This window comes from Actinomadura chibensis NBRC 106107 (assembly GCF_001552135.1).
In the GTDB taxonomy this organism is placed as follows: domain Bacteria; phylum Actinomycetota; class Actinomycetes; order Streptosporangiales; family Streptosporangiaceae; genus Spirillospora; species Spirillospora chibensis.
In genome coordinates this window covers 112,038-168,797 of sequence record NZ_BCQP01000004.1, presented here as the reverse complement: position 1 = coordinate 168,797, position 56,760 = coordinate 112,038, and the positions used below count along the sequence as shown (strand labels likewise).

47 protein-coding genes and 1 tRNA gene (2 of these 48 running past the window's edge) are annotated in these 56,760 nt (G+C 73.2%); 21 read left to right on the top strand and 27 right to left on the bottom strand.

The features are described from left to right. Positions 1–100: the final stretch of a quinolinate synthase NadA gene (gene nadA, locus ACH01S_RS02635; RefSeq protein ID WP_067884894.1), read on the top strand. Its footprint begins 1,055 nt before the window's first position; 100 of the gene's 1,155 nt are visible here — the last part of the coding sequence; the start codon falls outside the window, past its left edge; its stop codon occupies positions 98–100. Here the strand turns inward: nadA and pspAB (ACH01S_RS02630) are convergent. From pspAB (ACH01S_RS02630) to ACH01S_RS02605, 6 genes are all read right to left on the bottom strand, one after another. After that, positions 97–708 carry a PspA-associated protein PspAB gene (gene pspAB / locus ACH01S_RS02630; protein ID WP_067884892.1) on the bottom strand — a complete coding sequence of 204 codons (612 nt, stop codon included), beginning with the start codon at positions 706–708 and terminating at the stop codon, positions 97–99. The genes nadA and pspAB (ACH01S_RS02630) overlap by 4 nt on opposite strands. 1 nt (position 709) lies before the next feature. Beyond that, the gene (locus ACH01S_RS02625; protein WP_067884890.1) at positions 710–1,624 is read right to left on the bottom strand and encodes a M48 family metalloprotease; all 915 of its coding nucleotides are present in this window, start codon (positions 1,622–1,624) and stop codon (positions 710–712) included. Between the two features lie 68 nt (positions 1,625–1,692). Further along, a complete protein-coding gene (gene pspAB, locus ACH01S_RS02620) occupies positions 1,693–2,262 on the bottom strand; it encodes a PspA-associated protein PspAB (protein ID WP_067884888.1) in 570 nt (189 codons plus the stop codon). A 3-nt stretch (positions 2,263–2,265) separates the two neighbouring features. Beyond that, entirely contained in the window at positions 2,266–3,183 is a 918-nt protein-coding gene (htpX, locus tag ACH01S_RS02615; RefSeq protein WP_067884886.1) for a zinc metalloprotease HtpX, read from the bottom strand. 124 nt (positions 3,184–3,307) lie between these two features. Next, positions 3,308–3,586, bottom strand: coding sequence for a PspA-associated protein PspAA (gene pspAA, locus ACH01S_RS02610; protein ID WP_067884885.1), 279 nt, complete (start codon positions 3,584–3,586; stop codon positions 3,308–3,310). Then, complete coding sequence (locus ACH01S_RS02605; RefSeq protein ID WP_246236740.1) at positions 3,583–4,389, bottom strand: PspA/IM30 family protein; 807 nt, start codon at positions 4,387–4,389, stop codon at positions 3,583–3,585. The genes pspAA and ACH01S_RS02605 overlap by 4 nt, the downstream gene beginning before the upstream one ends. Positions 4,390–4,521: 132 nt before the next feature. Here ACH01S_RS02605 and ACH01S_RS02600 point away from each other — a divergent pair, with 132 nt between their 5' ends. Together ACH01S_RS02600 and ACH01S_RS02595 are read left to right on the top strand one after the other, a co-directional pair. After that, positions 4,522–5,100 carry a DUF3043 domain-containing protein gene (locus ACH01S_RS02600; protein WP_067884882.1) on the top strand — a complete coding sequence of 193 codons (579 nt, stop codon included), beginning with the start codon at positions 4,522–4,524 and terminating at the stop codon, positions 5,098–5,100. 90 nt (positions 5,101–5,190) lie between these two features. Beyond that, positions 5,191–6,192 (top strand): aldo/keto reductase family protein, encoded by a 1,002-nt coding sequence (locus ACH01S_RS02595; RefSeq protein ID WP_067884880.1) that lies wholly within the window; start codon positions 5,191–5,193, stop codon positions 6,190–6,192. Between the two features lie 60 nt (positions 6,193–6,252). Here ACH01S_RS02595 and ACH01S_RS02590 read toward each other — a convergent pair whose 3' ends face one another. After that, a complete protein-coding gene (locus tag ACH01S_RS02590; RefSeq protein ID WP_067884878.1) occupies positions 6,253–6,450 on the bottom strand; it encodes a hypothetical protein in 198 nt (65 codons plus the stop codon). 55 nt (positions 6,451–6,505) lie between these two features. Then, positions 6,506–7,369 (bottom strand): DsbA family protein, encoded by an 864-nt coding sequence (locus ACH01S_RS02585; RefSeq protein WP_067884876.1) that lies wholly within the window; start codon positions 7,367–7,369, stop codon positions 6,506–6,508. Positions 7,370–7,433: 64 nt separating this feature from the next. On the opposite strand from ACH01S_RS02585, the gene ACH01S_RS02580 reads away from it, so the two are divergent. Both ACH01S_RS02580 and ACH01S_RS02575 read left to right on the top strand, forming a co-directional pair. Further along, positions 7,434–8,378, top strand: a complete 945-nt coding sequence (locus ACH01S_RS02580; RefSeq protein ID WP_067884874.1) for a bifunctional adenosylcobinamide kinase/adenosylcobinamide-phosphate guanylyltransferase — start codon at positions 7,434–7,436, stop codon at positions 8,376–8,378. Further along, on the top strand, positions 8,375–9,133 hold the full coding sequence (locus ACH01S_RS02575; protein WP_067884872.1) for an adenosylcobinamide-GDP ribazoletransferase: 759 nt from the start codon (positions 8,375–8,377) through the stop codon (positions 9,131–9,133). The genes ACH01S_RS02580 and ACH01S_RS02575 overlap by 4 nt, the downstream gene beginning before the upstream one ends. Here the strand turns inward: ACH01S_RS02575 and ACH01S_RS02570 are convergent. From ACH01S_RS02570 to ACH01S_RS02545, 6 genes are read right to left on the bottom strand one after another with little or no spacing between them, the layout of a single operon-like run. After that, positions 9,111–11,819, bottom strand: coding sequence for a fumarate reductase/succinate dehydrogenase flavoprotein subunit (locus ACH01S_RS02570; RefSeq protein ID WP_067884871.1), 2,709 nt, complete (start codon positions 11,817–11,819; stop codon positions 9,111–9,113). The two genes, ACH01S_RS02575 and ACH01S_RS02570, sit on opposite strands and share 23 nt — an antisense overlap. Beyond that, the gene (locus tag ACH01S_RS02565; protein ID WP_083980219.1) at positions 11,819–12,538 is read right to left on the bottom strand and encodes an ABC transporter ATP-binding protein; all 720 of its coding nucleotides are present in this window, start codon (positions 12,536–12,538) and stop codon (positions 11,819–11,821) included. Before ACH01S_RS02565 ends, ACH01S_RS02570 begins: the two co-directional genes overlap by 1 nt. After that, positions 12,538–13,344: an ABC transporter permease gene (locus ACH01S_RS02560; protein WP_067884867.1), complete on the bottom strand. Its 807-nt coding sequence runs from the start codon at positions 13,342–13,344 to the stop codon at positions 12,538–12,540. The genes ACH01S_RS02565 and ACH01S_RS02560 overlap by 1 nt, the downstream gene beginning before the upstream one ends. Beyond that, positions 13,341–14,759 carry an ABC transporter substrate-binding protein gene (locus ACH01S_RS02555; protein ID WP_067884865.1) on the bottom strand — a complete coding sequence of 473 codons (1,419 nt, stop codon included), beginning with the start codon at positions 14,757–14,759 and terminating at the stop codon, positions 13,341–13,343. The genes ACH01S_RS02560 and ACH01S_RS02555 overlap by 4 nt, the downstream gene beginning before the upstream one ends. Before the next feature lie 11 nt (positions 14,760–14,770). Further along, complete coding sequence (locus ACH01S_RS02550; protein ID WP_067884863.1) at positions 14,771–14,998, bottom strand: 4Fe-4S dicluster domain-containing protein; 228 nt, start codon at positions 14,996–14,998, stop codon at positions 14,771–14,773. Positions 14,999–15,010: 12 nt separating this feature from the next. Beyond that, positions 15,011–15,793 (bottom strand): GntR family transcriptional regulator, encoded by a 783-nt coding sequence (locus tag ACH01S_RS02545; protein WP_067884861.1) that lies wholly within the window; start codon positions 15,791–15,793, stop codon positions 15,011–15,013. 202 nt (positions 15,794–15,995) lie between these two features. Between ACH01S_RS02545 and ACH01S_RS02540 the strand changes: the two genes are divergently transcribed. The 6 genes from ACH01S_RS02540 to lipB all read left to right on the top strand — a co-directional run bounded on the left by ACH01S_RS02540 (position 15,996) and on the right by lipB (position 23,302). Continuing rightward, on the top strand, positions 15,996–17,540 hold the full coding sequence (locus tag ACH01S_RS02540; RefSeq protein ID WP_067884859.1) for a leucyl aminopeptidase: 1,545 nt from the start codon (positions 15,996–15,998) through the stop codon (positions 17,538–17,540). A gap of 190 nt (positions 17,541–17,730) precedes the next feature. Next, positions 17,731–19,125 (top strand): dihydrolipoyl dehydrogenase, encoded by a 1,395-nt coding sequence (gene lpdA, locus ACH01S_RS02535; protein ID WP_067884858.1) that lies wholly within the window; start codon positions 17,731–17,733, stop codon positions 19,123–19,125. Between the two features lie 35 nt (positions 19,126–19,160). Further along, positions 19,161–20,699 (top strand): 2-oxoglutarate dehydrogenase, E2 component, dihydrolipoamide succinyltransferase, encoded by a 1,539-nt coding sequence (sucB, locus tag ACH01S_RS02530; protein WP_067884855.1) that lies wholly within the window; start codon positions 19,161–19,163, stop codon positions 20,697–20,699. Between the two features lie 136 nt (positions 20,700–20,835). Continuing rightward, a complete protein-coding gene (locus tag ACH01S_RS02525; protein WP_067884853.1) occupies positions 20,836–21,723 on the top strand; it encodes a TIGR01777 family oxidoreductase in 888 nt (295 codons plus the stop codon). Between the two features lie 109 nt (positions 21,724–21,832). After that, positions 21,833–22,570: a Type 1 glutamine amidotransferase-like domain-containing protein gene (locus ACH01S_RS02520; RefSeq protein ID WP_067884851.1), complete on the top strand. Its 738-nt coding sequence runs from the start codon at positions 21,833–21,835 to the stop codon at positions 22,568–22,570. A 24-nt stretch (positions 22,571–22,594) separates the two neighbouring features. Continuing rightward, on the top strand, positions 22,595–23,302 hold the full coding sequence (lipB, locus tag ACH01S_RS02515) for a lipoyl(octanoyl) transferase LipB (protein ID WP_246236936.1): 708 nt from the start codon (positions 22,595–22,597) through the stop codon (positions 23,300–23,302). Between the two features lie 43 nt (positions 23,303–23,345). On the opposite strand, the gene ACH01S_RS02510 is transcribed toward lipB, so the two are convergent. Then, positions 23,346–23,858, bottom strand: coding sequence for a DUF1877 family protein (locus ACH01S_RS02510; protein ID WP_067884849.1), 513 nt, complete (start codon positions 23,856–23,858; stop codon positions 23,346–23,348). A gap of 235 nt (positions 23,859–24,093) precedes the next feature. Between ACH01S_RS02510 and lipA the strand changes: the two genes are divergently transcribed. Beyond that, complete coding sequence (gene lipA / locus ACH01S_RS02505; protein ID WP_067885264.1) at positions 24,094–25,020, top strand: lipoyl synthase; 927 nt, start codon at positions 24,094–24,096, stop codon at positions 25,018–25,020. Between the two features lie 57 nt (positions 25,021–25,077). After that, positions 25,078–25,773, top strand: a complete 696-nt coding sequence (locus ACH01S_RS02500; RefSeq protein WP_067884847.1) for a DUF4191 domain-containing protein — start codon at positions 25,078–25,080, stop codon at positions 25,771–25,773. 78 nt (positions 25,774–25,851) lie between these two features. Here ACH01S_RS02500 and ACH01S_RS02495 read toward each other — a convergent pair whose 3' ends face one another. Then, positions 25,852–26,325, bottom strand: coding sequence for an RDD family protein (locus ACH01S_RS02495; RefSeq protein ID WP_067884845.1), 474 nt, complete (start codon positions 26,323–26,325; stop codon positions 25,852–25,854). A gap of 164 nt (positions 26,326–26,489) precedes the next feature. On the opposite strand from ACH01S_RS02495, the gene glnA reads away from it, so the two are divergent. Then, positions 26,490–27,914, top strand: a complete 1,425-nt coding sequence (gene glnA / locus ACH01S_RS02490; protein ID WP_067884843.1) for a type I glutamate--ammonia ligase — start codon at positions 26,490–26,492, stop codon at positions 27,912–27,914. 73 nt (positions 27,915–27,987) lie between these two features. Here the strand turns inward: glnA and ACH01S_RS44260 are convergent, their stop codons facing one another. After that, complete coding sequence (locus ACH01S_RS44260; RefSeq protein WP_255220043.1) at positions 27,988–28,341, bottom strand: DUF4360 domain-containing protein; 354 nt, start codon at positions 28,339–28,341, stop codon at positions 27,988–27,990. Between the two features lie 617 nt (positions 28,342–28,958). On the opposite strand from ACH01S_RS44260, the gene ACH01S_RS43175 reads away from it, so the two are divergent. From ACH01S_RS43175 to ACH01S_RS02475, 3 genes are all read left to right on the top strand, one after another. Next, positions 28,959–29,019, top strand: a tRNA-OTHER gene (locus tag ACH01S_RS43175). A 417-nt stretch (positions 29,020–29,436) separates the two neighbouring features. Continuing rightward, positions 29,437–31,029 (top strand): TROVE domain-containing protein, encoded by a 1,593-nt coding sequence (locus tag ACH01S_RS02480; protein WP_067884839.1) that lies wholly within the window; start codon positions 29,437–29,439, stop codon positions 31,027–31,029. Positions 31,030–31,104: 75 nt separating this feature from the next. After that, positions 31,105–32,055 (top strand): DUF6461 domain-containing protein, encoded by a 951-nt coding sequence (locus tag ACH01S_RS02475; protein ID WP_148344574.1) that lies wholly within the window; start codon positions 31,105–31,107, stop codon positions 32,053–32,055. Between the two features lie 182 nt (positions 32,056–32,237). Here ACH01S_RS02475 and ACH01S_RS02470 read toward each other — a convergent pair whose 3' ends face one another. Beyond that, positions 32,238–32,900 (bottom strand): DUF6193 family natural product biosynthesis protein, encoded by a 663-nt coding sequence (locus tag ACH01S_RS02470; protein ID WP_067884835.1) that lies wholly within the window; start codon positions 32,898–32,900, stop codon positions 32,238–32,240. 107 nt (positions 32,901–33,007) lie between these two features. Then, positions 33,008–40,093, bottom strand: a complete 7,086-nt coding sequence (locus ACH01S_RS02465) for a polymorphic toxin-type HINT domain-containing protein (protein WP_148344573.1) — start codon at positions 40,091–40,093, stop codon at positions 33,008–33,010. Positions 40,094–40,511: 418 nt separating this feature from the next. Between ACH01S_RS02465 and ACH01S_RS02460 the strand changes: the two genes are divergently transcribed. After that, a complete protein-coding gene (locus tag ACH01S_RS02460) occupies positions 40,512–42,122 on the top strand; it encodes a hypothetical protein (RefSeq protein ID WP_083980213.1) in 1,611 nt (536 codons plus the stop codon). A gap of 5 nt (positions 42,123–42,127) precedes the next feature. Here the strand turns inward: ACH01S_RS02460 and ACH01S_RS02455 are convergent, their stop codons facing one another. The 3 genes from ACH01S_RS02455 to ACH01S_RS02445 all read right to left on the bottom strand — a co-directional run bounded on the left by ACH01S_RS02455 (position 42,128) and on the right by ACH01S_RS02445 (position 44,083). Further along, complete coding sequence (locus ACH01S_RS02455) at positions 42,128–42,448, bottom strand: hypothetical protein (protein WP_148344572.1); 321 nt, start codon at positions 42,446–42,448, stop codon at positions 42,128–42,130. After that, positions 42,445–42,636, bottom strand: coding sequence for a hypothetical protein (locus ACH01S_RS02450; protein WP_148344571.1), 192 nt, complete (start codon positions 42,634–42,636; stop codon positions 42,445–42,447). The genes ACH01S_RS02455 and ACH01S_RS02450 overlap by 4 nt, the downstream gene beginning before the upstream one ends. 208 nt (positions 42,637–42,844) lie before the next feature. Continuing rightward, entirely contained in the window at positions 42,845–44,083 is a 1,239-nt protein-coding gene (locus ACH01S_RS02445; RefSeq protein ID WP_067884823.1) for a helix-turn-helix domain-containing protein, read from the bottom strand. Positions 44,084–44,154: 71 nt separating this feature from the next. On the opposite strand from ACH01S_RS02445, the gene ACH01S_RS02440 reads away from it, so the two are divergent. Together ACH01S_RS02440 and ACH01S_RS02435 are read left to right on the top strand one after the other, a co-directional pair. Continuing rightward, positions 44,155–46,281 (top strand): DEAD/DEAH box helicase, encoded by a 2,127-nt coding sequence (locus ACH01S_RS02440; protein WP_174564851.1) that lies wholly within the window; start codon positions 44,155–44,157, stop codon positions 46,279–46,281. Between the two features lie 94 nt (positions 46,282–46,375). Beyond that, entirely contained in the window at positions 46,376–46,768 is a 393-nt protein-coding gene (locus ACH01S_RS02435; protein ID WP_067884819.1) for an OsmC family protein, read from the top strand. Positions 46,769–46,829: 61 nt separating this feature from the next. Here ACH01S_RS02435 and ACH01S_RS02430 read toward each other — a convergent pair whose 3' ends face one another. Both ACH01S_RS02430 and ACH01S_RS02425 read right to left on the bottom strand, forming a co-directional pair. Then, a complete protein-coding gene (locus ACH01S_RS02430; RefSeq protein WP_169809193.1) occupies positions 46,830–48,605 on the bottom strand; it encodes a glycoside hydrolase family 3 protein in 1,776 nt (591 codons plus the stop codon). A 105-nt stretch (positions 48,606–48,710) separates the two neighbouring features. Beyond that, entirely contained in the window at positions 48,711–50,141 is a 1,431-nt protein-coding gene (locus tag ACH01S_RS02425; protein ID WP_169809192.1) for an alpha/beta hydrolase, read from the bottom strand. A gap of 473 nt (positions 50,142–50,614) precedes the next feature. Between ACH01S_RS02425 and ACH01S_RS02420 the strand changes: the two genes are divergently transcribed. Beyond that, positions 50,615–51,544 (top strand): phosphatase PAP2 family protein, encoded by a 930-nt coding sequence (locus ACH01S_RS02420; protein ID WP_246236932.1) that lies wholly within the window; start codon positions 50,615–50,617, stop codon positions 51,542–51,544. 32 nt (positions 51,545–51,576) lie between these two features. Here the strand turns inward: ACH01S_RS02420 and ACH01S_RS02415 are convergent, their stop codons facing one another. From ACH01S_RS02415 to ACH01S_RS02405, 3 genes are all read right to left on the bottom strand, one after another. Next, on the bottom strand, positions 51,577–54,618 hold the full coding sequence (locus tag ACH01S_RS02415; protein ID WP_067884817.1) for a bifunctional [glutamine synthetase] adenylyltransferase/[glutamine synthetase]-adenylyl-L-tyrosine phosphorylase: 3,042 nt from the start codon (positions 54,616–54,618) through the stop codon (positions 51,577–51,579). 28 nt (positions 54,619–54,646) lie between these two features. After that, complete coding sequence (glnA2, locus tag ACH01S_RS02410) at positions 54,647–56,008, bottom strand: gamma-glutamylpolyamine synthetase GlnA2 (protein ID WP_067884815.1); 1,362 nt, start codon at positions 56,006–56,008, stop codon at positions 54,647–54,649. A 111-nt stretch (positions 56,009–56,119) separates the two neighbouring features. Then, positions 56,120–56,760: the 3' portion of an amino acid ABC transporter ATP-binding protein gene (locus ACH01S_RS02405; RefSeq protein WP_067884813.1), read on the bottom strand. It continues 145 nt past the right edge of the window; only the last 641 of its 786 coding nucleotides appear in the window; its start codon lies beyond the right edge, outside the window; the stop codon is at positions 56,120–56,122.

The window sequence follows — 56,760 nt, the reverse complement described above, 5'->3', positions numbered from 1 at the left end:
GTCGCTCGCCGCCGGACGGGTCGAGAACGTCATCGAGGTGGACCCGGACACCGCCCGCCACGCCCGCGCCGCCCTCGACCGGATGCTCGCCCTCCCCTAGCCGGCCGGGGGTGAGAGGCCGGGGGCGTCCGGGACGGGGAACCAGCGGGCCCGGTCGGGCTCGATCGGCAGCTCGCCCTCCAGCGCCTCCCGGACGCGCGTCTCGACCGTGTTGTCGCGGCGGACCGTCCCCGGCTCGCCGGACGGGCGCGGCGCGTAGGGGTAGAACGTCCCCCGGCCCGGCGCGTGGACGAGGGCGCAGCGCTGCCGGTCGCCGTCGCGCCGGAACGCGACCGCCGAGCACAGCAGGTAGGCGCCGTACCCGGCGGCGGTGAGCGTGGCGCAGACGACGTGCAGGTCGGCGACCAGGCGGTCGAGGTCGTCCGGGGAGCGGGTGACGCGCACCCAGCCCCAGCCGTGCGGGCTCGCGCTCAGTCCCGTGGCGCGGGCCCCGTCCCCGGCGAGCAGCCGGGCGACGTCGCGCTGCGCGCGGCCGAACGCGCCGAACGGCCCGCCCTCCACGAGGCGGTGGCAGACCCCCGCCTCCCCGGACGGGACGAACCCCGTCGCCGCCGCCAGCGCCGCCGCCGCGGGCGGGACGCCGAACAGCCGGTCGAGGTCGGGCGGGCCGGGCGCGGCACGGCCGCGCGGCCCGGCCGGGAGCCGCACGTCAGCCGCCGCTCTCGAACCGGAAGGACAGGGCCGCGAGCCGCTCGGTCCGCCGCTCCAGCGTCGGATGGCTGGACAGCAGGCCGAGCGCCCCGCCGCCGTCCGCCGCCGCCACGCAGCGGGCGCTCACCGGGCGCAGCGCCCGGCGGTCGCCGCGGGAGGCGTCCCGCATCCCCGCGTGGACCTTGCCGAGCGCGGCCGCGAGGTCGGCGGGGCGCCCGGTCAGCAGCGCCCCGGTCGCGTCGGCGCACAGCTCCCGGTGCCGGGACAGCGCGAGCCCGAGCAGCGTCCCCGCGACGCCCAGCACGGTCGCGGCGGCGCCGAGCGGCAGCAGGACGGCGCCGCAGACCAGGGCGGCCGCGCGTCCGGCGCCGCGCCTGCCGCGTCCGGTGAGCAGGCCGGTCCACCAGCGCAGGAACAGGCCCGCGCACAGGCCGGGGAAGGACGCGACGGCCGTGACGAGCACGTCCCGGTTGGCGACGTGCGCGGTCTCGTGGGCGAGGACGGCGGCGACCTCGGCCGGCTCCAGCCGGGCCCGCAGCCCCTCGGTCACGCACACGACGGCCGACGCGGGGCCGGACCCGGCGGCGAACGCGTTCGGCAGGTCCCGGCCGGAGACGGCGAGCCGCGGCTTCGGCAGGCCCGACGACATGCACAGCCGGTCGAGCACGGCGTGCAGCTCCGGCTCGTCCCGGGCCGTGACGAGCCGGGCGTCCATGGCGTACAGGGCGAGCCGGTCGGCGGCGCGCACCGAGCAGACCGCGACGGCCAGCGCCGCCGCCACCGCCAGCGCGCCCCAGACCGGCCCGGCCAGGAACGCGGGCAGGACGGCGCCCGCGTACACGAGCGCGACCAGGGCGGCCGTGGCGAGCATCCGCCAGGCCAGCCCCGAGTCAGGTGGATCGGAGGGCGCCATGGCCGGACGTTAGAACGTTCCCGCGCCGGGGTCAGCGTCTCATGACACAGACCGCGGTGACGGGGCGGTCACAGGCCGGGGGCGCCCCAGACGGGGAACCAGCGGCCGAGGTCGTCCTCGAACGGCAGGTCGGCGCCGACCGCGCCGCGCACCTGCAGCTCCAGCGCGTTGTCGCGCTTCTCCCCCGGCAGCGGGGCGAACGGGTAGAACGTGCCGCGCTTGTACAGGTAGACGAGCGCGAGCCGCTGCCCGTCCGGCCCGCGGAACCCGGCGAGCGAGCACAGCAGGTGCGGGCCGAACCCGCCGGACTCCAGCGTCGAGTTCACCGCGTGCAGGTCGGTGACGAGGTCGGGCAGCTCGTCCGGGCGGTGCGTCGCGAGCAGCCACGTGTAGCCGTACTTGTCGTCGCTGATCTCGACCTTCGGGCCCTGGTCGGCGTCCAGCAGCTCCTGGACGTCGCGCTGCAGCCGCGCGAACGCGCCGCCCTCCGCCGCGCGGAAGCACACCGAGCCCTGCCCGGTGGGGGTGAAGCCCGTCCCCGCCTCCAGCGTGATCGCGGCCGACGACAGCGCGAACAACTGGTCGAGGTCGGGTTTCGCGGGCTTGGACCGCCCGAGGAGGGTGTCGAGGAAACCCACGGATCAGACTCCCCTGCTGAGCTCGGCGGAGATCTTCGAGAGCTGCGCGAGCCGCTTGTCGAGCGTCGGGTGCGTGGAGAACAGCGACGAGACGCTGAAGCCCCTGCCGAGCGCCGGAGTGAAGAAGAACGCGTTGAACGCCTGCGCGGACCGCAGGTCGTTGGTCGGGATCCGCGCGATCTCCCCGGTCACCTTCGTCAGCGCGCTGGCGAGCGCGGACGGGCGTCCGGTGAGCAGCGCGGCGGCCCGGTCGGCGGACAGCTCGCGGTACCGCGACAGCGCGCGGGTGAGCAGGAAGCTGACCGCGTAGGCGAGGGCGCTGGCCGCGACCACGGCGAGCAGGATCAGCCCGGTGTTCTGGTCGTTGCTGCGGCGGCTGAACCCGCCCCACAGCCCCATCTGCAGGCCGAACCGGGTGATCAGGCCCGCGCAGATGCCGAGGAACGACGCGATCGTCATGACCGCGACGTCCTTGTGCGCGACGTGCGCCATCTCGTGCGCGAGGACGCCCTCCAGCTCGACGGGGTCGAGCCTGCGGAGCAGCCCCGTGGTGACGCAGACGACGGCCTTCTTCTGGTTGCGCCCGGTGGCGAACGCGTTCGGCACGTCGGTGTCGGCGATCGCGACCCGCGGCTTCGGCGCGTCCGACATCGCGCAGATGCGGTCGATCACGCCGTGCAGCTCGGGCGCCTCGTCCGGGGTGACGACCCGGCCGTGCATGGCGAAGAGCGTCATCCGGTCCGAGAAGAAGTACTGGGCCAGCAGGAACACGACCGCGATGGCGAGCGCGACGAAGGCCCACTGCGGCACGAAGACGAAGAACGCCCCCACGAAGACGACGTACACCAGCCCCAGCAGGAACATCGTCACGAGCATCCGCGAGGTCAGCCCCCGGTCGGAGGCATAGCGCGTCCTGGCCATGCGGCCACCCCCTGTACTTGCCCGATACCGTATTCACTTGTCATAACGACCTGGACCCGGTTTTTGTGCCTGGCCGTCCGTTTGCAGCCCGGCGACCGGGTCGGCTGCGCGCGCTCCGCGCCGCTCAGTCGGGGATCAGTCCTTCGTCGCCCAGCATGGCGCGGACCTCGTCGATGTGCGCGTCGGCGGGCGGCAGGATCAGCTCGGACGGCGCCAGGCTGTCGGGCGGCAGCGGCCTGCCCACCTTGCGGACGTTCTCCAGCAGCGCGTGCAGGGCCGCGCGGAAGGCGGTCTCGTCGCCCGACTCGATCGCCGACTCCAGCTCGGCGTCGAGCGTGTTGAGGGAGGACAGGTCGTCGTCGGCGACGTCCAGCTGGCCCTCGCCCATCAGGCGGACGATCACTGCGCACCCCCGGGGTTCTGCGGCCACTGGGCCTGCTGGGGGGTGTCCTGCTGCTGCGGGTGGGCGGTCGGCGCGCCGCCCTGGTTCAGCTCCTTCGGCGCGGGGCCCTGCCCGAGCTCGGCCTTCAAACGCTCCAGTTCGAGGTCGACGCCGGGGCCGGAGCCCATCCGGTCGAGCTCGGCCTGGATGTCGTCCTTCGGGCCGGAGAAGTCCTCAAGGGCGCCGGACGCCAGCAGCTCGTCGATCGCCCCGGCGCGGGCCTTCATCGTGTCGGTCTTCTCCTCGGCGCGCTGGATCGCGAGGCCGACGTCGCCCATCTCCTCGGAGATGCCGGAGAACGCCTCGTTGATCTTCGTCTGCGCCTCGGCGGCCGTGTAGGTCGCCTTGATCGTCTCCTTGCGGGTGCGGAAGGAGTCGACCTTGGCCTGCAGCCGCTGGGAGGCGAGCGTGAGCTTCTCCTCCTCGCCCTGCAACTGCTGGTACTGGCCGCGCAGGTCGTTCAGCTGGCCCTCCAGCCCGGCCCGGCGGGTCAGCGCCTCGCGGGCGAGGTCCTCGCGGCCCACCTGCAGCGCCTTCTTGCCCTGGTCGGTCAGCTTGGTCTGCTGCTGCTCAAGCTGGTTGATCTGGAGTTCGAGACGCTTGCGCGAGGTGGCGACGTCGGCGACCCCCCGACGGACCTTCTGCAGCATCTCCAGCTGGCGCTGGTAGGAGTAATCCAACGTCTCGCGAGGATCCTCCATGCGGTCCAGGGCCTTGTTCGCCTTGGACTTGAAGATCATCGACATTCGCTTCATCACGCTCATCGCGCGGCGCCGGTCCCTTCGTGCTGTCGCCTCAGTCGTGAACTGGGCTCAATGACCACTGCTGGGGTTCTTATCACCCTACGCGTTAACGCGCGAGGCAGCCACGATGTTCGCAGCCGGTAGTCTGATCCCGTGTTCAAGCGTCGTACCCCGGAAGCCCCGGCGAATCCTCCTGAGGTAGTAAAGGCGGGAGGCAAGGGACGTCCCACGCCGAAGCGGAGGGACGCCGAGAAGCTGCGCCGGCAGCCCATCACCGCGCCCCCGGCCAACCGCAAGGAGGCCTACCGGAAGGTCCGGGAGCGGCAGGCCGCCGACCGCGCCAAGACCCGCGCCGGGATGGCGAAGGGCGACGAGAGACACCTGCTCAAGCGGGACAAGGGCCCGGTCCGCCGGCTCGCCCGCGACTACGTGGACGCGCGCCGCACGATCGGCTCGTACCTGATGTACGCGATGTTCGCGATCGTCCTGCTGAGCATGCTCCCGATCCCGCTGGCCCGGCTGCTGGTCCTGTTCGTGCCGCCGTTCCTGCTGGTCGCGGTGTTCGTGGAGGGCATCCTGATCAGCCGGGGGATCAAGAAGCTGGCGGCCGAGCGCCACCCGGACGAGGACGCGCGGGGCGTCGGGATGTACGCCGCGATGCGCGCCATGCAGATCAGGCGGCTGCGCGTGCCGAACCCGCAGGTCCGGGTCGGCGAGAAGGACAAGGTCTGACCCGACCGGCGCGCTCCCGGACGGTCGTCCGGGAGCGGCGGGTCCGGGCGATGCGAAACGCCCGGTGCGCGGCGGGCTAGGGTCGTGGCCATGGAGTTCCGAAACCTGGGCCGGAGCGGTCTGAAGGTCAGCGAGATCGCGTACGGCAACTGGCTCACCCACGGCTCCCAGGTCGAGGAGGACGCGGCACGCGCGTGCGTGCGGGCGGCCCTCGACGAGGGGATCACCACCTTCGACACGGCGGACGTGTACGCCGGCACCCGCGCCGAGGCGGTGCTCGGGCGCGCGCTGAAGGGGCAGCGCCGCGAGGGCCTGGAGATCTGCACGAAGGTCTACTGGCCCACCGGTCCCGGCATGAACGACCGGGGCCTGTCGCGCAAGCACATCATGGAGTCGATCCACGGGTCGCTGCGCCGCCTGGAGACCGACTACGTGGACCTCTACCAGGCGCACCGGTTCGACTACGAGACCCCGCTCGAAGAGACGCTGCGGGCGTTCGACGACGTCGTCCGGCAGGGGAAGGCGCTGTACATCGGCGTGTCGGAGTGGCGGGCCGAGGAGATCGAGCGCGCCCTGAAGATCGCGGACGAGATGGGCTTCGACCGGATCGTGTCCAGCCAGCCGCAGTACTCGATGCTGTGGCGGGTGATCGAGGAGGAGGTCGTCCCGCTGTGCGAACGGGAGGGCGTGGGCCAGATCGTCTGGTCCCCGATCGGGCAGGGCGTGCTGACCGGCAAGTACAAGCCGGGGCAGCCGCTGCCGGAGGGGTCGCGCGCCACCGACGACAAGGGCGGCGCCGACATGATCAAGCGCTACCTGAACGACGACCTGCTGACCCGCGTCCAGGGTCTCCGGCCGATCGCGGACGAGCTCGGGCTGTCGATGGCCCAGCTCGCGATCGCGTGGACGCTGCAGAACCCGAACGTGTCGGCGGCGATCGTGGGGGCGTCCCGTCCGGAGCAGGTCGCCGACAACGTCAAGGCGGCCGGGGTCAAGCTGGACGAGGACGTGCTGAAGCGCATCGACGACGTCCTCGGCCCGGTCGTCATCCGCGACCCGGCCAAGACCGGCAGCCCGCCGCGCCGCCCCTGAGCGGCCGCGCGAACGAGGCGGGGACGGGCCGGGCGGCCCGTCCCCGCTTCCGCGTACGGGTCATTCGGGGTCTTGCAGGCTCATCCCGTACACGACCGACTCGCCGTCCAGCAGGGTCACCGAGTCGACGTCGTCGGCGCGCAGGCCCCGCCAGTTCTCTCCCAGCCAGCTCTCCGCGTCCGCCTGGGTGGAGAACGTCTCCTCCGACATGCCGACCGTCCGCCCGTCGGCCTTCTCCAGCCGCCAGCTCCACGCCATCGTGTTCGTCCTCCCTCGTCGCGGTGAGATTAGCCCGTCCCGCCCGGCGCGGGGATCAGGACGCGGCCTCGATCGCGCGGCGGAGGGCGTCCGCGCTCTCGGTGTCGGACGTGCTGAGCGTCCGTCCGTTCACCCGCACGCTGGGCGTCCCCTGGACGCCGGACGATATGTAGCCCTGGCTGACCGTCTTGACACTTTCCGCGTAGCGCTGGTTCTCGACGCACGCCGTGAACCCGTCGCCGGTGAGCCCGAGCGGCCGCGCGTAGGCGACCAGTTCGGACGTCGCGTACCCCCGGGTCTCCAGGCTCGCCGGCTGGCGGGCGTAGAGGGCGTCCTGGTAGGAGAGCCAGCGGGCGCCGTCGCCGACGCAGCGCAGCGCCGACGCCGCCCGGAGCGAGTTGTCGTGCGCGGGCTGGTTGCTCTCGCCGAAGATCACCATCGGGTGGAAGACGATCTTGGCCCGCCCGGCGACGGCCAGTTCCTTGAGCATCGGGTCGTGCATGCGGTCGAACGCGCCGCAGTGCGGGCAGGCGAAGTCCTCGTAGATGTCGACGACGGGGGACGCGACGCCGGGCCTCGCCATGACGAGGCTCCCGTCGGCGAGCGGCGTGGCCTCCGCGCCCCCGGCGATCTGCCCGACCTGGAGCCGGACGTCGCCGCCGCCTCCGCCGCCTCCTCCGCCGCCCTTGTCGTCGCCGCCCTGCGCGACCAGCACCACGACCCCGACCAGGACCAGCAGCAGGACGAGCCCGCCGCCGATCAGCACGAGCGCCAGCCCGCCGCCCTTCCGCGGGGGCGGAGGCGGGGGCGGTCCGGGCTGCCAGCCGCCGGGCGGCGGCGGGCCGTAGGGCGGCTGCGCGCCGGGACCCGGGCCCGGAGCCGGACCGCCCGGCCACGGCGCGTTCGGGGGGTTGCCCACCGGGGCCTCCTCGGGGGACGTCGTGAGCCTTCCGGTCGAGCGTAACCGTAGAGTTCCGGTCGAGATGGACATCGAGCTTCGCGGCGCGGCCGCGTCCGGGGGGTGGCCCGAGCCGGGGTGCCGGTGCGCGTCCTGCGGGCGGCTGCGCGCCGCCGGGGCCCGGTACGGGCCGTTCGGCGCGGTCATCGACGGCGTCCCGCTGGACGATCTCCCGCAGACGGACGTCCCCGGCGGCTACGAGGTGCGCGCTCCGCGCGGCGGGCGGGCCCTGGTCGCGTCCGGTCCGGGGGCGAGGCCGGAGCCGGTCAGGGGCGCCGTGTACGACGCCGTCCTGCTTGATCTGGTGGGTTCGCCCGAGCATCTGGGTCGTCTGCGCCATGTCGGAGCGGTGACGCCGAAGACGGAGGTCGTGGCGGTCCACGTCGACCACCGGGTCTCCTCGCCGGCGGAGCTGGAACGCAGGACGGCCTTCTGGCTGCGCCCGGAGCATGGCCCGTTCCGGACACTCCTGCTCGGCGGCACCCGGTCGGGCAAGTCGGCGGAGGCGGAACTGCGCCTGGCCGCGTGCCCGGACGTCCTCTACGTCGCCACCGGACCGTCCCGCGACGACGACCCGGAGTGGACCGAACGCGTCACCGCGCACCGGCTCCGCCGTCCGGCGTGGTGGCGCACGGTCGAGACGACCGATCTCGTAGGGGTGCTGGGGTCGGCGACCGGTGCGGTCTTGGTGGACGGCATCGGCACCTGGCTCGCCGCCGCGATGGACGAGGCCGGGGCATGGGAGCGCCCGTCCCTGGTGCGTCCGCTCTTGGACGACCTCGTTTCGGCCTGGCGCGGCACTGAGGCGCGGGTGGTCGCGGTGAGCGAGGAGGTGGGGCTGTCGCTCGTCCCCGCGACGGCGTCCGGGCGGGCGTTCGGCGACCTGCTGGGCGGGCTCAACCAGCGGCTGGCGGCCGAGTCCGAGGAGGCGGCGCTGGTCGTGGCTGGCCGCGTGCTGGAGCTCGGATGATCGCCGGGCTCCGGCTCGCGGTCACGCTCCTCACGATCGTGCCGGTCGGGTCGGGGCGGGTCGACCGGGGGACCGCGCGCGCGGCCATGCTGCTCGCGCCCGCCGTCGGACTGGTCACCGGCGGCGCCGCCGCGCTGGTGCTCCTCGCGGGCGACCTGCTGGAGCTCAACGGCTTGCTGGCGGCCGCGCTGGCGGTCGCGGCGGGCGCCGCCGCCACGCGGGCCCTGCACCTGGACGGCCTGGCCGACCTCGCCGACGGCCTCGGCAGCGGCCGCCCCGCCGCCGACGCGCTGGCGATCATGAAGCGGTCCGACATCGGGCCGTTCGGCGTCGTCACGCTGCTGCTGACGCTGCTCGTCCAGGTGACGGCGCTGGCCGCGGCGCCGCATCCGGCCGCCGCCGCGCTCGTCGCCGCCGTGACCGGGCGGCTCGCGCTGCCGTGGGCGTGCCGCGCCGGGGTCCCGTCCGCGCGCCCGGGCGGGCTCGGCTCGCTGGTGGCCGGGACCGTGCCGACGCGCGCGGCGGTCGCCGCCACCGCCGCCGTGCTGGCGGCGGCGGCCGCCGCCGGAAGCGCCTCCGGCGGGCTCGGCGGCGCCCTGCACAGCGCGGCGGCCGTCGCCTGCGGCACGGCCGCCGCGCTGCTCCTGCTCCGCCGGGCCGTGCGCAGGCTCGGCGGCGTGACGGGCGACGTCCTCGGCGCGCTGGTCGAGGTCGCCGCCACCGCCGCGCTGATCACCCTGGCGTCGCTGCCCTGACCTCCGCGAGGGCGCGGCGGGCGTGGGCGCGGACGTCGGCGTCCGGGTCGCTGCGGGCCCGGTCCAGCGCGGACGCCGCCTCGGGGACGTCCCGGAACCCGGCGAGCGCCAGCACGGCCGCCTTGCGGACGTCCAGGTGCGGGTCGTCCAGGGCCTTGGCGAGCGGGCCGGCCGCGACGCCCGGGGGCGCGGCGGCGAGCCCCCGCGCGGCGCCCGCGCGGACCTGCCAGGCCGGGTCGTGCAGGGCGGCGAGGGCGGCCTCGTCCAGCGGCGGCGGGCAGCCGATCCCGGCGGCCGCCTCCAGCGCCGCCGCCCGCACCAGCGCGTCGCCGTCGGCGAGGAGGCGGCCGAGCGTCCCGGCCGCCGCCGGGTCGCCGACCGTGCCGAGGCCGTGCGCGACCGCGACCCGCACCTCCCTGGACGGGTCGTCGGCGGCCCGTCCGAGCGCGTCCGCCGCGTCGTGCGCGACGAGCCCCCGGACGGCCTGGATCCGCACCCGGTGGTCGGCGTCGTGCAGCGCGCCGCCGAACACGTCCGGGGAGCCGAGCCGCAGGGCGCGCAGGACGTCCAGGACGGCGGCCCTGACCAGCGCGTCCCGGCCGCCGAGCGCGGGCGCGAGGTCGGCGCGCAGCGCGTCGGTCGCGGGCAGCACCTCGACCAGCTCGCGCAGCGCGGTCGCGGCGGCCCGGCGGACCGAGCCGTGCGCGTCGCCGAGCGCGCCCGCGAGGGCCCCGGCGACGCCGTCCGGCGCGACCTCGGTGAGCGTCGCGACGGCCGCGCGCCGCACCTTGGGGTCGGGGTCGTCGAGGTAGGGGGCGATCACGGCGACGCCGGGCCCGGTCTCGGCGAGCCGCTGCAGTTCGAGGAGGCGCGGCGACCGCCCGATCGGCCGCGCCTCCCCGACCGGACGCGCCGGGCCGTCCGCGCGAGCGGCGGCGGGGACCGCGGACGGCTCCGGCGCGAGCACCACCGGCTCCCCCGGCTCGGGGACGGCGAACCCGTCGACCGGCACCAGGTACGGGGCGACCGGACGCTTGACGAACTCCATCGCCCCGTCGTCCCGGCGCCGCAGGTTCAGGTGGTACATCCAGGACGCGTCGTCCCGCTCGGGCAGGTCGGCGCGGTCGTGGTAGAGCCCCCAGCGGCTCTCGGTGCGGGTCAGCGACGAGCGGGCGGCCATCTCGGCGCAGTCGCGGATGAACGTGACCTCCGCGCAGCGCATCAGCTCGTGCGGGGTCCGCGCGCCCATCGCCGCGATCTCCGCCTCCATGCGCGTGAACGTCTCGACGGCGATGTCGAGCTTGGCCCGCGTCTTCGGCGGCGCGACGTAGTCGTTGACGAAGCGGCGGAGCTTGTACTCGACCTGCGGCTGCGGCGGCCCGCCCGGGTTGCGCAGCGGACGGTAGATCAGCTCGTGCGCCGCCCGGATCTGGTCCTCCGGCAGCGCCGCCCGCTCCCCCAGGTTCGCGGACGCGTCGGCGCCCGCGAGGTCGCCGAACACGAACGCGCCGATCATGTAGTTGTGCGGGACGCACGCCAGGTCGCCCGCCGCGTACAGGCCGGGGACGGTCGTGCGCGCGTTCTCGTCCACCCACACCCCGGACGCCGAGTGCCCGCCGCACAGCCCGATCTCGGAGATGTGCATCTCCACGTCGTGGGTGCGGTAGTCGTGGCCGCGCCCCGCGTGGAACGTGCCCCGGGTCGGGCGCTCGGTCGTGTGCAGGATGCCTTCGAGGGACGTCAGCGTCTCGTCCGGCAGGTGCGTGAGCTTCAGGTAGATGGGGCCGCGCGCGGAGTCGATCTCCCGCTTGACCTCCGCCATCATCTGGCCGGACCAGTAGTCGCAATCGACGAACCGCGTCCCCTCCGCGTTGACCTGGTAGCCGCCGAACGGGTTGGCGACGTAGGCGCAGGCGGGCCCGTTGTAGTCCTTGATGAGCGGGTTGATCTGGAAGCACTCGATGCCGCTCAGCTCGGCGCCCGCGTGGTAGGCCATGGCGTGGCCGTCGCCCGCGTTGGTGGGGTTCTCGTACGTCCCGTACAGGTAGCCGGACGCGGGCAGCCCGAGACGCCCGGACGCGCCCGTCGCGAGGATCACGGCCTTGGCCGAGACGGTCACGAACTCGCCGCTGCGGGTGTCGAACCCCACCGCCCCTACGGCGCGTCCACCGGACGTCAGGACGCGCACCGGCATGACCCTGTTCTCTATCCGCACCTTCTCCCGGATGGACCGCTGCCGCAGCACCCGGTAGAGCACCTTCTTGACGTCCTTGCCCTCCGGCATGGGCAGGACGTACGAGCCCGACCGGTGCACCCTGCGGACGGCGTACTCGCCGTGCTCGTCCTTCTCGAACTTCACGCCGTACCGTTCGAGCCGCTTCACCATCGCGAACCCGCGCGTGGCGGTCTGGTGGACGGTCCGCTGGTTCACGACGCCGTCGTTGGCGCGGGTGATCTCGGCGACGTAGTCCTCGGGCGTGGCCTTGCCGGGGATGACCGCGTTGTTCACGCCGTCCATGCCCATCGCGAGGGCCCCCGAGTGCCGGACGTGCGCCTTCTCCAGCAGCAGCACGCAGGCGCCGTGCTCGGCGGCGGTGATGGCGGCCATCGTCCCGGCCGTGCCGCCGCCGACCACGAGGACGTCGCAGCTCAGCTCGCGCCGCTCCGCCACGGGCGGGATCTCCATCAGACGGCCTCCTTCAGGCGGGACGACCCGGCGCCGAGCGCGGCGAGGACCGCGTCGCGGGACGCCGGGACGGGGAACTCGGCCGCGACCCCGTCGGGGCCGAGGACGACGACGCGGTGGCCGAGCAGCAGCGCCTCGTCCACGTCGTGGGTGACGAACACGACGGTCGCGGGCGCGCCGTCGAGCACGTCCAGCAGGAGCCGCTGCATGGACGCGCGGGTCTGCGCGTCGAGGGCACCGAACGGCTCGTCCATGAGGACGGCCCTGGGCCCGGCGGCGAGCGTCCGGGCGAGCTGGACGCGCTGGCGCATCCCGCCGGACAGCTCGCGCGGCAGCCGCCCGGCCGCGTCGGCGAGCCCGACCCGGCCGAGCCAGCCGAGCGCGGCCCGGCGGCGCTCGCCGCGCGGGACGCCGCGCAGCGCGAGGGCCAGCTCGACGTTGCGGCGCGCCGTCCGCCACGGCAGCAGGGCGTCGTCCTGGAACATCAGCGCGCGGTCGGCGGACGGCCCGGCGACCTCCGCGCCGTCCGCGAGGACGCGCCCGGACACCGGCCGCAGCAGCCCCGCGAACGCGCGCAGCAGCGTCGACTTGCCGCACCCGGACGGCCCGAGCACGACGAGGATCTCCCCCGGCGCGACGTCCAGGTCGAGCCCGGCGACCACCGCCCGCCCGCCGTACCCGAGCGTCAGCCGCTCGGCCCGCAACATGAGCCCCGCCATCAGCGCTCCCCTTCTCTGGGCAGCCATCGGGTGAGGCGGCGGCCCGCGAGCTCCACGGACGCGGAGGTGAGCCAGCCGAGCAGCCCGATGGTCGCCATCCCGACGAGCACGCCGGGGTAGTCGACGATCGTGTAGGCCTGCCAGGTCCGGTAGCCGACGCCGAAGTCGCCGGAGATCATCTCGGCGGAGATCACGCAGATCCACGCCACGCCCATGCCGATGGACAGGCCGCCGAACACGCCCGGCAGCACCCCCGGCAGGACGACCCGGGCCAGCACCCGCCACCGTCCGCCGCCGAGGGTGCGGACCGCGTCCTCCCAGACGACCGGCAGCGCCTTGACCGCGTGCCTGGTGCTGACCAGGACGGGGAAGAACGCCGCCGCGAACGTGATGAACACGATCCCCTGCTCGTTCGCGGGGAACAGCAGGATCGCGACCGGGACGAGCGCGATCGCCGGGATCGGGCGGGCCACCTCGAACAGCGGCTGCAGGACGTCCCCCGCCCAGCGGGAGCGCCCGGTGGCGACGCCGAGCGCGACGCCGAGGACGGCCGCCAGCGCGAACCCGGTGAGGATCCGCACGAGGCTCTGCGCGACGTCCTGCCAGTACTGCCCGTGCTCGACCTGCCTGCCGAACTCGCGGACCACGTCCACCGGGCCGGGGAACCGGTCGAAGCGCACCCAGGCGCGCAGGTTCGCGGCGGTGACGAGCTGCCAGGCGGCGAGCGCGGCCAGCAGCGACGCCGCCCGGACGGGCCACCGGTACAGCCCCTCGCGGCGGGGCCGGGTGCGGTGCAGTCCGCTCATGCGCGCCGCACCGCCTCGGCGTACGGGACGACCTTCGCCCCCGAGTGCGCGGCCACGTACTTCTGCGCGCCCTCCGGCGTCGCGAACGGCTTGAACCGGCCCTTCGCGGACGGGTCCTCGACCCAGACGTCCTTGTCGGCGAACCAGCGCGTCCCGGCGGCGGTGTCGGGGATGTAGACGGCCCTGATCTGCTTGCCCTCGCTCTGCAGCGCCTTGACGTTCTTCAACAGGCACACGGCGTCGGCCGCGGGACGCGTCGCGGGCTCGCCCTTCACCCACACCTCACCGGCGGTCTTGGGGTCGTCCACCTTCTTGTTGCAGACCGCGTCCGTGCCGGTGATGGCGGCAGGGTTCGCGGTGGAACCCGCCTCCTGGTCGTAGGACGGCCCGACCGCTTTCCTGATGTAGGCGTCATTGACGAAGGGGTCCACCTTGAGCGGGGTCTGGATGACGCCGAGCGACTTGAGGAACGGCACGTCCTGGACGAACGCGTCCCGCAGTTCCTTCTTGATGGTGGGGTCGAACGTCGCCACGCCGCCCGCGCCGTTGTAGAGGTACACGGTCTCGACGGGCAGGCCGGTCGTCGCCGCCACCGATTCCGCCGCCTGCAACGGGTGGGCGTGCAGGTAGTTCGTCGCGTCGATCTGCGCCTGCAAGAACGCCTGCAATATCTCGGGCTTCTCCTTCGCGTAGCCCTTGCGGACGACCACGCCGTGGAACGTCGGGACGTCCAGGTCGCCGCCGTCGTAGAGCAGCCTTGCCTGCCCCTTGTTCACGAGGAGCCCGGGCCAGGCGACGAACTGGGCGAAGGCGTCCGCGCTGCCCGCCTGGAGCGCGGAGGCCCCGACGGTCGGCTGCTGGTTCTCCACCTTCACGTCCTTGGCGGGGTCGAGCCCGTACTTGCGGGCCGCCTGGACGAACGTCCCGTGCCCGGCGGAGCCGACGCTCGCCGAGACCGTCCCGCCCTTCAGGTCGCGCAGCGTTTTCGCCTTCGACCCGGGCGCGACGACCACGCCGTTCAGCGAGCCGCGCAGGTTGTAGCCGGTCACCGACACCCACTCGGTCTCGGCGTCGCCGCCCTGCGCCTGCGCCCGCGACCCGTTGATCAGCAGCGGGTAGTCGCCCATCGAGCCGATGTCGATCTTCCCGGCGAGCATCTGCGCGGTGATCGGCGCGCCGGTGTCGTAGTCGCGCCAGACGACGGAGTGCTTCCCGCCCAGGTCCTTCAGGCGCTTCTCGAAGTAGCCGAGCGAGCGCAGGAGCGTCCCGGCGGTGACGGTGTTGATGGTCTTGGACTGGTAGCCCACGACGATCTGCCCGGACCCGCCCCCGCCGGACGCGTTGCCCGCGACGGTGCATCCGGCGAGCAGGGGGACGAGCGCGAGAGCAAGCGGCCTTCTTACAGGGCGTCTCATTGGGGCGTCCTTCAGCGCAGGAGGTACGGCATGTTCACGGTCACGGCTCCGGTGGGACAGCGGTCCGCGCACGGGCCGCAGTACCAGCACTCGTCGACGTGCATGTACGCCTTGCCGGTCTCCGGGTGGACGGCCAGCGCGTCCAGCGGGCAGACGTCGATGCACAGCGTGCAGCCGTCGATGCAGAGGGCCTCGTCCACCGTCACCGGGACGTCGGCGCGGTGCTCCACCAGGGACATGGGGTGCTCCAGTCAGGAAGGGGGCGCGTCAGGGAAGGGGCGGCGCAGGGTGCCGCTCATCGCGATGCGGTCGCCGCGGAACCGGATGAACTCCAGGTCGACGGGGCGGCCGTCCGCGAGGTGGGTGAGCCGTTCGAGCATCAGCAGGGCCGCGCCGCGCGGGGCGTCCAGGGTCGCGGCCGAGTGCGGGTCGGCGTTGACGGCCTCCAGCGTGACCTGGGCCCGCCCGAGGCGCTGCCCGGCGATCCGTTCGAGCAGGACGAAGATGTCGTTGCGCGCGAGGTCCTCGCCCAGCAGCGGTTCCCCGAGGTCCCGCGCGATGTAGGTGAGGTCGAGCGAGAGGGGCAGCCCGTTCAGCCGCCGGATCCGCTCGATGTAGACGACCGGCTCGCGCGGCGGCGTCCGCAGCCGGGCCGAGATCTCCGTCGACGGCGTGATCAGCCCCGTCGTGCGGACCTCGTTCTCGACCTCGCCGTGCTCGCGCAGCGTCTCGGCGAGGCCGAGCAGCCGCTCCAGCCCGTGCGGGTACTTCGCGGCGACGGCGAGCGTGCCGACGCCGGGGCACCGCTCGACGAGGCCCTCGGCGCGCAGCAGGTCCAGCGCGTCCCGGACGGTGTTGCGGGACGTGCCGAACTCGCGGACGAGCGCGGCCTCGGCGGGCAGCGCGCCGCCCTCGAACCGGCCGTCCAGAACCTGGCGGCGGAGCACGTCCGCGACCTGCCGGGCGCGGTCCGCGCGCAGCCGCCGCGCGTCCGCCAGCGTGAGCCGCCCGGCGGCGGAGTTCGTCCTGGTCACGGCGTTAACCTACTAAATCCATCGGAATAGGTGAATAGAGCACGCGCTCCGCCAGGGGAAACGTCCGCGGCACCCCGCGCGACCTGCGGCGGGACGCGGCCGCCCGGCCGTTCCGCCACCCCCGCGGCGCCGCCGCACCGGCCGCCGACCCTCCGGAGGGGCCTTCGGCACCCCTTGCCGTACCCCGCGTCCAGGACGGGCAATGCTTGATCCAAAAGGGCGAAACCGGTCAACGGGAGGACTAACATCGTGCTACGTGACGAGCATCAGCCTTGACGGCGCATCCCTAGCCAGCATTGACGTCGACGCGATCGTGATCGGGGTCGCCCCGGACGGGCCCGGGGCCGCGCCGGCCGCGGGCGCCGCCGACCTCGACGCCGCGCTGGACGGACGCCTCGCCGAGGCCCTCACCGCGCTCGGCGCCGCCGGCAAGCCCGGCGAGGTCACGAAGCTGCCCGCGCTGGGCGCCGTCGCCGCCGGGTTGATCGTCGCCGTCGGGCTGGGCGAGGACCCGTCCGCCGAGGACGTCCGCCGCGCCGCGGGCGCCGCCGTCCGCGCGCTCGCGGGCACCGCCCGGGTCGCCGTCGCGCTGCCCGCGGGCTCCGCCGACGACGTGGCCGCCGCCGCGCTCGGCGCGCTGCTCGGCGCATACTCCTTCGACGCCTTCCGCACCGGCGACAAGCACAAGAGCCCGGTCGAGGAGATCCGCCTCGCCGGTCCCGGCGCGTCCGCGGCCGGCGCCGAGGACGCCGTCGAGCGGGCCCGGGTGCTCGCCGATTCCATCAAGCTCGTCCGCGACCTCGTCAACACGCCGCCGTCCCACCTGTCCCCCGAGGACCTCGCCGGGGAGGCCGAGCGCGTCGCCGGGGAGACCGGGCTGTCCATCGAGGTGCTGGACGAGAAGGCCCTCGTCGAAGGCGGCTACGGCGGCATCGTGGGCGTCGGGCAGGGCTCGGTCAACCCGCCGCGGCTCGTCCGGCTCGCCTACTCCCACCCGGAGGCGACGAAGACGCTCGCCCTGGTCGGCAAGGGCATCACGTTCGACTCCGGCGGCCTGTCGCTCAAGCCCGCCGACTCCATGGACTGGATGAAGTCCGACATGGGCGGCGCCGCCGCGGTGCTCGGCGCGCTCGCCGCCATCGCGCGGCTCGCGCCGAAGGTCGACGTCGTCGGCTACCTCGCGATCGCCGAGAACATGCCGAGCGGCACCGCGCAGCGCCCCTCCGACGTGCTGCGCATCTACGGCGGCAAGACCGTCGAGGTCCTCAACACCGACGCCGAGGGGCGGCTCGTCATGGCCGACGCCATCGTCCGCGCCGGCGAGGACTCCCCCGACCTGCTCGTCGACGTCGCGACCCTCACCGGCGCGCAGCTCGTCGCGCTCGGCACCCGCACCGCGGGCGTGATGGCGAACGACGACGACGTCCGCGAGAAGGTCGTCGCGGCGGCGGGCCGGGCCGGGGAGGCCGCCTGGGGGATGCCGCTGCCCGCCGAGCTGCGCAAGGGCCTCGACTCCGCGGTCGCCGACATCGCCAACATGAGCGGCGAGCGCTGGGGCGGCATGCTCGTCGCCGGGACGTTCCTGAAGGAGTTCGTGCCGGACGGCGTCCGGTGGGTCCACCTCGACATCGCGGGCCCGGCCTTCAACAAGGGCGAGCCCTACGGCTACACCCCGAAGGGCGGCACCGGAGCCGCCGCCCGCACGCTCGTCGCCATCGCCGAGGACCTCGCCGAAGGCGTCCTCTAGCCCGGCCGGGACGCACCCGAGACGCCGCGCCGAAAAGGACGGACCGGAATTCCGCGGGGGGCCGCCCTCCGGCGCGGACGGAGAGCAGAATAGATTTTCTCATGGCGGCGGGGGCCCGGACCGGCGCGCCCCGCCGCGCCCATGGCGCCTCGACCCACGCGGCGCCACTACCGGGGAAAGGGAGCGTCCAGTGGCCAACAGCGGCCCCTTCGACATCGTCGTCCTGGGAGCCGGCAGCGGCGGATACGCGTGCGCGCTGCGCGCCGCCGAGCTCGGCAAGTCCGTCGCGCTGATCGAGCGGGACGAGTCCCTCGGCGGCACCTGCCTCAACCGCGGCTGCATCCCGACCAAGGCGCTGCTGCACGCGGCCGAGATCGCCGACCAGTCCCGCGAGGCCGCCAAGTTCGGGGTGAAGGCGACCTTCGAGGGCATCGACGTGGCGGGCGTCAACGCCTACAAGGACAAGGTCGTCTCCACGACCGTCAAGGGCCTCACCGGGCTGATCAAGAGCCGGGGCATCGAGGTCGTGCACGGCACCGGGCGGCTCACCGGCCCGACCACGGTCGAGGTCGTCACCGCCGACGGGCAGGCCCGCACGCTGGAGGGCGCGCACATCGTCCTCGGCACCGGCTCGCAGCCGAAGACGCTGCCCGGCCTGGAGATCGACGGCGAGCGCGTCATCTCCAGCGACCACGCGCTGCGGCTCGACCGCGTCCCCGGCTCGGTGGTGATCCTCGGCGGCGGCGTGATCGGCGTCGAGTTCGCCAGCGTGTGGCGCTCGTTCGGCGCGGACGTCACGATCGTCGAGGCGCTGCCGCACCTGCTGCCGCTGGAGGAGGAGTCCAGCTCCAAGCGGCTGGAGCGCGCGTTCCGCAAGCGCGGCATCAAGTTCGAGGTCGGGACCCGCTTCGAGGGCGCCAAGCCGACGCAGGGCGGCGTCTCGGTCACCCTCGAAGGCGGCACGAACATCGACGCCGAGCTGCTGCTCGTCGCGGTCGGGCGCGGACCGGTCTCCGACGGCATCGGCCTCGCCGAGGCCGGCGTCGAGACCGAGCGCGGGTTCGTCAAGGTCGACGAGTACTGCCGGACGAGCGTCCCCACGATCTCCGCCGTCGGCGACCTGATCCCGTCGCCGCAGCTCGCGCACGTCGGCTTCGCCGAGGGGATCCTCGTCGCCGAGCGGCTCGCCGGGCTCGGCCCGGCCCCGATCGACTACGACGGCGTCCCCCGGATCACCTACTCCGACCCCGAGGTGGCCTCGGTCGGCATCACGTCGGCCACGGCCCGCGAACGCGGGTACGAGATCAAGGAGTTCACCTACGACCTCGCGGGCAACCCCAAGAGCAAGATCCTGGGGACGCAGGGCGAGGTCAAGGTGATCGCGGCCGTGGACGGCCCCGTCCTCGGCCTGCACATGGTCGGGGCGCGCGTCGGCGAGCTGATCGCCGAGGGGCAGCTCATCTACAACTGGGAGGCGCTGCCCGGCGAGGTCGCGCAGCTCATCCACCCCCACCCGACCCAGTCCGAGGCGGTCGGCGAGGCGCATCTCGCCCTCGCCGGCAAACCACTGCACGTACACGGCTGACAAGCCGCCAAGTATCTCGAAGGAGTCGCTGAGACATGCCGGTCTCCGTCACCATGCCCCAGCTCGGCGAGAGCGTCACCGAGGGCACCGTCACCCGCTGGCTCAAGAAGGAGGGCGAGCGCGTCGAGACCGACGAGCCGCTCCTCGAAGTGTCGACCGACAAGGTCGACACCGAGATCCCCTCCCCCGCCTCGGGCATCCTGACCAGCATCACCGTCGCCGAGGACGAGACCGTCGAGGTCGGCGCGGAGCTGGCCGTCATCGGCGACGAGGGCGAGGCGCCGTCCGGCGGCGGCGCCCCGGCCGCCGAGGAGCAGCAGGCGCCCGCGCAGCAGGAGGCGCCCGCGCAGCGGGAGCAGGCCGCCGCGCCGCGCCAGGAGGCGCCGCAGGGCCCGCCGCCCGCCGCGTGGCCGCCGCCCGCGCAGCAGCAGCCGCCCGCGCCGCCGTCCCCGGCGCCCGCCGCGGCCCAGCAGGCCCCGCAGCCGGCCCCGCAGCAGGCGCAGCCGCCCGCGGCGCCCGAGCCGGCGCCCGCGGCCCGGCAGCCCGCCGCGCCCGCGCAGCCGGAGGCGCCGTCCGGCGACGGCCCGTACGTCACGCCGCTGGTGCGCAAGCTCGCCGCCGAGCACAACGTCGACCTGGCGTCGGTGAAGGGCACCGGCGTCGGCGGGCGGATCCGCAAGCAGGACGTCCTTGAGGCGGCCCGCGCCGCCGAGGAGGCCGCCCGGCAGCGGGCCGCCGCGCCCGCCGCCGCCCCGGCCGCCCCGGCTCCGGCGCAGGCCGCGCCGCAGGCGCCGGTCGGGCGGCACGCCGCCCCCGCGCCCGCCGGGGCCCCGGCCGAGCAGCTCGCGCTCCGCGGCCGGACCGAGAAGATGTCCCGGATGCGGCAGACGATCGCCCGCCGCATGGTGGAGTCGCTGCAGGTGTCGGCGCAGCTCACCACCGTCGTCGAGGCCGACATCACCAAGATCGCGCGGCTGCGGCGGCAGGCCAAGGACGACTTCGAGGCTCGCGAGGGCGTCAAGCTGTCCTTCCTGCCGTTCTTCGCGCTGGCGACCGTCGAGGCCCTCAAGGCGCACCCGAAGCTGAACGCGGTCATCAACGCCGAGACGAACGAGGTCACCTACCACGAGGTGGAGAACCTCTCCATCGCGGTGGACGTCCCCGAGCGCGGCCTGATGGTCCCCGTCGTGCACAACGCCGGGCAGCTCAACCTCGGCGGCCTCGCGCAGCGGATCGCCGACATCGCCGAGCGCACCCGCACCAACAAGGTGAGCCCGGACGAGCTCGCGGGCGGCACGTTCACGCTGACCAACACCGGCAGCCGCGGCGCGCTGTTCGACACCCCGATCCTGAACCAGCCGCAGGTCGGGATGCTCGGCACCGGCGCGGTCGTGAAGCGCCCCGCCGTCATCGACGACCCGGACCTCGGCGAGGTCATCGCCGTCCGGTCGATGGTGTACCTGGCGCTGACCTACGACCACCGCCTGATCGACGGCGCGGACGCGGCCCGCTTCCTCGGCACGATCAAGCACCGCCTGGAGGAGGGCAACTTCGAGGCCGAGCTCGGCCTCTGACGTCCCCCGGCGCCTCCGGGGGCGCCCCGGCGTCCGGCCCCGTCCGCGTCCGCGCGGGCGGGGCCGCGCCGTCCCCGGCCGGGCACGGGCTGAGATTCTCATCTGCCGCCGGCGGGCGTCCGCCTAGGCTAGGCGCATGAGGGTCACCATCACGGGCTCGTCGGGTCTGCTCGGCTCGGCGCTGGCGCGGTCGCTGCGCGCCGACGGGCACGAGGTCGTCCGGCTGATCCGGCGCGAGCCGACCCGGCCGGACGAGGCGCGCTGGTCGCCCGCCGACGGCTGCGTGGAGGCGGCGGCCCTGGAGGACGCGGACGCCGTGGTCCACCTCGCGGGCGCCGGAGTGGGCGACCGCCCCTGGACGGGGGCCTACAAGCGCAAGATCAGGGACAGCCGGCTCGACGGCACCCGCACCATCGCCGCGGCGATCGCGGCGGCGAGCCGCCCGCCGCCCGTGCTCGTCTGCGGCTCCGCGATCGGGTACTACGGCGACACCGGCGGCCGCGAGGCGGACGAGGACTCCCCCGCCGGGCAGGGGTTCCTCGCCGCGCTCGTCCGCGACTGGGAGGCGGCGGCCGCGCCCGCGCGCGGCGCGGGCGTCCGGGTCGTCCACCCGCGGACGGGCGTCGTGCTGGCCCGCGAGGGCGGCTACCTCGGCCGGACGCTCCCGCTGTTCCGGATCGGCCTCGGCGGGCGGCTCGGCGACGGCCGCCAGTGGCTGAGCTGGATCTCCCTGCCCGACCAGGTCGCCGCGCTGCGCTTCCTCATCGACGCCGAGATCGACGGGCCCGTCAACCTGACCGCGCCGAACCCCGTCACCAACGAGGAGTACACCCGGACGCTCGCCGCCGCCCTGCGCAGGCCCGCGCGGCTGCCCGTCCCGAAGGCGGCGCTGCGGGCCGCGCTGCTCGGCTTCGCCGACGAGGGCCCGCTGGTCAGCCAGCGGGTGCTGCCGCGCCGGCTGCGCGACGCCGGGTTCCGGTTCGCCCACGAGGACGTCGGCTCGGCCCTGCGCGCCGTCCTGTGAGCGGTCCCGCGAGTCGTCGCCCGAGTCCCAAGAATCGTCAAAGTACGGCCCGGCTCCGTTCCGTGGCCATACGGTGACAATGAGACAGATCCGCCCACGAGGAGGATGAATGAGCACCGACGGCCAGCCGCACATCCTCGCGATCGGCGGGGGCGGCTTCGTCCCGGACGGCCGGGACGGGCTCACCCCGAGCCCGCTGATCCGCTACGCGTTCGACCTCACCGGCCAGGACAGGCCGCGCGTCTGCTTCGTGACCACGGCGGTCGGCGACGGCGCCGAGTACGTCGCCCGCCTCTACGCCGGGTTCTCCTCGCTGGACGCCGAGGTCAGCCATCTCGCGCTGTTCCCGATGCCGAACGTCCCGGACGTCCGGGCGCACCTCCTCAACCAGGACCTCGTGCACGTGTCCGGCGGCAGCGTCGCCAACCTGCTCGCCCTGTGGCGGCTGCACGGGCTGGACGAGATCATGCGCGAGGCGTGGCAGGAGGGCGTGGTGCTGTCCGGGCAGAGCGCGGGCGCGCTGTGCTGGCACGCGGGCGGCACCACCGACTCGTTCGGGCCCGAGCTGCGCCCGCTGACCGACGGCCTCGCGTTCCTGCCGTACTCGTGCGGCGTCCACTACGACAGCGAGCCGCAGCGGCGCCCGCTGCTCCAGCAGCTCGTCGGCGAGGGGACGCTCCCCGGCGGCTACGCGGCCGACGAGGGCGTCGCGCTGCACTACGTCGGGACGGAGTTCGTCCAGGCCGTGTCCTACCGCAAGGACGCGGGCGCCTACCGCGTCGAGCCGGACGGCCCCGGCACCGCGAAGGAGTCCCGCCTGGAGCCCCGCCTGCTCGCCTCGCTGTAAGGCGCAAGGCTTAAGCTGGCTCATGTGAGCGATGTGGACGTACGCGAGCTGGTGGTGGTGCACGCGGGGTTCGGCGACGCCGCCGTCCCCTACGAGGACGGGTGGGAGCTGCAGAGACGCACGCACGCGCTGCGGGCGGACGACGCGATCCCCGACACCGTCCTCCTGCTGGAGCACCTCCCGGTGTACACGGCGGGCAAGCGCACCGCCGCCCTGGACCGGCCGCTGGGCGACCCCGGCGCGCCCGTCATCGACGTCGACCGCGGCGGCAAGATCACCTGGCACGGCCCGGGGCAGCTCACCGGCTACCCGATCCTGCGGCTGCCCGACCCGGTGGACGTCGTCGGCTACGTCCGGCTGCTGGAGCGGATGATGATGGACGTCTGCACCGACCTCGGCCTGGAGACCGTCACGGTCGAGGGGCGCAGCGGGCTGTGGGTGTCCGGCTCGCCCGACCGCAAGATCGGCTCGATCGGGGTGCGGGTGTCGCGCGGCGTCACGATGCACGGGTTCATGCTGAACTGCGACAACGACATGGGCTGGTTCGACAGGATCGTCCCCTGCGGGATCCGGGACGTCGGCTCCACGAACCTCAGCCGCGAGCTCGGCCGGGACGTGACCGTCGCCGAGATCGTCCCGCTGGTGGAGCGGCACCTGGCCGCCGTGCTCGGCGCGGACGGCACGCTGCACCGCACCACGGCGCAGCTCGAAGCCGTCGCGGCCCCGGCCTGAGCGCGGGGCGCGCCCCGTCGGCGCGCTCCGTCGGCACGCCTTGTCAGCGCGCTTCGGGCGCCATCACCTTGTAGACGGCCTGGCCCTCGGTGGCGGCGGCCGCGAAGAAGTCGGCCAGGCCCCGGTAGGCGGGCTTGAAGACCCGGTCGCGGGCGGCGCCGTCGAGGCGGCGCGCGTCCTGGACGCCCGCCCGGTCCATCGCCGCCGGGTCGAACCGGGCGGCGAGCTCGCCGAACGGCGTCGCGGCCAGGTGGTCGGCGGCGGGCTTCACCCGGTCCGGGGCGAGGAAGATCACGTCCATGCCCAGCTCGTCGGCGCCGTCCTCGGTGAGGAGCCGGCCGCCGCACACGACGTCCGCCTCGGGCTGCCGCCCGTCCCACGGGTCGCCGGTGACGAGGTAGTGCATCGCCTGCCACGCCCAGCCGAGCTCGAACAGCGCGCCCGCGCCGCGCCGGCGCCAGTCCGCGGCGCCGAAGATGTGCCGGGCGATCCGGCCGGGTTCAGGCTCCCCCTCCAGCACCGGCGGCACCCTGAGGTACGACATTGCCAGACCCACTGGTCCTCCTGCTGCTGAACGCTGCTTGCGTGACGACAGGGAGTCACCCTAGAGAGATCCACTGTGGGAGATGACCGAAACACGCGAATCTGTGAACCGGACGGGGTACCGTCATACGTTCGATATCGCTCCGAGACGGCTTTGAGCCCCACCCTGGGCGAATGGGCGCCGGACGGGACGGGGCGGGCGACGGCCCGGTGTGCCGGCGGCGGAGACCGCGACGTACCCTGAACGGGTGACGACGGTGACACCAGACGGCCGCAGGCTGCTGCGGGTCGAGGCCCGCAACAGCCAGACCCCGATCGAGCGCAAGCCCGAGTGGATCAAGACACGGCTGAAGATGGGCCCCCAGTACCGCGAGCTCGTCGGCCTCGTGAAGTCCGAGGGCCTGCACACGGTCTGCCAGGAGGCGGGCTGTCCCAACATCTTCGAATGCTGGGAAGACCGCGAGGCCACGTTCCTCATCGGCGGCGACCAGTGCACCCGGCGCTGCGACTTCTGCCAGATCGACACCGGCAAGCCCGCCGAGCTGGACCGGGACGAGCCGCGCCGCGTCGCCGAGTCCGTCGCCACGATGGGCCTGAAGTACGCGACCGTCACCGGCGTCGCCCGCGACGACCTGGACGACGGCGGCGCCTGGCTGTACGCCGAGACCGTCCGGCGGATCCACGACGCCGTCCCCGGCTGCGGCGTCGAGCTGCTGATCCCCGACTTCAACGCCGTGCCCGAGCAGCTCGCCGAGGTGTTCTCGTCCCGGCCGGAGGTGCTGGCGCACAACGTGGAGACCGTCCCGCGGATCTTCAGGCGGATCCGGCCCGGGTTCCGCTACGAGCGCTCCCTTGAGGTCATCACCCGCGCCCGCGAGGACGGCCTCGTCACGAAGTCCAACCTGATCCTCGGCATGGGCGAGACCCGCGAGGAGGTCTCGCAGGCGCTGCGCGACCTGCACGAGGCGGGCTGCGAGCTGATCACGATCACGCAGTACCTGCGGCCGAGCCCGCGCCACCACCCGGTCGAGCGGTGGGTGAAGCCGGAGGAGTTCGTGGAGCTGTCCGCCGAGGCGGAGGAGATCGGCTTCGCGGGCGTCATGTCCGGGCCGCTGGTGCGGTCCAGCTACCGCGCCGGGCGCCTCTACCGGCAGGCCGTCGAGGCCCGGGGCTAGCCCGGGTCGCGCCGGGGGCTGTCGGGACGGGGGCCCGTCCGGACTATCCTGGGACTCATGTCTAAAACGCCGACGGACGGGGCCCAGGAGCGTCCGGGCCGCCTCAAGCAGATCCGCATGGTCGCGCAGGTGCTGCGGCAGGCCGACCCGAAGGCCCTGCCGATCGTGTTCGCCTCCGCGGTCGGGACGCTGGTCGTCGTCGTCCTCATCGGGCTGCTGCTCGGCCAGCTGTGGTTCTTCATCCCGCTCGGGATCCTCGCGGCCGCCGCCGTCGGCATGATCGTGTTCGGCCAGCTGGCGCAGCGGGCGCAGTACAAGGTGATCGCCGGGCAGCCGGGCGCGGCCGCCGCGATCTTGAAGAACATGCGCGGCAACTGGACGGTGACCGAGGCCGTCAGCGGCAACCGCAACCTCGACATGGTGCACCGCGCGGTGGGGCGTCCCGGGGTGGTGCTCGTGTCGGAGGGCCCGCGCGGACGCGTCGGCCAGCTCCTCGGCGCGGAGAAGAAGCGCATCTCCCGCGCCGCGCAGCAGGTCCCGATCTACGACGTGCAGGTCGGGACGGACGAGGGCCAGATCCCCGTCGACAAGCTGCAGCGCCACCTGATGAAGCTGCCGCGCAACCTCACGAAGGCGCAGGTCTCCGATCTGAACGACCGGCTGCAGGCGCTGCCGAGGTCGATGCAGATGCCGAAGGGGCCGATCCCCAAGGGCGCGAAGATGCCCAAGGGCCCGAAGCCCAAGATGCGCTGACGCGCGCGCAGGACGCTCAGGAGAGGCGCCTCTCGGGTCGAGGGGCGCCTTTTCTTCGCGTTCTTCGCGTTCTCGGCGCTAGAGGTTGACGACGGCGGTGTTGCTGGCGCGGTCGTGCAGGCCGCGGTAGTCCCGGTCCCAGATCAGCGCGGGGATGACGAGGACGAGCAGGAACGTCCGGGCGAGGGCCCAGCCGAGGCCGACCGGGCGCCCGTCCAGCCGGGCGACGCGGATGCCGCACAGCCGCTTGCCGATCGTCACGCCGAGGAACGCCGTCAGCAGCCACGCCTGGACGGCGAAGACGACCAGGGTCCAGGTGCTGCGCTCGGCCGGGTCCCAGCCGAGGGGGCGCGCCAGCAGGCTCGCCACCAGCATCGACAGGCCCCAGTCGACGAACAGCGCGACGAGCCGCCGCCCGTAGGACGCGACGGCGCCGCTGCCGCTCTCCGGGAAACCGATCCGCGCGCCCGGCCTGCCGAGGTCGACGCCCGCCGACCGCACGCCGCCGAGCCACGTCTGCGTCCAGCGCGGACCGCCCTTGCCACCGCTCATGCCCCTACGCTATCCGGTCCCTCCGCGAGCCCCGACCCGGCTCCGGGCGATGACCGGAACGGCCGCTGGAGTGACCCGTAACACAGCGGAAACATATGGGACACGGCCGGGAAACGGCTCCGCCATAGCGTGCGGATGAGCCAAGACCCGCCCAAGGAGGCTTGATGTTCAGCAGCGCCGAAGAGGTCCTGAGCTATATCAGGAACGAGGGTGTGCGATTCGTCGACTGCCGGTTCGTGGACCTGCCGGGCAAGATGCAGCATTTCACGTTCCCCGTCGAGAGCTTCGGCGAGAGCGTCTTCACCGAGGGGCTGATGTTCGACGGCTCGTCGGTCCGCGGGTTCCAGGAGATCCACGAGTCGGACATGCTGCTGCTCCCGGACCCGTCCACCGCGGTCGTGGACCCGTTCCGGCAGCACAAGACCCTGAACTTGAACTTCTTCGTCCACGACCCGCTGACCGGGGAGCCCTACAGCCGCGACCCGCGCAACGTGGCGAAGAAGGCGCAGGACTACCTCCGCGGCACCGGCATCGCCGACACCTGCTATTTCGGGCCCGAGGCCGAGTTCTACATCTTCGACGACGTCCGTTTCGAGACGAAGGCGAACGCCGGCTACTACTACCTCGACTCGGTCGAGGGCGCATGGAACACCGGCCGCGAGGAGCCCGGCGGGAACCTCGGCGCGAAGCCCCCGTACAAGGGCGGATACTTCCCCGTCCCGCCGATGGACCATTACACCGACCTGCGCTCGGAAATGGTCGCGCAGCTCCTCGACGTCGGCATCCACGTCGAGATGCAGCACCACGAGGTCGGCACCGCGGGCCAGGCCGAGATCGACTTCCGCTTCGACACGCTGCTGAAGACCGCCGACCAGCTCCAGCTCTACAAGTACATCGTCAAGAACGTCGCGCGTGCCGCCGGGAAGACCGTCACGTTCATGCCGAAGCCCCTCTTCGGCGACAACGGCTCCGGGATGCACTGCCACCAGTCCCTCTGGAAGGACGGCGCGCCCCTCTTCTACGACGAGGTCGGCTACGCGGGCCTGTCCGACAACGCGCGCTACTACATCGGCGGCCTGCTCAAGCACGCCCCGTCGCTGCTGGCGTTCACGAACCCGACGGTGAACAGCTACCACCGGCTCGTCCCCGGCTACGAGGCCCCGGTCAACCTGGTCTACTCCCAGCGCAACCGGTCCGCCTGCATCCGCATCCCGATCACCGGGTCGAACCCGAAGGCCAAGCGCGTCGAGTTCCGCGTCCCGGACCCGTCCTGCAACCCGTACCTGGCCTTCTCCGCCATGCTCATGGCCGGGCTCGACGGCATCAAGAACAAGATCGAGCCCGCCGAGCCGGTGGACAAGGACCTCTACGAGCTGCCGCCCGAGGAGGCCCGCGCGATCCCGCAGGTCCCCGGCTCGCTGCCCGAGGTGCTCGCGGCCCTGGAGACCGACCACGACTACCTCCTCGAAGGCGGCGTCTTCACCCCGGACCTCATCGAGACGTGGATCGCGATGAAGACCGAGTTCGAGATCGACCCCATCCGCCTCCGCCCCCACCCGCACGAGTTCGAGCTCTACTACGACATCTAGCCGCCGCTCCCTCGTCCGGCTGCCGGGGAGGCCGTCGTCCGCTCGCCCGCTCAGGGCACGGTCGGCGGCCTTCCTATTGCGGACAGCGCTTCCAGATGAGGTGGTAGTCCGTCCGGAGGCCTTCGTCGCCAGCGTTCATCGTGATGGAACTGACCTTCGACGGGTCGGAGGTCAGCGGGACGACTCGCAGCTCGGTGGTGAGGACGACGTACTGCTCTTGGCCGCAGGGCAGGAAGACGAGCCTTTCTTCCGGCGTCTGCTGAGTGACCTTCCAGTTGGCGTCGTAGGGGCCGTCGAAGCTGTACGAGGTCCGCTCACCCATGTATCTGTCGAAGTTGTGGGCGGCGGTCACGAAGGCTTTCGCTCGCGCGGACGCTTCCTTTCGGGCACCCGGGGCCGCTGAGCTCCCTGACCTTGACCGTGAGATGCCACGTGTTCCGGGCGGGCCGCGGCCCGGCGGCGGCGGCGGGCGGGACCGACGCCGCGGTCGCGGCGAGCGCCGCGGCGGATACGACGGAAAGGACGAGCCTTTTACGCATTCGATTCCCCTTCACTTGGGGGACGCCTGGTTCGGCCTTGACAAACCGGGAAATGCGTCGCCGGGCCCCTGGTCGCGCGTCGGCATGGAGATATGTGGCCGACCCGGACCGCGGAACTTCAGGGCCGCCGGGTGGCGGTTGGGATAGGGGCGCCGAGCATGTCGGCGGCGCGGCGGGCGGCAGCCGCAACAGCGGGAGCGCCAACTGCTCGGGGTCGTTGCCACGCACCTCGGTGATGGCGACGGCGGCCCGCTCGGCGTAGTCGACGTGGCCCTGACCACGGGACACGTGGGCGCGGGAGCGGCTCGGGAATGGCCGGAAACTCCTCCCTTATCGGCTCCGCCGCCGCATCCGCGTGGGGATATTCGGTTGTGCTCGCGTGGCCGGGCCTGGTCTCCTAGAGGCATCGTCCTTCCGGTGCGAAGGCCGCGGGCTACTTCTGCAAAAAGCCGCCCGAGGCCGACTCCGTTCTCGGAAGGGTCCACAATTTCAGAGTGTGCCCGGTGCGAAGATGAGAGTTACTTCGGCTCATAACCGAGTGGTCGCGGGTTCGAGTCCCGTCGCGAGCTCCGGCTCGTGTAGCTCAGATGGCAGAGCGCTTTCGTGCCTCTCGTCAAGCCTGATCTCGGGCACGCCCTTCATACACAACCGAATACCGCACCTCCCGGTGCGCAGGCGAACGGATACTTCGAGGTTCGACTCCTTGCAGGCCCCCCGCGTGGGCCTGTGGCCCTGATCGGCAGGGCGACTCCGTACGCCGACCTGATCTCGGGGGGAGCACATGCTTCGCGGGCGCCCGGTGCGAAGGCAACGGATACTTCATTCGACCCGCGGGTCGTGGGTTCGAATCCCACCGTCCCCGAAGGGGATGTAGCTCAACACGGTAGAGCAGCGGGATAAGACACCGTCGCCGACCTTTGATCTCGGGCGTCCCGCGAAGCATGCGAAAAGGCTCCCTCCATTCTTGGAAGGGGGCCTTGCCCATGGTGAAGTTCAACCGCGGACGACTCCGCGCTGCCGTTTCCGGGCCCGTCCGGACCGAGGCGGCGCCATCCGGGCACACCCACGAGGGCGCTCCCGGCTACGCTCGCGACGCCAAGAGCGAGCTCTTCCTCCTCGCCGTCGCGAACATGGTCGGCGAGGACGCCTTCTACGAGAGCGGCGGCGACCGCGACGCCCGTTTCCGCGGCCTGGTCCACCGGGTCGCGGTCGAGGACGCGGGATGGATGGCGGCGTTCCTGCCGTGGCTGCGCGACGGGGCCAACATGCGTTCGGCGTCCCTGGTCGCGGCGCTGGAGGCCGTCCGGGTGCGCCTGGACGCGGGCCTGAGCGGCGGCAACCGGCAGCTCGTCGCGAGTGTCATGCGCCGCGCCGACGAGCCCGGCGAGGCGCTCGCCTACTGGACGTCCACCCACGGCCGCGCCGTACCGAAGCCGGTCAAGCGCGGCATCGCGGACGCCGTCCGGCGGCTCTACACCGAGCGGTCCCTGCTCAAGTACGACGCGGACACGCGCGGCTTCCGGTTCGGCGACGTCGTCGACCTCGTCCACCCGGCTCCGGCGGCGGACAGGCCGTGGCAGGGCGACCTGTTCAAGCACGCCCTCGACCGGCGGCACGGACGGGACGAGCCGATCCCGGAGTCGCTGCGGACGCTCCGCGCCCGCGCCGAGCTGATGGCCCTCCCGGTCGAGGACCGGCGGGCGGTCCTCGCCGCCGACGGCCCCGACCGGCTGGCCCGCGCCGGGATGACGTGGGAGGCGCTCGCCGGTTGGCTCCAGGGCCCGCTGGACGCCAAGGCGTGGGAGGCGGTGATCCCGTCCATGGGCTACATGGCGCTGCTTCGCAACCTGCGGAACTTCGACGAGGCAGGTGTCTCCGACGAGGTCGCCGAGCGGGTCGCGGCGAGGCTGGCGGACCCGGAGGAGGTCGCGCGGTCGCGGCAGTTCCCGTTCCGGTTCTTCTCCGCGTACCTGGCGGCGCCGTCGCTGCGCTGGGGCCACGCCCTGGACAAGGCGCTCTCGGCGGCCACGGCGAACGTCCCGGCGTTCCCGGGCCGGACGCTCGTCCTCGTGGACACGTCCGGGTCGATGACGTCCCTCGGCGTCTCGAAGCGGTCGCGGATGACGTACGCGCAGATGGCGGCGCTGTTCGGCGTGACGCTCGCGGCGCGCGGGAACGACGTCGACCTGCACGGCTTCGCGGACGGGACGTTCCGCCACGCGGTCGGCCCCGGCGCGTCCGTGCTGCGCGAGGTCCGCCGGTTCGTGGAGCGGACGGGCGAGGTCGGGCACGGCACCCGCATCGCCGACTCGGTCCGCGCCACGTACGCGGGGCACGACCGGGTCGTCATCCTGTCGGACATGCAGACGTTCGGCAGCACGTGGGCGGGGAACGTCACCGACGCGGCCCCGGCGCACGTGCCGATGTACGCGTTCAACCTCGCCGGATACCAGCACGGCGCGATCCCGACCGGCACGGGCACCCGCCACGAACTGGCCGGGATGACCGACGCGGCCTTCCGCCTCATCCCGCTGCTGGAGGCGGGCCGCGACGCGGACTGGCCCTGGGTCCGCTGAACCGGCGTCCGCGCGCGGCGCTCGATCGCGCCGCGCGCGGACGCCCGTTCGGCGCCTCCGCCAGAATGGCTGAGCATGAACGCACCCCCTGGCCACTTAGCGCACTACCGCCGCCTCCTCGCCGCCGGTCTGGGATGGGCCGCCTGCGTCACCTGGTGCCGCCCGGAACCGGCCGCGTCCGACGCAGACGAGGTGGCACGCGGCTTCGGCGCCGACCCCGCGACCGCCGGACCAGCAAAGCCCGCCGATCTGACCATCGAAGCGGCACGGTCGCTGCTGGTCGGGCCGTTGGCGGACGGGTGGTGGCTGGCGGTGGAGCCGAACGGCCTCAGCGGCACCCGTCCGGGAGTGCTCGGCGCGCTGACCGCCGACGGCGGCACCGCCTACAGCGCGTACTGGGACGCCGGTTCCGAGTCGGAGGCGGTGCTCGCGATCGACGGCCGGGTCGCCGCGTCGTTCGAGTTGCTGGACGCCGACATCGTCCTCGGCGGGCGACCGGATCTCCTCACCCGCCACATGGGCGACCTGGAGTTCGGTGCGGGGGCCGACGTCAAGGCCGCCGCCCTGCTGCTCGGCGAGCGGGTCAGCGGCCGGCGGCTTCCCGCGTCGTGGTCGGACGCCGTCCACACCCGCTATCTGATCGGCGAACGTCCGCCGACACCGGACCACGGCGAGGCGATCGCCGCCGTGTGCCGGACGATCATCACGACCGTGGAGATCCCCGGCGACGCCACCCAGGCGATGCGCCGCGCCCTGGAGGCGCTCCAGGGCGGCCCGTTCACCGCCGCCGAGCGCGCCCGGCTGATCGACGACCTCGAAGACCTCGGACTCCGCACCCGCGCCCGCGTGTCCGCGCGGGGCCCGCTCCTGGTCGCCGACACCCTCGGCTACCTGCGCGCGGACGCGGTCGACATAGTGACGGAGGCGCTGACCCGTCCACCCGAGGAGACCCTCAAGACGATCCGCCGACACAGCACCCACCCCTGGCCCGCCCCAGTGGCCAAGGCCCTCCGCCACCTCACCTGAACCCGGACGCCCGAGCCCGCGGCGAACGGCCGCGGCGCTTGACGAGGGCCGCGCGCCCACGGGCACCCGCAGACGCTTCCACCTGCCGCGGGCGAGGTCGACCCGCTCCCCTCCGGGAAGCGCCCATACGCGGACACGCCCTCGTACGTCCCGTACACACCCGGCGAGGCGGGTGGCGGCCGTCATGGTGATCGGGATTCCTCGATCCGCGATGCCAGGAAGGAGATCGCCTCCTCGGCCGAAGGGGTCTCCTTCAGCGGTACGTCGTCCTGTCCGGCCACGACGTGCGCGCCGTCGCGCCCGCGATAGGCCTTCAGCCCGAGAAACTCATACGGCGGGGCCGCACGGCGGCTGAAGAGCAGCCGGTAATGGCTCACCACCGGATAGAGGGCACGGAGACGAGGATCGGCGTGAGCCGCCTCCAAGAGCGGCATTATCCGTTCATCGTTATCAGGGTCTTCGCGGAGCTCTCTCCATTGCAGGGCGACGAGGTCGCCGCGCTCGCGCTCGTCGGCATTGATGTCGGCGTTGACGAATGTCCACCTGGCGCCTATTTCACGCAACGCGGTACCGGAACGCCATTCGTCGATCACCTGGGCGATGGCCGAGAGGTCCCCGCCGACGCCCGACAGGACCCGGACACCGCGGCTGACCACCCAGAAGCTGAAAAGGCCGGGATCGGCGCCGGATATCACGATGAAAGTCCCCCGGTCGGACTCCACGGAGGCGGACGTCAGCACCGTCGGATCCGTTTCCGCCGGTCGGCGGACATCCAGATCGATTCCCGCCGCGGCGGCCGCCTCCAGTAGCGCCGCGGCGAGGCCCTCCGGTCGCTCCTGATTCATCCTCGGTCCTCAGTGCTCCTTGTCAGGCCCGTCTTCACGGAGAGGCTAGCCCATGCGTCGGACGTGCCGCCACGCGAACGGTCTCCACCGCGTCAGCGGAATTCCGGTTATAGCGGCTTGTCCCGTGTCCGGCGCAGCTGCCCGTTCGGGGCCACGCTCGTCGGCCATTCGGTCTCCCAGTCCGGTTCCGGGAAAGGATGGGGGGTGGAACCGTCGTAGAACGTGATGGAGCTCCATTCCCGTTGCCCGTGCCGCACCGCCCGGGCGATCCAGGACATCTCCTGCTCGGTGGCGCCCTCGCTCCCGTTCAGACCGGCTTTCCACATCTGGCTGAACGCCCCGGGTGGTTTACTCGAATGGCCTTCCAGATTTACATGCAGTTGGACGCCGCCGTCGGCGATCGCCTGCTGAACCGGTCCCTGCCAGTCGTTGGGCCCGGCGTCCGCGTGGTGCGTGAGCCCTCTGGCCTCCGCCCACTTCTTGAGTCCGGGGGCGCCGGGCACCTTCTTGAAGCCCAGCGCGAGACCGCATTCGTTGTGGACGAGGAAACCGGCGTCGGTGACGTAGTAGTTGTGGGTCTCCTCGACCTCGAAGTTGTAGACAGTGACCGTGGTCGCGAGCGTGCCCGTCGCGGTGACGGCGGCGGTGTCGCCGTTGGCCCGGACGAGCCTGTCCCCCCGCCTGATGTCGCGGGCGAGGGTCCAGCCCTTGCCGTCGACCCAGATGCGGTGATCGGGGGTGACCTTGATGTGGCGGCCCGCGGCGTCGAGGGTGACGAGCCCGGTCGTCTTCTTCTTGTAGAGGCGGGCGACGCGCTGGAGCTTGGGCTTGCCGGTGGCGGGGTCGCGGGACCAGACGCGGTCGCCGACCTTGATCTTCTCGATGGGCCTGTCGCCGTGCTCGGTGGCGATCAGCGTTCCGGCGACGAAGCACTGGGCGTGCCGCAGGGTGGTCCGGGGGCCGGTCCTGCGGACGACGTTGGCGAGGACTCTGATCAGGCGGGGAGCCTTGGTGGCGACTCTGATCCCGCGGAGGCCGCCCGCGCCGGGAATGGGGATGCCCACCACTTCACCGACGACCTTGGAGACCTTGTACACCTTGGATTTGGGGTCGCCGCCGATCGGTACGTGGACAGGCTCGGGTTCCTCGGTGGTTTGACCGACCATCCCGCAGGCGGCGGCGTTCCCGGCCTTGCAGTAGGGCGCGGCGGTCGCGCCGGCCATGGCGTTGCTGAGCTGGCCGGGGAACTGGAAGATCTCGACGGCCTCGGTGACGGCGCCGTCCACGAAGCCGTTGAAGCCGTTGACGACGACGCCGGCCGGGCCCTTCTGCCACCACTTCTTCTTCTTGACGGGCGGGGGCGAGGTGCCGCCGCCCTTGTTCGCCGGGCTGGGGCCGCTGTCGCAGTTCTTCCCCGAGTAGTAGCACTCGGTGTTGCCGGTGAGGGGACCGTCGGTCCCCTCGGGGTCGGCGCTGGTGGGGACGTTGTTGTCGGCGTAGGCGTAGCCGTTCCAGCTCTGCGGCCAGCCGATGTCGAACTCCGGGTCGACCGTGGTGAAGCGTCCGGTGTTCGGGTCGTATTCTCGGGCTCCCAGATGGGTGAGCGAGGTGGTGTCCTTGGTGCCGCCGACGAAGCCCTTGTCCATGCCGGCGGGCCAGGCGCCGGTGGTGCCGCGTTCCTGGCCGAACGGGGTGGTGCGGCGCTGGGACGACTGCCCGCCCGAGGCGCCGATGGCGATGAGGCTCGTGCCCTGGTGGTCGGGCGCCAGGAAGGTCACGCCCGCGGCGGTGCGGGTGGCGATCGTCTGCCCGCCGTGGTCGTAGTAGCGGGTGGCGGTCGGCTGGGCGGCGCCGGTGGGAAGTTTGACCTCCATGCCGGGCAGGTAGAGCGTGACGCCGGTGGCGTCGCGTTTGATCAGGCGCTCTCCGTCGGTGTCGTAGACGAAGCTGTGGTTCTCGTCGGGCTTGCCGGTCTCCTGCTGGGTGATGGAGCTGATCTCGCCTTCGGGGTCGTAGGCGAAGGTCTGGGTGCGTGTCTTGGTGGCGCCGTTGTCGGTGTAGGTGTGGGTCCGGGCGGTGGTGTTGCCGGTCTTGTCGTAGGCGTACGTCTCGGTGCCGGGCCCGCCGCTGTAGGGGCTGGTGCCGGTCTGGGCGACCTTGGCGAGCTGGTGGCCCTTGTAGCCGGTGACGTCCGGGTCGGAGGCGTAGTCGTAGCCGCGGGTGGTGGTCTGGACGGCACCGTCCGGGTTCTTGTGGTACTGGGTCTCGTCGGTGCGGCTGCCGTCGGTGGCGTACCGGTAGGTGAACCTGTAGGGCGCGGGGCCGCCGATGGTGGGGGCGGCGCCGTCGGACGGGCAGGCGGCCGCGCTCTGCGACCAGGCGTCGGTGAGGCGGCGCAGGTGGTCGTAGCGGAAGCACTGGGTGTCCTGCCCGGCGGGCGAGGCGTCCGCGATCTGGCGGATGTTCCCGGCGTCGTCGTAGGTGTAGGCGGCGTCGAGGTCGGGCGTGGTCGCCGCGTCCTGGCGGGTGACCTGGAACTTGGAGACCCGCTGCGTGACGGCCTGGTACTGGTAGGTCAGCCACGCCTTCTTCTGCCCGGCGCTCAGCTCGTACTGGAGGGGTTTGCCGGTGGGCGAATAGGTGCTGCCGGACACGTAGCCGGAGAGGCCGCCGAGCGTGGTGGGACGGGTCAGGTCGTCGTACCCGTGGGAGAGGGTCTCGGCGGGCAGGTCCCCGGCGGCGGGCAGCGTGCTGGTCTTGAGGGTGCCGTCCGCGTTGTACGTGCTGGAGTAGGTGAACTGCGTACCCAGGCCCTCGGAGCCGGGGACGGTGAAGGTCGTGCTGGTGGGCCGGTACAGGTTGTCGTAGCCGCCGATGGTGGTCGTGTAGTCGGCGGTGTCTCCGTTGCGGTCCTTGGCCTTGCGGGTGCTGGACGTCAACTGCCCCTTGGCGAGGGTGTCGTAGACGTTGCTCGTCAGGACGTTCCCGGAGCCGTCGGTCGTCCGGGTGACGCGGCCGAGCGGGTCGTAGTGGGTGGTGACCTTCTGCTCGCGGGCGTCGGTGACGGTGGTGAGCCGGTCCAGCTCGTCGTAGGCGTAGGTGGAGACGCCCTTGTCGGGGTCGTCGGTCTTGATCTTGCGCCCGGCCTGGTCGTAGGTGGACGTCCAGGTGGCCGCGGGGTCGCCGGGGGTCTTGCTGTTCACCGGGCCCGTGACGGTCTTGATCTGGCCGCCGGGCGCGTAGGTGTAGCGGGTGACGTCGTAGTCGTCCCCGGTCGGCGAGTCGGCGCGGTACTGCCGCAGTTCGGTCGTCTGGCCGCGGGCGTTCGCGTACGTGGTGCTGGGGGTGCCGCCCTGGGGCGGGTCGACGGTGACGCGGCCGCCACCGTAGCTGGTGGTGGTGGCCCACAGCTGCGGGCCGTCGCCGCCCCCTTTGACCAGTGCCGCCTTGGTGACACGGCCCAGCCCGTCGTAGGTGTACTCGGTCTGGGACTCGATGTCGGACGGCTGCGACGCCGCCCACAGCGACGGGCTGGGGGCGCCGTCCGCGTAGTAGGGCGCGTAGACCCGGTGCGGCTGACCGATGCCGTTGTACAGCGTCTCGGAGACGATCTTGTCGCCGCCGGGGCCGTGGACCTGCTCCTGCCGGGGCCGCAGCAGCCCGTCGTACAGCGTGTAGGTGGGCGGCCGCTGCGCGCCGGCGGCGGTCAGCGTCCGGGTGCCGACCGCGACGATCTTCCCGTCCGCGACCTGGTAGCTGTATTCGAGGCTGGGCGTGGCGGTCGCCTTCGGACGGTCGGGGAACCACACCTTGGCCACGCGGCCGAGGGCGTCGTAGGTGACGTCGGTGCGCTTGCCCGCCGGGTCGGTCGTGGCCAGGGGGCGACCGGACGCCGGTTCGTAGTCGGTGACGGTGGTGTGCGCGCTCCCCGGGTCGCCCGCGTTGACCTGGGGGCTCGTCACCCGGGTCCGGCGGGTGAGCCCGTCCTGGTCGGTGTACGCCGTGGTGGTGGGCTGGCCCTTGGCGTCGGTCACCGTCGTCGGCCGCCCGAACCGGTCGTACTCGGTCGAGACCGTCCGCTGGTAGGTGGGGTTGGTGCCGTCGTGCGCGACGAGCCGTTCGACGACGGTCGCGTTCCCGCGCGTCGGCGCGACGTTCCAGCCGTTCCCGTCGTAGGACGTGCGGACGTCGGAGATCACCTGTCCGGGCTGGCCGTCGTCCTTCGTCTTCCGGTCCGGCGTGACGGAGCACTTCACGGCGACGGTGTCGACCCGGTTGGGGTAGGCCAGGAGCCAGCCGGACGTGTTGTCCTTGTAGGTGGTGCGGGTGCAGCGGTCGTCGGCGGGGTCGGCGACGTCGCCGAGGTCTTCGCTGATCGTGACGCGGCCGACGGTGACGCTGGTGCCGCCGTTGCCGTCGGTGTCGAAGGTGTTGTCGACGCGGGTCTCCCGCCAGCCGCCGCCGTCCATCGCGGTGAACGTGCGGGTGCGGGCGGTGCCGGTGACGTTCGCGGTGACCGTCCCCCAGTCCCGGGTCCGGGACGCGGTCTGGTACCGCCACGGCGTGTTGACCTGCTTGCTGACCACGGGACCGGCCGGCCCGTTGTAGGTGACGGTGCGGTACGCGGAACCGGCCCAGGCGTCGTGGTCGGTGATCGTGCCGCCTTCGCCGTCCGGGACGGTGACGTTCTTGGTCCCGCCGCCGGGAGCGGCGCGGTCGCCGTCCATGCCGCGCAGGTAGTAGGTGTCGGTCCGGGTGGACGGGGCGCCGGGGGCGCCGGTGGTGACCCGCACCAGCCCGTAGCCGCGCCACTGCGACCAGGTCTTGTTCTTCTCCCGGGTCAGGCCGTCGTCATCGTCGTAATGCCAGGCGGCGCCGTCGAGGTACTCGTACCGGGTGGCCTTGTCGGGGGCGCCGCCGGTGCGGTCCCTCTGCACGACCCCGGTGACGACGTAGGTGTTGAACCAGTCGGTGAACGGTGTGGACTGGTTCGGCAGTTGCCACACGAGGGGATAACAGCGCTTGGTGTTGCTCTCCGGCTGGGGCAGCGATGTGCGGGAGCATTCCTGCCCCGAGTAGTCGACGTCGAGTTCGCCGCCGGACTCGTCGAAGATCTTGCTGACGCGGTAGCGGGTGTAGGCGGGCAGGCCGTCGCCCGCCTGGTCCACGCGGTTGTCCCTCGGGACATGGTTGAACGTCACCTTGGGCAGCGCGATGTCGTCGGCCGCGGTGGCTCCGGCGTGCCCGGTGTGCTGGATCTCCTTGAGGAGCAGGTCGCGTTCGTCGGTGACGGCGCCCCACTGGTGGTCCAGCGTCCAGGAGTCGATCGATCGGTAGCCGAAGCCGGAGCCCCGGTTGATCTGCGCGGTGATCTTCTTGAGCCGGTAGCGCGACCAGAAGGTGGGGCTGGTGGAGCCGTGGCCGTCCTTGCATTCGGTGCCGGCCTTGCAGTTCATGTCCCACGGCGTGTCCCGCCACTGCTCGGGGCTGGTGTCGATCTTGGCGGGGGCGCAGTCGAAGGTGGCGGTGGGAAGGCACCGCTCGGCCTTGTCGAACAGGAGCCGGGCCGGGGGCGCGCCCGCGAACACGTTGTCGCCGCGCAGCCCGTACTCGACCGACTTGAGGTAGCCGCCGCGGGTGTAGAGGGTGGCGTCGGCCGGTTTCAGGTTGCGGCCGTAGTAGTTGGTCTCCTTGTCGTACAGGTAGATGGCGGCGTTGTCGTCGGGGTCGACGACCATGTCCAGGTTCCAGCGCCACGCCTGCTGGCACCACGAGTCGGCGAACCCGGAGTCCTGGTGGCAGGGCTCTTTGGGGTCGTTGCCGAACACCGGGACCGTCCACGCCGAGTTGCTCTCGGGGCCGCCGGAGCCGTAGCCGGGCAGGTGGTTGAGGCCGAAGTAGTAGCGGGTCCCGTCGGTCGTGGTGACCTTCCAGTACTCGCCCTCCTTGTCGCCGTTGCCGGTGTCGAGCGAGGCCAGCTTCTCGAACCTCGTGCCGTCGTCGTTCTTCAGCCGCCACGTGCCGTCGGAGCCCTTGACCAGCTCGCCGCCCTTGCCGTTCCAGGTGACGGTCGCGTTCTCATAGCCCCAGCACAGGTCGCCCGGGGACCTGCCCTGCGGGTCCTTGGGCGCGCCGTCCTCGGCGCACGGCTTGTAGCGCTGCTCGATGAAACCCGGCCAGTAGTCGAAACCCTCGCCCACCCAGGACGGCTGGCCGTTGGTGTTGACCGTCCGGCCGTCCACGCTCTGCGACGAGTAGCTGAGGCCGACGCCCGGCTCCAGCCCGCCCGGGACCGGCGGCGCCTTCAACGGGTACGACCAGGTGAAGTCGCCGGTGCTCCCGGACGTCGTCCAGGTCGCGGACGGGTCCAGCGTCGTCGCCGAGTAGTCGCCCTGCGGCCCTTCGGGCGCGGCGACCGCCGCCAGCACCGTCGGGGCGCCGGACGCGGTGGCCACGTCCGCGGTGAGGGTGCGGGTCTCGCCGTCGTTGGACGCCGGGATCGGGATGGTGGTCCGGCATTGCGGCGAGGCCGGGGCCGTCACGGCGCACGACGGCAGTTGGACGAGCCGCAACCGGGTGCCGTAGGAGCCGCCGAACGCCTGCGCGAACGCGGAGTAGTCCACCCGGACGCCGACCCGACCCGGCACGCCCCTCTTCGCGGGGGTCAGGGTGAACAGGAACCCCTCGACCCCGGCTCGCCGGGCGGCGTCGCGGTCCGGCACCGCGACGGTCACCGGCCCCTTCGCGACCGGACGCGCCGCCGCGCCCTTGGCCGCCGGTCCCGGTGGCGCCAGCGCGACCGGCAGCCTCTTGGCCCATGCCAGGTTTTGGGACGTTCCGGACCGTCCGGCCTGACGGCCCGGCGCGGTCACCTCCGCCGTCCCCGGCTTCGGCCACGCCGCCTTCGCCGCCGGCGTCGGCTTCGCCGCCGGGTCCGGCGTGCGGGGCCGGGCCTTCAGCGGCCCGCCGTCCACCTTGCGTTCGTGGTCGGCGGCCTCGGGGCGCCCGCCGCGCGGGGAGTCCGCCTGCGCGGCGGGCACCGTGGCCAGGCCCGCGGCCAAGACCACGGTCGTTCCCGCCGCCGCGGTCCGCAGCAGCCGTCCCACGCGGAGCAGCGGCCGCCGGGCCGTCCCCACCGGATCCGGGGACGCGTGGCCCTTCCAGGCTGACATCGGCTGCGGCAACAACGGCACGTCGCTTCTCCTCGCGGGTCGAGGGACGCGAGACGCGCCATTGTGGACGCCTCACGAACACGCCAGCAGTGATCACCTTCGACAATGCGGGGCGAAAGGTTCTTGATCAAGACCACAATCGGTGACAGCCGGTGACGCCCACCCGAAACAGCAGGACAGAGACAAGATCAGGACCATTTTCGGACACCATGTCAACCGGCCCGGCGACAGCGGCGTCCGCACGCGCAGAAATATGTCGCATCGAGATCTGGACAACGTGGGTGACTCCAATATCAGAACTGGTCAGCACTGTTCTTGCCGGGACTCCGGCGAAATGTGATGATCATGGCGACCTGGTTCGCGTCACCCCGCTGGAGGGGGCTCGATGCCCACCGCGCCCTGGTTCTCACGGACACTTCACCCTCGTCACAGGCGCGCCGTGTCCACGGCGTTCACCGCCCTCGCGCTCACCGCCGCCGTCGCGGTGACCGGAACGCCGTCAGCGGCGGCCGACACGGCACCGCCGCCCGGAGAGCTCCCCACCGTCACCGCCGACCCGCTGCCGACCTGGCAGACCAACGGCACCGTCTGGACGGTCGAGATCGTCGGCGGCACCGTCTATGTCGGCGGCGCCTTCACCGCCATCCGGCCGCCCGGCGCCGCGCCGGGAGACCCCGCCGAACTCCCCCGCGCCAACCTGGCCGCCTTCGACGCCGCCACCGGACGGCCGCTGCCCTGGAACCCCGCCGTCGAGGCCAACGCCGGGCAGGAGGTCATCGTCTGGGACCTGGAATCCGCACCGGACGCCCGCACCCTCTACGTCGCCGGGAAGTTCACCAAGATCAACGGGCAGTCGCGGCCCCGGATCGGCTCCTTCACCCTGCCCACCGGCGCCCTCACCGGCTTCCGCCACGACCTGGACGCCGCCGCCGAAGCCCTCGCCGTCAGCGCCACCACCGTCTACACCGGCGGCAACTTCACCACCGCCGACGGTGCGTCCCGCCAACGCCTGGCCGCCTTCGACGCTGCCTCCGGGGCGCTCACCGCCTGGGCTCCGGCCGCCGACCGCCGCGTGATGTCGATGACGCTCTCCCCCGACCGGAGCCAGGTCGTCATCGGCGGCAAGTTCAACACCCTCAACGGCGTCGCCCCGCACGGGCTGGGCTCCGTCCGCACCGACGCCACCGGCACCAACGCCCCCTGGGAGACGGGCCTGGAGTACATCGACGACTCACGGCAGTCCTGGGCGACCGACCTGACAACCGACGACGACACCGTCTACGTCAGCGCCGCCGGTACCGGCACCTTCGACGGACGCTTGGCCGTCGATCCCGAGGGCGGTGTCCTGCGCTGGATCGACCACTGCAAAGGCGGGACGGAGACCATCAGCCTGCTCGGGGGCGTCCTGTACAGCGGTTCGCACGCCCACGACTGCGCCAGCCAGCCCGACGGGTTCCCGCAACTGGACAACGACGGCCACCAGCGCCTGCTCGCCGAACCCGCGAAACCCGACCCCGCCCGCTACGACACCCCGCCGATCCTGCACTGGTTCGCCGACACCAACGCGGCTCCCACCGACGGCCAAGGCCCCCGCGCCATGGACAACGACGGACACCGCCTCTGGGTCGGCGGCGACTTCACCACCGTGAACGGGCAGCCCCAACAGGGACTCACCCGTTTCGGTGATCTGACCGTCCAGAAGGACACCGGTTCACCTCAGCCGATCAAGGCACCCACGGTCACCAGGCCCGACGGGACCACCGGCGCCCTGACCGTCACCTGGACCCAGACCTGGGACCGCGACAACAGGCAACTGAAATACGAGGTCGTCCGCGACGGCGCCACCATCGTCCATGCCCTCGGTTCCCCCTCCAGATTCTGGGACCTGAAACCCCTCACCCATACCGACGCCGACCTGCCCCCGGGCAGCACCCACACCTACGCGATCCGCGCCATCGACCATTACGGGAACACCGTCCAATCCCCACCGAGCAACCCCGTCCAAACAGCCGGTCCGCAGGGCACCGTAAAGAGAACCGACCTCCAATAATCGGCTCACCGCCACCAGGGAAAGCGTCGGGTTCGCGCCCTGCGTCCGGACATCCGGGCGGCCGCTACGAATGGGGCGAGTCGGGCGGAGATTTCGATGCAGGAGCCGGTGAGGTCATGGCAGGGCCTGAGCGGGTCGCCGGTCGAGGAGATGAACCACGGCACGCCGCCCACGCCCGCTTTGACACTGATGCTCTCCCCGATGATCGGCGCGGACGGAGAGAAGACGCGCAGGAGCGCCGGTGTCACCTCGTAGCGCGGGACGCACGACCAGCCCGCGAACGCGAGCGCATCCGCAAGGGCGTCCAAGTGAGCGGTCGCCTTCATGCGCCGCGCCACACGATCGCACCGCTGCCCTTGTCACGCCACGCCTCGCCCACGATGTCAAGGTCGACGTAGGCGGCGCTGCCGTCCGGCGCGAGCGCGACCCGCCGCACCTCCCCGGACGCACCGGAGCCGAACCCGCGCATCGCCTCATGGACGTGCCGGATCGCGGCATTCCGATCATCGGTCACCCCGCCGCGAGCGACGTCCTCGCCCCGCACATCCCATGCGAACAGCCGTGGCGGTTGATTGTTGCTCGGCACGCTCGACGCACCCCTCCTGGACTGTGTTCATTTGGTCACGGAGAGCATGGGGTGCGGGCGTCGGCGCGAGGGCCGCGCTTCGCGCCCGTGCGCGCTGGGGTGCGCTGTGCGCCCCTGGTCGCGGGGCGCGGTGCGGTCACACGGGGAGGCCGAGGAGGCGGGCGAAGGCGTGGGCGCGGCGGGCGATCATGGGGCCGCCGTGGTCGACGGCGTCGGAGGCCATCTGGCGGGCCTGCGGCGAGTAGTGGACCGAGTCGTTGCAGACCGGGTAGGCGCGTTCGAGCCAGTCCAGCGCGGCGGAGTGGTCGCGCTGGCGGTGGTAGGTGCGGGCCGTCTCGACCATGAGGCGGGCGCGGCGCTCGCGGCTCGGGATCGTGTCCGGGTCGATGCGGCGGGCCTCGTCGCGGGCCGCCGAGGACTTCGACAGGTCGGCCCGCACTGATACCGCGTGCACGGCGACGTTGGACGAGCCGAACTGGGTCCACGGGTGGTGGTAGCCGGTGGGGAGTCGTTCCGCCGTGGTCTGTGCTTCGTCCAGGTAGCGGAGCGCGTCGCCTTCGCGGCCGTCTCGGGCGCTCGACGTGGCGGCGTGCAGAAGAAGGGCGCCATACATGGCGCGGAGTTCGACGGGCCCGGTTTCCAGGCGGGGTCTGAGGAGGTTCGCCGCCTCGTTGACGAGTCCGAGTGCGCCGTCAACGTCGCCCATGGACCGCTGGACGATCGCCAGCGTCCACGCCGCGCCCGCCAGGGAGAGCGGCTGGTCGGCGGTGTGGGCGGCGGCCACGCCGCGGTCGGCGACGACCCAGACCAGTTCGGGCTCGGCCGCCCAGACGAGTTCGTGCTGCACGAGCGCGTACACGTCCGAGAGGAGGGCGTTGGCCGCGCGTCGCTCGTCGCCCTCGGTCACGCGCACGGCGACGCGGGCGTCGCGGAGGAGGGCGGGGAGAATGCGGCCGACGTCGGTGCGGTGCGTGGGCGAGCCGTGCCAGAGCCGCCACGCCTGCGCGGTGCGGGACGCCAGCGCCGCGACGTCCGCGCCCGGCGCGGTGACGGTGAGCAGCGGTTCGCGGACGGCGTCCCGGATCGCCGGGACCGCGTCATGCGGGATGCGGGAGAAGGACGCGACCGGGATGGACGCCGCGTCGCCGAGGTCCATGTCGGTGCCCGCGAGCAACGCGACGTCGCCCACGCCGAGCGCCTCGGCCAGCCGCACCAGGGTCGGCAGCCGGGGCGGCAGGCGCCGCCCGTTCTCGATGCCCTTCAGCCAGGACGCGGACTTCCCGACGAGCCCGGCGAGCGTCGGACGCGTCAGCCCCTTGCGCTCCCGGAGGACCTGGATGCGCTCACCGGTGCGTCTTCCCGCCAGATCGTCCATGCCGTCCAGGCTAAGGCGGGGTGTCGGGGGGCGCTGGCATCATGTGGCGGGGTTTGCGGTTAGGGGTCGGGATGGCATACGAGTCGAAGGGCGTCCTGCGGGACGGGAGGTCGCTGCTCGGCGCCGCCCGCGACCTGCTGGGCGACCATCGGCGGGCCGTGGCGGAGGTGCAGAAGGCGCTGGCGCCGTTGCGGAAGGAGGCGGCGCGGGAGCAGCTCGCGTCGATTCCGGTCGCGCGGTTGAAGGACGTCACCGAGGGGCGGCTGCGGCTCGGGCCCCTGGAGGACGCCGGGTTCGCGAGCGTCGCCGACGTCCTGGACACTCCCCCGTACCGGTTGCAGTTGATCCCCGGTGTCGGGCCGCAGACGGCGAAGCAGCTGCACGCGGCGGCGGGGAGTCTCGCGGAGGCGGCGGAGCGGTCGGCGGCCGTGCGCGTCGACGTCGGGCGGCGCGACGAGGTCATGACGCCGGTGGTCGTCGCGCTGCACCGGCTCGTGAACGCCGGGCCCGACCTGCCCAAGGCGCGGACGGCCGCGCACGAGGTCAGCGCGCGGCTCGGGCCGCTCGTGCGGGACGCGCGGCCCGCCGGGTCGTGGTGGCGGCGGATCCTCGCGGGACCGGCGCGGCGGGAGCGGGCGCGGGCGGCGGTCGGCGAGCTGGCGGAGGCGCTGCGGGCGTCCGGGCGGAGCCGGTTGCTGATGTCGCAGGCGTCGGTCGACCTGCTGCGTCCCGAGGTGTCGGCCGACGAGGCGTGGATCGACTTCGAGCTGCGGGCGTCCGAGTACCAGACCGTCCTCGCGGAACTCGCGGCGCTGGAGCCGGAGGCCGCCGAGGGGTTCCTGCCGGACGACCTTGCCGCGCGGGTCAAGGCCCAGCCCCTCGACGACGCCTACCGGCGGGTGTCGCTGCGGGGCTACCAGGCGTTCGGGGCGCGGTTCGCGCTCGTCCAGCGGCGGGTGATCCTCGGCGACGAGATGGGGCTCGGCAAGACGGTCCAGGCCATCGCCGCGATCGCGCATCTGAGGGCGCGGGGAGCGACGCACTTCCTCGTGGCGTGCCCGGCCAGCGTGCTGATCAACTGGCTGCGCGAGATCGAGTCGCGCAGCGCGCTCGCCGCGCACCCGCTGCACGGATCGGGACGGGCGGCGGCGCTGCGGAGATGGGCCGCGGACGGCGGCGTCGCCGTGACGACGCTCGCCACCCTGCACGCCCTGGAAATACCGGAAAGCGTCGATATCGGCATGTTCGTCGTGGACGAAGCGCACTACGCCAAGAACCACGAAACCCGCCGTGCGAAGGCCGTCGCCCGGTGGTGCGCGCGGACGGAGAACGTCCTCTTCCTGACGGGCACGCCGATGGAGAACCGGGTGGAGGAGTTCCGCAGCCTGGTCGCACACCTGAGCCCGGAGGTCGCGAAGCGGATCCGGCCGAGCGACGCGGCGCTCGGCCCGCGCGCGTTCCGGGCCGCGGTCGCGCCCGTCTACCTGCGCCGCAACCAGCGGGAGGTCCTCACGGAGCTGCCCGAACTCGTCCACGTGGACGAGCTGGAGGAGTTCAGCCGGGCGGACGCGCGGGCCTACCGGCGGGCCGTCGCGGCCGGGAACTTCATGGCGATGCGGCGGGCCGCGTACGCCGTCCCGAAGCGGTCGGCCAAGCTCAGCCGCCTGGTGGAGCTGGTCGGCGAGGCGGCGGAGAACGACCTGAAGGTCGTCGTCTTCTCCTATTTCCGGGACGTGCTGGAGACCGTGCGGCAGGCCCTCCCGCAGGCACGCGGGCCGATCTCCGGCGACGTCCCCGCGGCGCGCCGCCAGGAGCTGGTGGACGCGTTCACCGCCCAGGCCGGACACGCCGTCCTGCTGGCGCAGATCCAGGCGGGCGGGGTCGGGCTGAACCTCCAGGCCGCGTCCGTAGTGATCATCTGCGAGCCGCAGGTGAAGCCGACCATGGAGACGCAGGCGGTCGCCCGCGCGCACCGGATGGGGCAGGTCCGGACGGTGCAGGTGCACCGCCTCCTCACCCCCGGCGGCGTGGACGCCCGCATGCTGGAGATCCTCCACGACAAGACCCGGCTGTTCGACGAGTACGCCCGCTACAGCGACCTCGCCGAGCGGACGCCGGACGCGGTCGACGTCTCCGAGCAGTCCCTCGCCCGGCGGATCGTCGAGGACGAGCAGCGGCGCCTCGGCACGTCGTCCTGAGGCACCTCGTCCCGAGGCACGTCGCCCCGGCCGCCGGGCATAACCGGCCGGGGGCCGCTGTTCACGCGGACACCAGACGATCAGAGGGGATGTCATGGCCGAGGTCAGGGTGGAGCGCACCGACGACGGCTTCCAGGCCGTCAACGCGCGGGGCGCGAAGGTCGCCATCGGCGACGGCGACGCCGAGGGCGTCTTCACGCCGGTCGAACTGCTGCTCGCGGCGCTCGGCGGCTGCGAGCTCGTGACCGTGGAGCCGCTGACGGCGAAGCGCGGGCACCGGATGGCGCGGCTCGCCGCGCGCGTCCAGGCCGACAAGGTCGCGACGAGCACGCTCGGGACGATCACCGTCACCTACGACGTGGAGCTCCCCGAGGGCGACGGCAAGGCCGCCGACGTGCTGAAGGCCGTCGCGGAGCGCGTGCACGAGAAGTACTGCACGGTCGGCAACGCGCTCCGCGAGCCGATGCGGGTCGACCAGGTCGTCTGACCCCGCCCGAGCACGCCGGTCCGGGTGCGCCGGTCAGGGGGCGGCGCACCCGGACGGGCGGTCAGTAGCGCAGGCCGTGCCCGTACGGGTAGAGGCCCTTGATCGTGACCGGGAGGCGTCCGCCGGGCTGCTCGCCGAACAGGACCCGGGCGGCGGCCTTGTGCATGGTCAGGTCGATCCGCTGGGTCCGGGCAGTGGTCCCGTAGGTGGCGATGTAGGCGGGGACGTCCGGGTACGAGGCGATGTCGTACGGCAGCCCGATCGCGACCGCCGCCACCGGCTTCCCGGTCGCCCGCAGCGCCTCGACGAGCCTCGCCTGCCCGGCGGGCAGCTTCCCGGACGAGTACGTCGCGACGACGACCCGGTCCGCGGCCCCGGCGCGCCGGACGGCCTCGGCGATCTCGGCGTCGGTCGGGTCGGTGGTCGCGGCCTGCCAGCCCTCCACCGGCCCGCGCGCGACCTTGGCGATCTCGTCGGCGAACACCGGGGTCTGGACGACGCCCGCGACGAGCGTCCGCTCCGCGTCGTCCGGGTCGAACGGCAGCACCCGGCCCTCCTCCTCACCCCGGCCCTCGGTCTTACCGCGGCTCTCGTTCTTTACCAGGGTCGTCGCGGCGAGGCCCATCTTCAGGGCGCGGCGCTGGAAGGCGGCGTTCCCGGACACCTTCTCGGCGAGCCGCGGGTCGGCGTACCGGTGTTCGGCCACCCTGTACTTGCACTTGAGCGCGAGGACGCGGCGGACGGACTCGTCCACCCGCGCCCGGCTGAGCGAGCCGTCGCGGAGGGCGTCGGCGAGGGCGCCGACCGCCTCGACGTGCGCGGTGTAGTCGCCGGTCGACATGATCACGTCGGCCCCGGCCTCGACGGCCATGACGGTGGCCTGGCGGGTGCCCCAGTGCTTGTCGATCGCGTCCATGTCCATGGCGTCGGTGACGATCAGGCCGCGGAAGCCCATCTGCTCGCGGAGCAGCCCGGTCAGCACCTTGGGGGACAGCGTGGCGGGCAGGTCCGGGTCGATCGCCTTGACGATGACGTGCGCCGTCATGATCGCGTCGGCCCCGGCCGCGATGCCGCGCGCGAACGGCGGCAGGTGGACGCTTTCGAGCGTCGCCCGGTCGTAGGTGACGGCGGGCAGCTCCAGGTGGCTGTCGAACTCGGTGTCGCCGTGCCCCGGGAAGTGCTTGGGCGTGGCGATCATCCCGGCCGCGCGGTAGGCGCGGACCTGCGCCTCCGCGAGCCCGGCGACGAGGTCGGTCCGCTCGCCGAAGGACCGGACGCCGATGATCGGGTTGGCCGGGTTCGTGTTCACGTCGGACACGGGGGCGTAGTTCCAGTGGAAGCCCATCGCGCGGGCCTCCGCCGCCGTGATCACGGCGGCCTCGCGGGCAAGCCCGGGGTCGCGGGCCGCGCCGAGGCCCATCGCGTTCGGCAGCGGGGTCGTCCCCTCGCGGACGTTGTGCGTGGTGCCGAACTCGAAGTCGCCGGAGACGAGCAGCGGCAGGCCGAGCCGGGTGCCGCGCGCCCAGTCCTGGATCCGGTTCGCGTAGCGGGCGGCGAGGCCGGGCGTGCGCGGCTCGGACGTGATGACCGACCCGATCTTCAAGTCCTGGATGGCGGTGCGGGTGTGCTCGGCCGGCATTCCGTCCGGCCCGTCCTCGGTGACGGCCATGACCATCTGGCCGACCTTCTCCGCGTCGGTCATCCGGGCGAGCTGCGCGTCCGGGTCGCAGCCCCGCGCGGGCCCCGGCGGCGCCTGCGCGCGGACCGGCGGGGCGAGCGCCAGCGCGAGGGCCGCGGCCGCGGCGATGGACACGATGGTTCGGCCGCCGTTCATCATCAGCCTCTCTCCTCGGCTCATTGGTCTAGACCAGTCCATGCCGGCGACTTGATCAAGAGGCAGATGTTGCCAAAGCTCCCCGCGCCCGGGTGGCGGGGGCGGGCCTCAGCCGCAGGTCGTCCCGGCGGCCGGGACGGTCCCCTGGAGGAGGTAGGCGTGCACGTTCCGGCGGACGCACGGGTCGCCGGTGTCGTAGGCGCCGTGCCCCTCCCCCCTGAGGGTGAGGAGCGTCGCCCGTCCGCCGAGCCTCCGGGTGAGCGCCGCCGCCCACGCGTACGGGGTGGCGGGGTCGCCGGTGTTGCCGACGACGAGGATCGGCGCCGCCGCCGGGGCGGAAACCTCGCGGGCCGCGTCGTCGCCCTTCACCGGCCAGCCGGTGCACTGGAGCAGCCCCCAGGCCATCGACGCGCCGAACGCCGGCGAGGCGGCGCGGAAGCGCGGCAGCAGCCGCCGGACGTCGGCCGGGGAGTAGCGGTCGGTGCCGTCCGCGCAGGTGATCGCGGTGTTCGCGGCGGTCAGGCCGGTGTAGGCGCCGTTCTCGCGGCGGCCGTTCTGGACGTCGGCGAGCATGAGCAGCAGCGACCCGTCGCGGCGCTTGACCGCGTCGACGAGGCCCTGCGCGAGGTACGGCCAGGCCTCCCTGGAGTAGAGCCCGGCGGCGACGCCGGTCGTCCCGAGGCTCTGGGTCAGGTGGCGGCGGCGCCCGGACGTCCGCAGCGGCTTGGCGTCGAGCCCCGCGAGGATCCGCCGGGTGGACGCGACGACGGCCGGGCCGTCCGCCCCGAGCGGGCAGTCCTTCGGGCCGAGCCGGGCGCAGGCCGCGCCGAAGTCGCGCAGCGCGCGCTCGAACCCGGCGGCCTGCTGGAGCGCGAGGTCGGCGCCGCGCAGGCCGGTGTCGACGGCCCCGTCGAGGACGGCGCGGCCGACCCGTCCCGGGAACTGGTGCGCGTAGTTCCCGCCGAGCCAGGTGCCGTAGGAGATCCCGAAGTAGTTGAGGCGCTCCTCGCCGAGCGCGGCGCGGATCAGGTCCATGTCGCGGGCCGCGTTCACGGTGCCGACGTGGGGCAGGAGTCTGCCGGAGTGGGTCGCGCACCCGCGGGTGAAGGCGGCGCGGCCGTCCATGTAGGCCTTCTCCTCGGCCGGGGTGTCGGGGCTGTCGTCGCGGGCGAACAGGTCGTCCAGGGTCCGGGACCCGGCGCAGCGCACCGGGGCGCTGCGGCCGACGCCGCGCGGGTCGAAGCCGACCAGGTCGTAGCGGGCGCCGAGGTCGGCGTACTCGCCCGCGACCTGGGCGAGGGTGTCGACGCCGTCGCCGCCGGGCCCGCCGAAGTTGAACAGCAGCGAGCCGAGCCGGTGCCGCCGGTCGGCGGCGGGCGCCTTGACCAGCGCGATCCCGATCTTCCCAGCGGACTGCCGGGCGTAGTCGAGGGGGACCTCCAGCGTCGCGCAGCGGAACCCGCCGCGCGGGGCCTTCGTCCCGGGGGCCGGGCGGGGCAGGCCCTTGCACCGCGTCCAGGCCGGCGGCTTGACGATCACGGGCGCCGGAACCCCGCCGCGCGGATTCGTTCCGGCCGGAACCGTCCCGCCAGGGATCTTCCCGCCCGGAACCGTCCCGCCGGGGACCGGGCCGCGCGAGACCGTGGCGCGCGGAACCGTTTCGCGCGCCGCCGCAAGCCGATCGCCCGTTCCGGACGCCCCCGCGGCCAGACCGGATGCGGCCAGGGCGCCGACACCGACGGCCACAATGCCGCGTATCGCCGTAAATTGCCCCATTCGTCCCCCCGTTCACATCACGGGGGGCGATCGTGATCTACCCAGCGCCTCCTATGCTGACTCCTGATCAACTCCATAAGGGTCCGCGACGGGGGTAGGAGCGGAGAGGGATCGGTCCCTCGGTCCCTCCCCCGAAAGTTCGGATACCGCATCAGGGTCGTACTACTCAAGGCTGAGATGAAGACCATTCGTCGCGGTGATCTCATCGAGGGGGCCCAGCGGCAAAGATAGGTAGCATGGCTCAATCCGCCCCCCCAGCAGCCCGCCGAGGCCAGGCCCACCAGGCCGGGTCCGGCGAGCGGCGCAAGCCGGCCGCGACGATGCGGCGCCGCTTGCTCACCGCGCCTCCGGTGTGGCGTGAGCTTCTCCTCGTCGTGCTCTTCTATACCGGCTATACGCTGACGCGCATCGTCCTGGTTCAGGACGGCACCGGGCCCGCGTTCGCGCACGCCGACCAGATCCTGCGCGCCGAGCGGTTCCTGGGGCTGGACGTCGAGCTGCACCTCAACCAGACGCTCCTCGGGGTGCCGTGGCTCGCCCGCACCGCCAACATCTTCTACGCCACGATGCACTTCGCCGTGACGCTCGTCGTGGTGGTCTGGCTGTACCGGTACCGCCCGCAGTACTACCGGTGGCTCCGCACGTCGATCATGCTCGCCACCGGCGTGGCGCTGATCGGGTTCTGGCAGTACCCGCTGGCGCCGCCGCGCTTCCTGCACAGCGAGGGCTTCGTCGACCCGGTGACCGCGCTGCACTCCCTCGGCCTGTACGCCAGCGACGCGTCCGGGAGCCTCACCAACCAGTACGCGGCGATGCCGTCCATGCACGCCGGGTGGTCGCTGTGGTGCGGCCTCATCCTGGTGAAGCTGGCGTCGCAGAAATGGGCCAAGGCGCTCGGAGCGCTCTACCCCGTGACGACCGTGTTCGTGATCCTGTCCACGGCGAACCACTACGTGCTGGACGCCGTCGCCGGGATCGCGCTGATCGGCGGCTCGCTCTGGATCTCCTGGATCCTCTACGAGAGGTGCCCGGCGCCGCTCGTCCTCGCGCGGGTCCGCGTCTCGGACCGGATCGCGCAGCGCACGCGGCGGAGCACCGGCTCGCGTCCGGGCAAGGCGAGCCCCGGCTCGGCCGCCACCGGCGGCGCCACCCGCTCCGGCTGCTAGCGGGCCGCGTCGTCCCGGCACGGCCCGCCCGGCTAGTCGGCGCCGTAGAAGACGCGGTCGACGACGGCGCGGGCGCGGCGGGTGTGGCGCCGGTGGTCCTCCAGCAGGTCGCCCGGGCTCGGGTAGCCGAGCACGCGGCCGACCGCGCTGCGCTCCCGGTGGTGGTCGCTCGGCAGCAGGTCGGACGCGCGGCCCCGCACCAGCATGACCGCGCCCCGGATGCGGGTCGCGAGCCGCCACGCCTCGGCGAGGACGGCCGCGTCCTCGGCGTCCAGGAGCCCGGCGGCGGCCGCCGCGTCCAGCGCGTCGAGGGTGCGGGTGGTGCGCAGCCCCGGCTCCGCGTGGGCGTGCCGGAGCTGCAGGAGCTGGACGACCCACTCCACGTCCGCGAGCCCGCCCGGCCCGAGCTTCGTGTGCAGCCGCCGGTCGACGCCGCGCGGCAGCCGCTCCGACTCCATCCGCGCCTTCAGCCGCCTGATCTGCCGGACGGCGTCGTCGCCGATCCCGTCCCGCGGCCAGCGGACCGGGTCGATCACGGCGCGGAACCGCTCGCGCAGCCCGGGGTCGCCGATCAGCGGGTCGGCGCGCAGCAGCGCCTGCGCCTCCCAGGGCTCCGACCAGCGCGCGTAGTAGGCGGCGTAGGACGCGAGCGTGCGGACGAGCGGCCCCTGCCGCCCCTCCGGGCGCAGGTTCGGGTCGATCTCCAGCGGCGGGTCGGGCGCGGGCAGCGCCAGCAGGCGGCGCAGCTCCTCGGCGACGGCGTGCGCGGCGCGCCCGGCGGCCGTCTCGTCCGCGCCGGGCGCCGGGTCGTGGACGAACATCACGTCGGCGTCGCTGCCGTAGCCGAGTTCGTGCCCGCCGAACCGGCCCATCGCGACGACGGCCATCCGGGTGGGCAGTGGCGCCCCCGCCGCCGTCTCGATCTTGTGGACGGCGGCGAGCAGCGCCGCCTCGACGGTCCCGGCGGCGATGTCGGTGAGGGCCTCGCCGACCGCCCGGACGTCGGCGAGGCCGAGCAGGTCGGCGACCGCCACCCGGAACAGCTCCCGCCGCCGCAGCGCCCGGACCACCCCGGCCGCCTCCTCCACCCGCCCCTGCGGCGCGCGCCCGGAGCCGCCCTCGGTGTGCCGCCGGACCGCCGCGAGCAGCTCCGCGCGCAGCCCGGCGGCCGGGCGCGGGGACAGGTCGCCGTCGCTGCCGAGCATCGCGACCGCCTCCGGGGCGCGCAGCAGCAGGTCCGTCGCGTACCGGCTGGAGCCGAGGACCCAGGCCATCCGCTCGGCGACGGTCACCTCGTCGCGGAGCAGCCGCAGGTACCAGGGGGTGGTGCCGAGCGCGTCGCTGACCTGCCGGAACCCGAGCAGGCCCGCGTCCGGGTCGGGGGCGTCGGCGAACCAGCCGAGCATGACCGGCAGCAGCGTCCGCTGGATCGCGGCCCGCCGCGACACCCCGGACGTCAGCGCCTCGATGTGGCGCAGCGCGCCCGCCGGGTCGGCGTAGCCGAGCGCCTCCAGCCGGGCGCGGGCCGCCTCCGGCGTCAGCCGCGCCTCCTCCCCCGGCAGCCGCGCCACGGCCCGCAGCAGCGGACGGTAGAACAGCTTCTCGTGGATGCGGCGGACCTCGCGGGCGTGCCGCCGCCACAGCGCGGTGAACTCCCCCACCGGGTCGGTGCGCAGCCCGAGCGCCCGGCCGAGGCGGCGCAGGTCGGCCTCGTCGTCCGGGACGAGGTGGGTCCGCCGCAGCCGGTGCAGCTGGACGAGGTGCTCCACCCGCCGCAGGAACCGGTACGCCGAGGCCAGCGCCGCCGCGTCGTCGCGCCCGACGTAGCCGCCCCGGGACAGGTCGGCGAGCGCGTCCAGGGTGGCGCGGGCGCGGAGCGTCCCGTCGGCCCGGCCGTGCACGAGCTGGAGGAGCTGGACGGCGAACTCCACGTCCCGCAGCCCGCCCGGCCCTAGCTTGAGCTGCCGCTCGGAGTCGGCGGTGCGCTGGTTCAGGTCGGCCTCCACGCGGCGGCGCATGGCCTGGACGTCCTCGACGAAGCTCTCGCCCTCGGCCGCGTCCCACACGATCGGGGTGATCGCGTCGAGGTAGCGGGCGCCGAGGCCGGCGTCGCCCGCGACCGGACGGGCCTTCAGCAGCGCCTGGAACTCCCACGTCTTGGCCCACCGCCCGTAGTAGGCGCGGTGGCTCGCGAGCGTCCGGACGAGCGGCCCCGCCTTCCCCTCGGGGCGCAGGGCGGCGTCCACCTCCCAGAGCGCGCCCTCCTCCGTCGAGGACGAGCAGGCCCGCATCATCGCCGACGCCAGCCGGGTCGCGGCGCGCAGGGCGGAGTCCTCGTCCGCGCCGTCCCGCGCTTCCGCCACGAAGACCACGTCGACGTCGCTGACGTAGTTCAGCTCGCGCGCCCCGCACTTGCCCATGCCGATCACGGCGAGCCGGCACGTCCGGTGCTCGGGGACCTCGGCGCGGCCGACCGCGAGCCCCGCCTCCAGCGCGGCGGCGGCGAGGTCGGCCAGCTCGGCGGCGACGTCCGCGACGTCGGCGACGCCGATCAGGTCGCGGCCGGCGAGGGCGAGCAGCCGCCTGCGGTAGGCGACGCGCAGCGCGACCAGCGCCCGCGGCCCGCACCCGGACGCCACCGGCTCCGCCGCCGTCGGGTCGGCGCCGACCGCCGCGAGCAGGTCGTAGCGGGGGCTCCCGGCGGGCCCGTCACGGCCGTCGCGCAGCACCTCCCAGTGCCCCGGATGCCGGGCGAGGTGGTCGCCGAGCGCCGCGCTCACCCCGAGGACGGCGGTGAGCCGCTCCCGCGTCCCGGGCTCGGCGCGCAGCGCGTCCCGCAGCTCGGCGCCGACGCCGTGGGCGTCGGCGGCCTCGAACAGCCGCAGCAGCCCGTGCAGCGCGAGGTCGGGGTCGGCGGTGCCGCCGAGCGCGTCGAGGAGGTCGTCGCCGGGCGCGAAGCCGCCGCGCTCGGCGTCCAGCAGCAGCCGCTCGGCGCGGGCGGCGGCGGTGAAGCCGAGCCTCGCCAGCCGTCCGGCGAGGGACGATCGGCGCTCTGGCGTGCGGGACCCGGTCACCGCTCCACCGTAGACCGGACGGCCCCGGTCACAGGACGGCGAGCAGCCGCTTGCGCTCGAACTCGGTCACCTGGCGGCGGTAGTCCTCCCACTCCTGCCGCTTGTTGCGCAGGAAGAAGTCGAACACGTGCTCGCCGAGGATGTCGGCCATCAGCTCGCTCCGCTCCATCGCGTGGATCGCCTCGTCGAGGTTCTGCGGGAGCGGCTCGATGCCGAGGGCGCGGCGCTCGGCGACGGTGAGCGCCCAGACGTCGTCCTCGGCGCCGGGCGGCAGCTCGTAGCCCTCCTCGATGCCCTTCAGCCCCGCGCCGAGGATCGCCGCGAACGCCAGGTAGGGGTTCGCGGCCGTGTCCAGCGACCGGAACTCGATGCGCGTCGAGTGCCCCTTGTGCGGCTTGTACATCGGCACCCGGACGAGCGCCGAGCGGTTGTTGTGCCCCCAGCAGATGTACGACGGGGCCTCTCCCCCGGCGCCCGCCGCCGACCCGACGTTCCCCCACAGCCGCTTGTAGGAGTTGACCCACTGGTTGCACACGGCGGTGATCTCCGCGGAGTGGCGCAGCAGGCCCGCGATGAACGCCCGTCCCGCCTTGGACAGCTTGTACTCCGCGCCCGGCTCGTAGAAGGCGTTGCGGTCGCCCTCGAACAGCGACATGTGCGTGTGCATGCCTGAGCCGGGGTGCTCCGTGAACGGCTTCGGCATGAACGAGGCGAACACGCCCTGCTCCAGCGCGACCTCCTTCATCACCAGCCGGAACGTCATGATGTTGTCGGCGGTGGTGAGCGCGTCGGCGTACCTGAGGTCGATCTCCTGCTGGCCGGGGGCGCCCTCGTGGTGGCTGAACTCCACCGAGATGCCCATCGCCTCCAGCATCGTGATCGCGTTGCGGCGGAAGTCGTGCGCGGCGCTGTGCGGGGTGTGGTCGAAGTAGCCGCCCGCGTCCGCCGGCTCGGGCTCGCGCCCGTCCTCCGGCTTGTCGTTGAGCAGGAAGAACTCGATCTCGGGGTGGGTGTAGAAGGTGAACCCGAGGTCGGCGGCGCGGGCCAGCGCGCGCTTCAGGACGTAGCGCGGGTCGGCGAAGCTCGGCGTGCCGTCCGGCATGAGGATGTCGCAGAACATGCGTCCGACGCCGGGCGACTCCGACCGCCACGGCAGCACCTGGAACGTGGACGGGTCCGGCTTGGCGATCATGTCGGCCTCGTACACCCGGGCGAAGCCCTCGATGGCCGACCCGTCGAACCCGATCCCCTCGCCGAAGGCGCCCTCCAGCTCGGCGGGCGCGACGGCCACGGACTTGAGGAACCCGAGCACGTCGGTGAACCACAGCCGGATGAAGCGGATGTCGCGCTCCTCCAGCGTGCGGAGCACGAACTCCTGCTGACGGTCCAAAGCCTTCTCCCTCGACGCTGCCCTGCTACCACGCAGTATGCCCGGTCGCTGTTACCGGGACGTTACGCGCGCGGCGCCGTCCCCGGACGGCGCTGACCGGAACATATCCGACTAGTCCTCCTCCCCGACGCGCGCCGCGGCCGGATCGAGGACGCGGGACAGGAACGTCCGGGTCCGCTCCTCGGCCGGGTCGTCGATCACCCGCGCGGGCGGGCCCTCCTCGACGACGAGGCCGCCGTCCATGAACGCCACCCGGTCGGCGGCCTCGCGGGCGAAGCCCATCTCGTGGGTGACGACGAGCATGGTCATCCCCGTGTCGGCCAGGCCGCGCATGACGCCGAGGACGTCGCCGACCAGCTCCGGGTCGAGCGCGGACGTCGGCTCGTCGAACAGCATCACCGCCGGGCCCATCGCCAGCGCGCGGGCGATCGCCACGCGCTGCCGCTGCCCGCCGGAGAGCTCCGCCGGGTACGCGCCGACCTTCCCGGCGAGGCCCACCCGCTCCAGGTTCTCCAGCGCCACGCGCCGCGCCTCCTCCTTGCCGCGCCGCAGCACCTTGCGCTGCGCGATCTCGACGTTGCCGAGCGCCGTCAGGTGCGGGAACAGGTTGAACGACTGGAACACCATGCCGATCCGGCGGCGGACGGCGTCGATGTCGACGTCCGGGTCGGTGATCTCGGCCCCGGCGACGCGGACCGTCCCGGCGGACGGCTCCTCCAGCAGGTTCACGCAGCGCAGCAGCGTCGACTTGC

What these genes read in the sequence shown, in the direction of transcription:
- ACH01S_RS02590 (WP_067884878.1), bottom strand. Translation starts at nt 6,450, where the DNA reads ATGGCGTGGAGCTGGCGGCTGGAGAAGGCCGACGGGCGGACGGTCGGC.
- ACH01S_RS02435 (WP_067884819.1), top strand. Translation starts at nt 46,376, where the DNA reads ATGGCCGAGGTCAGGGTGGAGCGCACCGACGACGGCTTCCAGGCCGTC.
- ACH01S_RS02625 (WP_067884890.1), bottom strand. Translation starts at nt 1,624, where the DNA reads ATGGCGCCCTCCGATCCACCTGACTCGGGGCTGGCCTGGCGGATGCTC.
- ACH01S_RS02420 (WP_246236932.1), top strand. Translation starts at nt 50,615, where the DNA reads ATGGCTCAATCCGCCCCCCCAGCAGCCCGCCGAGGCCAGGCCCACCAG.
- ACH01S_RS02455 (WP_148344572.1), bottom strand. Translation starts at nt 42,448, where the DNA reads ATGAAGGCGACCGCTCACTTGGACGCCCTTGCGGATGCGCTCGCGTTC.
- ACH01S_RS02430 (WP_169809193.1), bottom strand. Translation starts at nt 48,605, where the DNA reads ATGATGAACGGCGGCCGAACCATCGTGTCCATCGCCGCGGCCGCGGCC.
- ACH01S_RS02520 (WP_067884851.1), top strand. Translation starts at nt 21,833, where the DNA reads ATGAGCACCGACGGCCAGCCGCACATCCTCGCGATCGGCGGGGGCGGC.
- ACH01S_RS02500 (WP_067884847.1), top strand. Translation starts at nt 25,078, where the DNA reads ATGTCTAAAACGCCGACGGACGGGGCCCAGGAGCGTCCGGGCCGCCTC.
- sucB (WP_067884855.1), top strand. Translation starts at nt 19,161, where the DNA reads ATGCCGGTCTCCGTCACCATGCCCCAGCTCGGCGAGAGCGTCACCGAG.
- ACH01S_RS02525 (WP_067884853.1), top strand. Translation starts at nt 20,836, where the DNA reads ATGAGGGTCACCATCACGGGCTCGTCGGGTCTGCTCGGCTCGGCGCTG.
- ACH01S_RS02445 (WP_067884823.1), bottom strand. Translation starts at nt 44,083, where the DNA reads ATGGACGATCTGGCGGGAAGACGCACCGGTGAGCGCATCCAGGTCCTC.
- ACH01S_RS02605 (WP_246236740.1), bottom strand. Translation starts at nt 4,389, where the DNA reads ATGAGCGTGATGAAGCGAATGTCGATGATCTTCAAGTCCAAGGCGAAC.
- ACH01S_RS02540 (WP_067884859.1), top strand. Translation starts at nt 15,996, where the DNA reads ATGCTTGATCCAAAAGGGCGAAACCGGTCAACGGGAGGACTAACATCG.
- ACH01S_RS02595 (WP_067884880.1), top strand. Translation starts at nt 5,191, where the DNA reads ATGGAGTTCCGAAACCTGGGCCGGAGCGGTCTGAAGGTCAGCGAGATC.
- ACH01S_RS02480 (WP_067884839.1), top strand. Translation starts at nt 29,437, where the DNA reads ATGGTGAAGTTCAACCGCGGACGACTCCGCGCTGCCGTTTCCGGGCCC.
- ACH01S_RS02470 (WP_067884835.1), bottom strand. Translation starts at nt 32,900, where the DNA reads ATGAATCAGGAGCGACCGGAGGGCCTCGCCGCGGCGCTACTGGAGGCG.
- ACH01S_RS02555 (WP_067884865.1), bottom strand. Translation starts at nt 14,759, where the DNA reads ATGAGACGCCCTGTAAGAAGGCCGCTTGCTCTCGCGCTCGTCCCCCTG.
- ACH01S_RS02475 (WP_148344574.1), top strand. Translation starts at nt 31,105, where the DNA reads ATGAACGCACCCCCTGGCCACTTAGCGCACTACCGCCGCCTCCTCGCC.
- ACH01S_RS02495 (WP_067884845.1), bottom strand. Translation starts at nt 26,325, where the DNA reads ATGAGCGGTGGCAAGGGCGGTCCGCGCTGGACGCAGACGTGGCTCGGC.
- ACH01S_RS02570 (WP_067884871.1), bottom strand. Translation starts at nt 11,819, where the DNA reads ATGGAGATCCCGCCCGTGGCGGAGCGGCGCGAGCTGAGCTGCGACGTC.
- ACH01S_RS02440 (WP_174564851.1), top strand. Translation starts at nt 44,155, where the DNA reads ATGGCATACGAGTCGAAGGGCGTCCTGCGGGACGGGAGGTCGCTGCTC.
- ACH01S_RS02565 (WP_083980219.1), bottom strand. Translation starts at nt 12,538, where the DNA reads ATGGCGGGGCTCATGTTGCGGGCCGAGCGGCTGACGCTCGGGTACGGC.
- ACH01S_RS02580 (WP_067884874.1), top strand. Translation starts at nt 7,434, where the DNA reads ATGGACATCGAGCTTCGCGGCGCGGCCGCGTCCGGGGGGTGGCCCGAG.
- glnA (WP_067884843.1), top strand. Translation starts at nt 26,490, where the DNA reads ATGTTCAGCAGCGCCGAAGAGGTCCTGAGCTATATCAGGAACGAGGGT.
- ACH01S_RS02550 (WP_067884863.1), bottom strand. Translation starts at nt 14,998, where the DNA reads ATGTCCCTGGTGGAGCACCGCGCCGACGTCCCGGTGACGGTGGACGAG.
- htpX (WP_067884886.1), bottom strand. Translation starts at nt 3,183, where the DNA reads ATGGCCAGGACGCGCTATGCCTCCGACCGGGGGCTGACCTCGCGGATG.
- ACH01S_RS02560 (WP_067884867.1), bottom strand. Translation starts at nt 13,344, where the DNA reads ATGAGCGGACTGCACCGCACCCGGCCCCGCCGCGAGGGGCTGTACCGG.
- ACH01S_RS02575 (WP_067884872.1), top strand. Translation starts at nt 8,375, where the DNA reads ATGATCGCCGGGCTCCGGCTCGCGGTCACGCTCCTCACGATCGTGCCG.